The organism is Brenneria salicis ATCC 15712 = DSM 30166, from assembly GCF_003315515.1.
GTDB classification, from domain to species: Bacteria; Pseudomonadota; Gammaproteobacteria; order Enterobacterales; family Enterobacteriaceae; genus Brenneria; species Brenneria salicis.
The window spans coordinates 115,344-173,014 of the sequence record NZ_QNRY01000002.1; the positions used below are offsets into that span (position 1 = coordinate 115,344).

49 protein-coding genes, 2 pseudogenes and 1 riboswitch (2 of these 52 cut by a window edge) are annotated in these 57,671 nt (G+C 53.6%); of the genes and pseudogenes, 24 read left to right on the forward strand and 27 right to left on the reverse strand.

Translation table 11 applies throughout. From position 1 onward, the window contains the following. Both gspE and hofC read left to right on the forward strand, forming a co-directional pair. On the forward strand, positions 1-841 hold the 3' portion of the coding sequence (gene gspE / locus DES54_RS02060; RefSeq protein WP_113864962.1) for a type II secretion system protein GspE. 602 nt of this gene lie to the left of the window's left edge; only the last 841 of its 1,443 coding nucleotides appear in the window; its start codon lies off the left edge, out of view; the stop codon is at positions 839-841. Next, entirely contained in the window at positions 841-2,046 is a 1,206-nt protein-coding gene (gene hofC, locus DES54_RS02065) for a protein transport protein HofC (RefSeq protein ID WP_113864963.1), read from the forward strand. The genes gspE and hofC overlap by 1 nt, the downstream gene beginning before the upstream one ends. Before the next feature lie 27 nt (positions 2,047-2,073). On the opposite strand, the gene DES54_RS02070 is transcribed toward hofC, so the two are convergent. Beyond that, on the reverse strand, positions 2,074-3,117 hold the full coding sequence (locus tag DES54_RS02070) for a GMP reductase (RefSeq protein WP_113864964.1): 1,044 nt from the start codon (positions 3,115-3,117) through the stop codon (positions 2,074-2,076). 187 nt (positions 3,118-3,304) lie between these two features. Between DES54_RS02070 and coaE the strand changes: the two genes are divergently transcribed. The 3 genes from coaE (at position 3,305) to yacG (ending at position 4,934) form a co-directional block, all read left to right on the forward strand. Continuing rightward, positions 3,305-3,931, forward strand: coding sequence for a dephospho-CoA kinase (gene coaE, locus DES54_RS02075; RefSeq protein ID WP_113865011.1), 627 nt, complete (start codon positions 3,305-3,307; stop codon positions 3,929-3,931). Then, positions 3,924-4,676: a cell division protein ZapD gene (gene zapD / locus DES54_RS02080; RefSeq protein WP_113864965.1), complete on the forward strand. Its 753-nt coding sequence runs from the start codon at positions 3,924-3,926 to the stop codon at positions 4,674-4,676. Before coaE ends, zapD begins: the two co-directional genes overlap by 8 nt. Before the next feature lie 69 nt (positions 4,677-4,745). Beyond that, positions 4,746-4,934 carry a DNA gyrase inhibitor YacG gene (gene yacG / locus DES54_RS02085; protein WP_113864966.1) on the forward strand — a complete coding sequence of 63 codons (189 nt, stop codon included), beginning with the start codon at positions 4,746-4,748 and terminating at the stop codon, positions 4,932-4,934. 80 nt (positions 4,935-5,014) lie between these two features. Here the strand turns inward: yacG and mutT are convergent, their stop codons facing one another. From mutT to secM, 3 genes are all read right to left on the reverse strand, one after another. Then, the gene (gene mutT / locus DES54_RS02090) at positions 5,015-5,407 is read right to left on the reverse strand and encodes an 8-oxo-dGTP diphosphatase MutT (RefSeq protein ID WP_113864967.1); all 393 of its coding nucleotides are present in this window, start codon (positions 5,405-5,407) and stop codon (positions 5,015-5,017) included. A gap of 174 nt (positions 5,408-5,581) precedes the next feature. Beyond that, positions 5,582-8,284 carry a preprotein translocase subunit SecA gene (secA, locus tag DES54_RS02095; RefSeq protein ID WP_113865012.1) on the reverse strand — a complete coding sequence of 901 codons (2,703 nt, stop codon included), beginning with the start codon at positions 8,282-8,284 and terminating at the stop codon, positions 5,582-5,584. A gap of 99 nt (positions 8,285-8,383) precedes the next feature. Continuing rightward, on the reverse strand, positions 8,384-8,896 hold the full coding sequence (gene secM / locus DES54_RS02100) for a secA translation cis-regulator SecM (RefSeq protein WP_113864968.1): 513 nt from the start codon (positions 8,894-8,896) through the stop codon (positions 8,384-8,386). 28 nt (positions 8,897-8,924) lie between these two features. On the opposite strand from secM, the gene DES54_RS02105 reads away from it, so the two are divergent. Then, complete coding sequence (locus DES54_RS02105; protein WP_113864969.1) at positions 8,925-9,452, forward strand: DUF721 domain-containing protein; 528 nt, start codon at positions 8,925-8,927, stop codon at positions 9,450-9,452. Positions 9,453-9,465: 13 nt separating this feature from the next. On the opposite strand, the gene lpxC is transcribed toward DES54_RS02105, so the two are convergent. The 16 genes from lpxC to mraZ all read right to left on the reverse strand — a co-directional run bounded on the left by lpxC (position 9,466) and on the right by mraZ (position 27,329). After that, entirely contained in the window at positions 9,466-10,383 is a 918-nt protein-coding gene (gene lpxC, locus DES54_RS02110; RefSeq protein ID WP_113865013.1) for a UDP-3-O-acyl-N-acetylglucosamine deacetylase, read from the reverse strand. 102 nt (positions 10,384-10,485) lie between these two features. After that, the gene (ftsZ, locus tag DES54_RS02115; protein ID WP_113864970.1) at positions 10,486-11,637 is read right to left on the reverse strand and encodes a cell division protein FtsZ; all 1,152 of its coding nucleotides are present in this window, start codon (positions 11,635-11,637) and stop codon (positions 10,486-10,488) included. Positions 11,638-11,705: 68 nt separating this feature from the next. Beyond that, positions 11,706-12,962 carry a cell division protein FtsA gene (ftsA, locus tag DES54_RS02120; RefSeq protein ID WP_113864971.1) on the reverse strand — a complete coding sequence of 419 codons (1,257 nt, stop codon included), beginning with the start codon at positions 12,960-12,962 and terminating at the stop codon, positions 11,706-11,708. Then, on the reverse strand, positions 12,959-13,831 hold the full coding sequence (gene ftsQ, locus DES54_RS02125; protein WP_113864972.1) for a cell division protein FtsQ: 873 nt from the start codon (positions 13,829-13,831) through the stop codon (positions 12,959-12,961). The genes ftsA and ftsQ overlap by 4 nt, the downstream gene beginning before the upstream one ends. 1 nt (position 13,832) lies before the next feature. Continuing rightward, positions 13,833-14,753, reverse strand: coding sequence for a D-alanine--D-alanine ligase (locus tag DES54_RS02130; protein WP_113864973.1), 921 nt, complete (start codon positions 14,751-14,753; stop codon positions 13,833-13,835). Next, positions 14,750-16,222, reverse strand: coding sequence for a UDP-N-acetylmuramate--L-alanine ligase (gene murC, locus DES54_RS02135; RefSeq protein ID WP_113864974.1), 1,473 nt, complete (start codon positions 16,220-16,222; stop codon positions 14,750-14,752). The genes DES54_RS02130 and murC overlap by 4 nt, the downstream gene beginning before the upstream one ends. A gap of 83 nt (positions 16,223-16,305) precedes the next feature. Then, a complete protein-coding gene (murG, locus tag DES54_RS02140; RefSeq protein ID WP_113864975.1) occupies positions 16,306-17,397 on the reverse strand; it encodes an undecaprenyldiphospho-muramoylpentapeptide beta-N-acetylglucosaminyltransferase in 1,092 nt (363 codons plus the stop codon). Further along, complete coding sequence (gene ftsW, locus DES54_RS02145; protein WP_113864976.1) at positions 17,394-18,596, reverse strand: cell division protein FtsW; 1,203 nt, start codon at positions 18,594-18,596, stop codon at positions 17,394-17,396. The genes murG and ftsW overlap by 4 nt, the downstream gene beginning before the upstream one ends. Beyond that, positions 18,596-19,912 carry a UDP-N-acetylmuramoyl-L-alanine--D-glutamate ligase gene (gene murD, locus DES54_RS02150; protein ID WP_113864977.1) on the reverse strand — a complete coding sequence of 439 codons (1,317 nt, stop codon included), beginning with the start codon at positions 19,910-19,912 and terminating at the stop codon, positions 18,596-18,598. Before murD ends, ftsW begins: the two co-directional genes overlap by 1 nt. A gap of 3 nt (positions 19,913-19,915) precedes the next feature. Continuing rightward, positions 19,916-20,998: a phospho-N-acetylmuramoyl-pentapeptide-transferase gene (mraY, locus tag DES54_RS02155; RefSeq protein ID WP_113864978.1), complete on the reverse strand. Its 1,083-nt coding sequence runs from the start codon at positions 20,996-20,998 to the stop codon at positions 19,916-19,918. After that, positions 20,992-22,353: a UDP-N-acetylmuramoyl-tripeptide--D-alanyl-D-alanine ligase gene (gene murF / locus DES54_RS02160; RefSeq protein WP_113864979.1), complete on the reverse strand. Its 1,362-nt coding sequence runs from the start codon at positions 22,351-22,353 to the stop codon at positions 20,992-20,994. The genes mraY and murF overlap by 7 nt, the downstream gene beginning before the upstream one ends. After that, a complete protein-coding gene (murE, locus tag DES54_RS02165; protein WP_113864980.1) occupies positions 22,350-23,837 on the reverse strand; it encodes a UDP-N-acetylmuramoyl-L-alanyl-D-glutamate--2,6-diaminopimelate ligase in 1,488 nt (495 codons plus the stop codon). Before murE ends, murF begins: the two co-directional genes overlap by 4 nt. Next, complete coding sequence (locus DES54_RS02170; RefSeq protein ID WP_113864981.1) at positions 23,824-25,587, reverse strand: peptidoglycan glycosyltransferase FtsI; 1,764 nt, start codon at positions 25,585-25,587, stop codon at positions 23,824-23,826. The genes murE and DES54_RS02170 overlap by 14 nt, the downstream gene beginning before the upstream one ends. Positions 25,588-25,609: 22 nt before the next feature. Further along, a complete protein-coding gene (ftsL, locus tag DES54_RS02175) occupies positions 25,610-25,930 on the reverse strand; it encodes a cell division protein FtsL (RefSeq protein ID WP_113864982.1) in 321 nt (106 codons plus the stop codon). Beyond that, the gene (rsmH, locus tag DES54_RS02180; protein ID WP_113864983.1) at positions 25,927-26,868 is read right to left on the reverse strand and encodes a 16S rRNA (cytosine(1402)-N(4))-methyltransferase RsmH; all 942 of its coding nucleotides are present in this window, start codon (positions 26,866-26,868) and stop codon (positions 25,927-25,929) included. The genes ftsL and rsmH overlap by 4 nt, the downstream gene beginning before the upstream one ends. 2 nt (positions 26,869-26,870) lie before the next feature. After that, positions 26,871-27,329 (reverse strand): division/cell wall cluster transcriptional repressor MraZ, encoded by a 459-nt coding sequence (gene mraZ, locus DES54_RS02185; RefSeq protein ID WP_113864984.1) that lies wholly within the window; start codon positions 27,327-27,329, stop codon positions 26,871-26,873. 891 nt (positions 27,330-28,220) lie between these two features. Between mraZ and DES54_RS02190 the strand changes: the two are divergent. Further along, a pseudogene (locus DES54_RS02190) lies at positions 28,221-28,661 on the forward strand (L-alanine exporter AlaE). Between the two features lie 62 nt (positions 28,662-28,723). Here DES54_RS02190 and cra read toward each other — a convergent pair. The 4 genes from cra to DES54_RS02210 all read right to left on the reverse strand — a co-directional run bounded on the left by cra (position 28,724) and on the right by DES54_RS02210 (position 34,200). After that, positions 28,724-29,728 carry a catabolite repressor/activator gene (cra, locus tag DES54_RS02195; protein ID WP_113864985.1) on the reverse strand — a complete coding sequence of 335 codons (1,005 nt, stop codon included), beginning with the start codon at positions 29,726-29,728 and terminating at the stop codon, positions 28,724-28,726. Between the two features lie 193 nt (positions 29,729-29,921). Further along, positions 29,922-30,416: an acetolactate synthase small subunit gene (gene ilvN, locus DES54_RS02200; protein ID WP_113864986.1), complete on the reverse strand. Its 495-nt coding sequence runs from the start codon at positions 30,414-30,416 to the stop codon at positions 29,922-29,924. Then, on the reverse strand, positions 30,416-32,134 hold the full coding sequence (ilvI, locus tag DES54_RS02205; RefSeq protein WP_113864987.1) for an acetolactate synthase 3 large subunit: 1,719 nt from the start codon (positions 32,132-32,134) through the stop codon (positions 30,416-30,418). The genes ilvN and ilvI overlap by 1 nt, the downstream gene beginning before the upstream one ends. Positions 32,135-32,394: 260 nt before the next feature. Next, entirely contained in the window at positions 32,395-34,200 is a 1,806-nt protein-coding gene (locus DES54_RS02210; protein WP_113865014.1) for an AMP-dependent synthetase/ligase, read from the reverse strand. A 408-nt stretch (positions 34,201-34,608) separates the two neighbouring features. Between DES54_RS02210 and leuA the strand changes: the two genes are divergently transcribed. The 4 genes from leuA to leuD are packed head-to-tail and all read left to right on the forward strand — an operon-like array spanning position 34,609 to position 39,299. Beyond that, positions 34,609-36,189 carry a 2-isopropylmalate synthase gene (gene leuA, locus DES54_RS02215; protein WP_113864988.1) on the forward strand — a complete coding sequence of 527 codons (1,581 nt, stop codon included), beginning with the start codon at positions 34,609-34,611 and terminating at the stop codon, positions 36,187-36,189. After that, a complete protein-coding gene (gene leuB / locus DES54_RS02220; protein ID WP_113864989.1) occupies positions 36,189-37,280 on the forward strand; it encodes a 3-isopropylmalate dehydrogenase in 1,092 nt (363 codons plus the stop codon). Before leuA ends, leuB begins: the two co-directional genes overlap by 1 nt. Positions 37,281-37,282: 2 nt before the next feature. Next, positions 37,283-38,683 (forward strand): 3-isopropylmalate dehydratase large subunit, encoded by a 1,401-nt coding sequence (gene leuC / locus DES54_RS02225; RefSeq protein ID WP_113864990.1) that lies wholly within the window; start codon positions 37,283-37,285, stop codon positions 38,681-38,683. A 13-nt stretch (positions 38,684-38,696) separates the two neighbouring features. Then, positions 38,697-39,299, forward strand: coding sequence for a 3-isopropylmalate dehydratase small subunit (leuD, locus tag DES54_RS02230; protein WP_113864991.1), 603 nt, complete (start codon positions 38,697-38,699; stop codon positions 39,297-39,299). Between the two features lie 41 nt (positions 39,300-39,340). On the opposite strand, the gene DES54_RS02235 is transcribed toward leuD, so the two are convergent. Beyond that, positions 39,341-40,552 carry an MFS transporter gene (locus DES54_RS02235; RefSeq protein ID WP_113864992.1) on the reverse strand — a complete coding sequence of 404 codons (1,212 nt, stop codon included), beginning with the start codon at positions 40,550-40,552 and terminating at the stop codon, positions 39,341-39,343. 137 nt (positions 40,553-40,689) lie between these two features. Here DES54_RS02235 and DES54_RS02240 point away from each other — a divergent pair, with 137 nt between their 5' ends. From DES54_RS02240 to DES54_RS02270, 7 genes and pseudogenes are all read left to right on the forward strand, one after another. Next, positions 40,690-42,429 (forward strand): IucA/IucC family protein, encoded by a 1,740-nt coding sequence (locus DES54_RS02240; RefSeq protein ID WP_113864993.1) that lies wholly within the window; start codon positions 40,690-40,692, stop codon positions 42,427-42,429. Further along, positions 42,426-43,374: pseudogene (locus DES54_RS02245) on the forward strand (GNAT family N-acetyltransferase). The gene DES54_RS02240 and the pseudogene DES54_RS02245 overlap by 4 nt, the downstream one beginning before the upstream one ends. Next, positions 43,374-45,122, forward strand: coding sequence for an IucA/IucC family protein (gene iucC / locus DES54_RS02250; RefSeq protein ID WP_113864994.1), 1,749 nt, complete (start codon positions 43,374-43,376; stop codon positions 45,120-45,122). The pseudogene DES54_RS02245 and the gene iucC overlap by 1 nt, the downstream one beginning before the upstream one ends. After that, positions 45,119-46,465 (forward strand): lysine N(6)-hydroxylase/L-ornithine N(5)-oxygenase family protein, encoded by a 1,347-nt coding sequence (locus tag DES54_RS02255; protein ID WP_113864995.1) that lies wholly within the window; start codon positions 45,119-45,121, stop codon positions 46,463-46,465. The genes iucC and DES54_RS02255 overlap by 4 nt, the downstream gene beginning before the upstream one ends. Before the next feature lie 30 nt (positions 46,466-46,495). Further along, complete coding sequence (locus DES54_RS02260) at positions 46,496-48,694, forward strand: TonB-dependent siderophore receptor (RefSeq protein WP_113865015.1); 2,199 nt, start codon at positions 46,496-46,498, stop codon at positions 48,692-48,694. 274 nt (positions 48,695-48,968) lie between these two features. Beyond that, positions 48,969-49,199, forward strand: coding sequence for a hypothetical protein (locus DES54_RS02265; RefSeq protein WP_113864996.1), 231 nt, complete (start codon positions 48,969-48,971; stop codon positions 49,197-49,199). Positions 49,200-49,231: 32 nt separating this feature from the next. Then, positions 49,232-49,789 carry a helix-turn-helix transcriptional regulator gene (locus DES54_RS02270; RefSeq protein WP_113864997.1) on the forward strand — a complete coding sequence of 186 codons (558 nt, stop codon included), beginning with the start codon at positions 49,232-49,234 and terminating at the stop codon, positions 49,787-49,789. Between the two features lie 342 nt (positions 49,790-50,131). Here the strand turns inward: DES54_RS02270 and DES54_RS18440 are convergent, their stop codons facing one another. Both DES54_RS18440 and sgrT read right to left on the reverse strand, forming a co-directional pair. After that, positions 50,132-50,368: a hypothetical protein gene (locus tag DES54_RS18440; protein WP_147247243.1), complete on the reverse strand. Its 237-nt coding sequence runs from the start codon at positions 50,366-50,368 to the stop codon at positions 50,132-50,134. Positions 50,369-50,735: 367 nt separating this feature from the next. Next, a complete protein-coding gene (sgrT, locus tag DES54_RS02280; protein WP_113864999.1) occupies positions 50,736-50,900 on the reverse strand; it encodes a glucose uptake inhibitor SgrT in 165 nt (54 codons plus the stop codon). A gap of 90 nt (positions 50,901-50,990) precedes the next feature. Here sgrT and sgrR point away from each other — a divergent pair, with 90 nt between their 5' ends. The 6 genes from sgrR to ilvB form a co-directional block, all read left to right on the forward strand. Then, complete coding sequence (sgrR, locus tag DES54_RS02285; protein ID WP_113865000.1) at positions 50,991-52,649, forward strand: HTH-type transcriptional regulator SgrR; 1,659 nt, start codon at positions 50,991-50,993, stop codon at positions 52,647-52,649. Positions 52,650-52,686: 37 nt separating this feature from the next. Then, positions 52,687-52,813, forward strand: a riboswitch (TPP riboswitch). A 79-nt stretch (positions 52,814-52,892) separates the two neighbouring features. Continuing rightward, positions 52,893-53,876: a thiamine ABC transporter substrate binding subunit gene (gene thiB / locus DES54_RS02290; RefSeq protein ID WP_113865016.1), complete on the forward strand. Its 984-nt coding sequence runs from the start codon at positions 52,893-52,895 to the stop codon at positions 53,874-53,876. Beyond that, on the forward strand, positions 53,852-55,462 hold the full coding sequence (thiP, locus tag DES54_RS02295; RefSeq protein WP_113865001.1) for a thiamine/thiamine pyrophosphate ABC transporter permease ThiP: 1,611 nt from the start codon (positions 53,852-53,854) through the stop codon (positions 55,460-55,462). Before thiB ends, thiP begins: the two co-directional genes overlap by 25 nt. Then, positions 55,446-56,144: a thiamine ABC transporter ATP-binding protein ThiQ gene (gene thiQ, locus DES54_RS02300; RefSeq protein ID WP_113865002.1), complete on the forward strand. Its 699-nt coding sequence runs from the start codon at positions 55,446-55,448 to the stop codon at positions 56,142-56,144. The genes thiP and thiQ overlap by 17 nt, the downstream gene beginning before the upstream one ends. A 133-nt stretch (positions 56,145-56,277) precedes the next feature. After that, positions 56,278-56,466 (forward strand): hypothetical protein, encoded by a 189-nt coding sequence (locus DES54_RS18755; RefSeq protein WP_240634901.1) that lies wholly within the window; start codon positions 56,278-56,280, stop codon positions 56,464-56,466. Between the two features lie 32 nt (positions 56,467-56,498). Then, positions 56,499-57,671 carry the 5' portion of an acetolactate synthase large subunit gene (ilvB, locus tag DES54_RS02310; protein WP_113865003.1) on the forward strand. It continues 492 nt past the right edge of the window, so 1,173 of the gene's 1,665 nt are visible here — the first part of the coding sequence; it begins with the start codon at positions 56,499-56,501; the stop codon falls past the right edge of the window.

A 57,671-nucleotide genomic window follows, 5' to 3' on the forward strand; every position in this document is an offset into this window, starting at 1 on the left:
AACTCATCAACAGGAATTGGAGCTCGAAAAACTGGGGATGTCCGAAAACGCGCTGGCGCAGTTTATCCAGACACTCAGCGCGCCTCAGGGAATGATTCTGGTCACCGGGCCAACCGGCAGTGGTAAAACCGTGACGCTTTACAGCGCTATCCGATGGCTGAATAACGTCAGCCGTAATATTTGCAGTGTTGAAGATCCCATTGAGATCCCCTTGTCCGGCATTAACCAGACGGCGGTCAATCCGAAAGCCGATCTGGATTTCGGCCGGATATTGCGTGCCTTGCTGCGTCAGGATCCCGATGTGATCATGATTGGCGAAATCCGTGATGCCGAAACCGCAGAAATCGCAGTTAAAGCCGCGCAAACCGGACATCTGGTGATGTCCACGCTGCACACCAATTCGGCAATAGAAACACTGAGCCGATTGACCCATCTCGGCGTTCCTGGCTATCTGCTTGCCACCGCGCTGAAACTGGTCATTGCCCAACGGCTGGTACGCCGTTTATGTCCGCACTGTAAAACACAGGCCGAACCACTGCGTCACTTTCCTGACGAAATCTGGCGCGGGCCCTTGAAGCATTGGCAGGCGCAAGGCTGTAGCCACTGTTTTTCCGGCTATTATGGCCGCGTCGCCATATACGAATTACTGGTTATAACCGCCATGGTGCAACAAGCGTTGGTCAGCAACGTCGGTGACCGTCAGCTAACCGCACTCTCGCGTCATGCCGGCTTTCCCACACTGTTTACGACTGGATTATCGCTGGTTGATGCGGGAATTACGTCAATAGCCGAAGTGTATCGTGTTGTCGGCGACGCCACTTCGCATGAGGCAGGAGTATGATGAAACTATTCCGCTTATATCACTGGCAGGCGATTACGCCGGAAGGAGAACTCGCTCAGGGTGAAATAATGGGGCATTACCGCCATCAGGCTTATACCAGCCTTATCGCCCAGGGGTATCAGCCCTTGTCTCTCAAAACGGGACAATATTTATCATCACGTTATTGGAAAGGCGAGCATCTTGGTGAATTGATCAAACAACTGGCGACGTTATTACAGGCGGGGCTGACGCTATTGGACGCCCTGAATTTGCTCGCAGAACAGCATGAGCGTCCCGGCTGGCGCTGTGTGCTTAAAGACATCACTGTCCAGATTGCACAGGGAAAAGCACTATCCGAAACCCTCGCCGAATACCCGCATATCTTTCCCGTTGTCTACCGCGCCTTGATTGCCGTCGGCGAACTCACCGGGAAACTTGATGAGTGCTGCCTGCAACTGGCTCATCAACAGGAAAAACAGTGCCATCTGCAACGCAAGGTCATCAAAGCATTACGCTATCCTTGCTTCGTATTGATCATCGCCTTGCTGGTCAGCATCCTAATGCTGACCGTGGTATTACCGGAGTTCGCCAACCTATATGCTTCATTCGATACCCCGCTTCCCTGGTTTACCCAGCAGTTGATCCACCTGGCAAGCTGGGCTACCAATAACGGTTTAGCCACGCTGCTGATGCTCTCGGTATTATGGCTGGTTTATGTCGGCATGCGACACAACAGGAGCGCATGGCAGGAAAGAGAGCAGGCTTGTTTACTCAAAATACCGGTGATATCGGACTTGATTCGCGGGAAATTCCTCAACCAGATATTCAATATACTGGCAATGACGCAATATGCAGGGCTGACCTTACCTGCCGGGCTGGATGCCGCCGCCACAATCCATCATCCCCTCTACCAATCAGCACTGCAACGAATACAAGCGCAGATTCATCAGGGCATCACCCTGCATCACGCGACACAGTCGTTCGTTACGCTGTTCCCCGCACCATGTCAGCAACTGATTCGAGTTGGTGAAGAGACTGGCGCATTAGATAGATTATTTACCCAGTTGGCGCAGTGGTATGAAAGAAAAATCGAACAACAGGCCGAAAATTTGACTCAGACGCTGGAGCCTGTATTGATGATGGTGGTTGGCGGTATGGTCGGCGCAATCGTGGTAGGCATGTATCTGCCGATTTTTCAGCTTGGCAATGTGTTGGCTGGCGGTTGATCCAGCCAACACTAACAGACGGCGCGGTCACTCGCCGTTAAAAACTCGGTTTTCCTGTTCAGCGACACGGATAAATGTCGTGCGTTTAGTCAATTCTTTCAAACGCGATGCGCCAACATAGGTGCAGGCTGAACGCAATCCCCCCAGGATATCGCGCACGGTATCATCCACCGGACCGCGCAACGGCAACTTAACGGTTTTACCTTCCGCAGCACGGTATTCGGCAACGCCCCCAATATGTCTTTCCATCGCTGAAGACGAACTCATGCCATAAAACAGCATCATTCTTTCGCCATTTTCCTCGACAATCGTGCCTTCGCATTCATCATGCCCGGCCAACATGCCGCCCAGCATGACAAAATCCGCCCCGCCGCCAAAGGCTTTGGCGACATCACCGGGAACGGAACAACCGCCGTCACTGACGATTTGTCCACCCAATCCATGTGCGGCGTCAGCACACTCAATCACCGCCGACAATTGCGGATAACCAACCCCGGTTTTGATCCTGGTGGTACAAACCGAGCCTGGTCCGATACCGACTTTCACAATATCCGCACCGGAAAGAAGTAGTTCCTCAACCATTTCGCCGGTCACGACATTACCGGCGCAAATCACTTTATCGGGAAAAGCTTCACGCGCTTTTTGCAAAAAAGTGACAAAGTATTCGGAATACCCATTCGCAACATCAATACAGATAAACTTCAGTTCTGCCGATAATGCAACAATTTGCTTCAGTTTGGCGAAATCGGCGTCAGACGTCCCCGTCGATACCATGACATGACGCAATACCGCCGCCGATGAGCGTTGTACGAACTGCGACCATTGATCCAGCGAGTAATGTTTGTGAACCGCAGTCAACACATCAAAGGATGCCAGCGCCCCTGCCATGCGGAATGTGCCGACCGTATCCATATTGGCAGCGATGATCGGCACCCCGGACCATGCGCCACCAGCATGGAGAAAGTTGAACTGACGCGCCAGTTCAACTTCAGAACGACTTTTGAGGGTAGAGCGTTTAGGGCGGATGAGAACGTCTTTAAAGCCCAACTTTAGATCTTCTTCGATACGCATGGGATTCGAGTTCCTGGTTAGTGGCGGCGACGAGTAAAGCGGTTTTCAGTAACGATAAACCAAATGATTAATGCCATTCCCAGTGACGTTATCATACGCGCTAATATTCCTTCGGCAAGACTGCGATTTTGCGTTTATTTGGGATAAAATCGATGAAATTTACCTATTCATTTTCAGAATCGTTGCCATGACATATATCGTAGCCCTGACAGGGGGAATCGGCAGCGGGAAAAGCACCGTCGCCAATGAGTTTGCGAAACTTGGGGTAACCATCATTGATGCGGATGTTATTGCGCGTCAGGTGGTCGAACCCGGCACACCCGTGCTGGACGCGATCAAACACCGATTTGGCGATAACATCCTGAATGTTGATGGTTCTCTCAATCGCTCAACGCTACGCCAACGAATTTTCGCTTCACTGCAAGAAAAGCAGTGGCTGAATAATCTGTTGCATCCCTTGATCCATGAGGAAACACAGCGACAATTTCAGACATTAACCGGATCGTATCTACTTTGGGTGGTACCATTGCTGGTAGAGAACGGCTTGCAACAATACGCACAGCGTGTTCTGGTCGTGGACGTCAACCGGAATATCCAGCTTGAACGCACGCTGGCGCGAGATGGAACCAGTCTTCAACAAGCGGAAAACATACTGGCGGCGCAGGCGACCCAAGAGCAACGTCTGGCTTATGCCGATGATATTATTGATAATAATAGTAGTCAGAGCGAACTCGCTCCGCGCGTTGCCGAACTGCACCGCCATTACCTTAAGCTGGCTGCCGCTGCTACCAACAGGATGACCAAGAATGAGTGATGTGTCCTCAACTATTTTGTTTGAATATCCGCTAAACGAAAAGACGCGGACCTGGTTACGCATCGAATCGTTGCTACAACAATTACACCAAAACCATGCTCTGACCGACATGGGAAGCGCCCTGACATTCTTTAATTCCATCTCCGATCTGCTGGACGTGTTGGAACGCGGCGATGTCCGTACTGAATTATTGAAAGAACTGGAACGTCAGCAGCAGAAATTACTGCAATGGAGTGATGTGCCAGGTGTCGATATGGACCGGATCCACACTTTACGCCGCCAGTTAAAAGATCAGTCTGCGGTACTGATGGCAGCGCCACGGATGGGGCAGATTCTGCGTGAAGACCGGCTGATCAGCATGGTTCGCCAGCGGCTAAATATTCCGGGGGGATGTTGCAGCTTTGACTTACCGACGCTGCATATCTGGCTTCATCAGCCACAAACGCAACGTGAACATCTGGTGTCAGGCTGGCTGGCCTCATTAGCGCCTCTGAAGCGTTCACTGGATATGATACTGGAACTGATTCGCCACTCCGGGACTTTCCGCCCACAAATCAGCCTGAACGGTTTTTTTCAGGATAACGCCTCCGATGCCGACCTGTTACGTTTACGTATCGAATTAGCGCTTCAGCTTTACCCGCAGATATCCGGTCATAAAACACGTTATGCAATCCGTTTTCTCTCTCTGGATAGTGAAAACGGTCAAATTCCCCCGCGTTTAACTTTTGATTTAGCTTGTTGCTAACGTTGCGCCAAAGAAAATGTCAGAATTGGCATCAATACATGAATAAGGGAATTTGTCAGGAGAAATTAGATGGATAATGAGATCACAACGGTACCATGCCCGACCTGCAAAAAGCCGGTAGAATGGACGGCACAGAACGTTTATCGGCCATTTTGCAGTAAACGCTGCCAGCTTATTGACCTTGGTGAATGGGCTGATGAAGAGAAACGCATCCCCAGCGATGATATCATTTCAGATAGTGAAGACCAGCAACACTAAGCCTGTCGCCCTGGTGGGGGAGTCTGGCCGAATTCAGATACCGTAGCGAAAAAGCATCTGAATTTGCCCGAGCGGAGCGGTCAGTTAGATTTCAACCAGCGGATCATTTCCGCATTCGCTGGCGGAAATTCGTCTTCCTTCAGTTCATCCACACTCACCCAGCGAGAGGCCTGTCCTTCGCGTCCATAGGGTTCCCCTTGCCAGCTTTCCACCAGGAAAAAGTGCAGAGTAATAATACGCTCCGAGGTAGCAAACGACTTTTCCCCCAGCGGCTTCGGGTTCGAGGCTTCAATCCCGGCCTCTTCACGCAGTTCGCGAACTAACGCCTGCTCAGACGTTTCACCCTCTTCCACTTTTCCGCCGGGAAATTCCCACATGCCAGCCATGTGAACGCCATGTGGACGACGAGCAATAAAAAACCGTTGCTCCGCGTTACGAATGATCCCCACCGCAACCGATAACTGTTTTTGCATCCTAATACTTCCTATCAAGCAAAAGGCGGTTATACCCGTTATTTTTCTGGTGCTGGCGCGTTAGCTGGTCAAACTCATTCCCGACGAATTTGTTACTTGGCCGCCGCCTTCCCGCCCCTTGAAATCTATTGAGTATATGACCGCCTTTTCATTATGACCCTAATACAACTTCCGTTATTTCTGTAAACGACCGTGGCATTGCTTATACTTTTTACCCGATCCGCAAGGACAAGGATCGTTGCGGCCAATTTTACGATCGGCATGCACCGGGGCAGCGGCATCCAGGTTCTCTTCTTCCTGATGACTCAGTTGCTGCTGGCGAGCCAGACGCTCAGCATCTTCACGGCGTTGCTGTTCCAGAGCTTCAATCTCTTCCGGCATGCGAACCTGCACTTTACTCAATGTGCTAATCACTTCATATTTCAATGATTCCAACATAGCCGCAAACATTGAGAACGACTCACGTTTGTATTCCTGTTTGGGGTCCTTCTGGGCATAACCACGCAGATGAATACCCTGACGCAGATAATCCATCGCCGCCAGATGCTCCTTCCAGAGCGAATCCAGTGTTTGCAACATCACGCCTTTCTCGAAGTTGCGCATGACTTCGCTGCCCACGATCGCTTCTTTGCGCTGATACATGTCGATCGCCTGTTGGAAAATACGCTCGCGCAGCGTTTCTTCATGCAACTCTGGTTCTTTATCCAACCACGCTTTAATCGGCATATCCAGGTCAAAATCATTTTTCAGACGCTGTTCCAGACCTTCCGTATCCCACATTTCTTCCAGAGACTGTGGCGGAATATAGCTGTCGATGGTCACCTTGAATACATCTTCACGAATGCTGTTGATAGTCTCACTGATATCAGAAACATCCAGCAATTCATTACGCTGAGTATAAATTGCCCGACGTTGATCGTTGGCGACATCATCATACTCAAGCAATTGCTTACGAATATCGAAGTTACGGCTTTCCACTTTACGCTGCGCGTTGGCGATTGCTTTGGTGACCCAGGGGTGCTCAATCGCCTCGCCCGGTTTCATCCCAAGCTTACGCATCATGTTGGACACGCGATCGGAGGCAAAGATACGCATTAACGCATCCTCCATCGACAGATAGAAACGAGAAGACCCCGGATCCCCCTGACGACCGGAACGACCACGTAACTGGTTATCGATACGGCGGGATTCATGCCGCTCAGTACCGATGATATGCAAACCACCCGCTGCCAGCACCGCATCGTGACGCTCCTGCCAGGCCGCCTTGATTGCCGCGATTTGTTGTTCATCCGGGTTTTCCAGATGGTCGATTTCAGCCTGCCAGCTACCGCCCAGCACAATATCCGTACCACGACCGGCCATGTTGGTGGCAATGGTGACCGCGCCGCTCTGACCGGCCTGAGCGACAATGTCCGCTTCCATCGCATGGAATTTAGCGTTCAACACGCTATGCTTAATGTCCGCTTTTTCCAGCGCATGAGAAATCACCTCCGATTTCTCAATGGAAATCGTCCCTACCAGAACAGGCTGACCTTTTTCGGTACGCTCTTTGATATCTTCAATGATCGCATCAATTTTCTCTTGCTCCGTCATATAAACCAGATCGGGCAAATCCTTACGGATCATCGGACGGTTGGTCGGGACAACAATCGTATCCAACTTATAAATGGAACTGAACTCAAACGCTTCGGTATCCGCCGTACCGGTCATCCCGGCAAGTTTTTCATATAGACGGAAATAGTTCTGGAACGTGATGGAAGCCAGCGTCTGGTTTTCGTTCTGAATCGTCACATGCTCTTTCGCTTCCACCGCCTGATGCAGACCATCAGACCAGCGACGCCCCTGCATGGTACGGCCAGTGTGCTCATCAACGATGATGACTTCACCGTCTTTGACGATGTAATCCACATCACGGGTAAACAGTACATGAGCACGCAACGCGGCGGTCACGTGGTGCATCAGCATGATGTTCGTCGGCGAGTACAACGATTCGCCTTCGTCCATGATGCCTTCTTTAACCAGCAACTCTTCGACCAGCACCAGACCGCGTTCGGTAAGGTTAACCTGGCGGGATTTCTCATCAACGGAAAAGTGGCCTTCACCGTGGAACGTATCGGAATCCTCTTTTTCCTGACGGATCAGGTGAGGGATGATCGTGTTCACCCGAGTATAAAGCTCGGAACTGTCTTCGGCAGGGCCAGAAATAATCAGCGGTGTGCGCGCTTCGTCGATCAGAATGGAGTCAACCTCATCCACCAACGCATAGTACAATTTACGTTGAACGCGATCTTCCGGGCTGAACGCCATGTTGTCACGAAGATAGTCAAAACCATATTCATTGTTGGTGCCGTAAGTAATATCCGCCGCGTAAGCTTCGCGTTTCGCAGGGGAAGGCATGCCAGGCAGGTTGATCCCGACGCTCAGGCCGAGGAATTCAAACAGCGGACGGTTATTTTCGGCGTCACGTTGCGCCAGATAGTCGTTCACCGTTACCACATGTACGCCGCGCCCTGTCAGCGCATTGAGGTAAGCGGGCAAGGTCGCCGTCAGCGTTTTACCTTCACCGGTGCGCATTTCTGCGATGCAACGCTCGTTCAATACCATCCCGCCGATAAGCTGTACATCAAAATGGCGCATGCCAAATACACGCTTACTGGCTTCACGAACCACCGCAAAGGCTTCCGGCAACAGGCTCTCCAACGCTTCACCTTTTTCCAGACGAGCGCGAAACTCCGTCGTTTTCGCTTTCAGTTCTTCATCCGAAAGCGCTTCCATCGCCGGTTCCAGACGGTTAATCACGTCCACGTTTTTGCGCATACGGCGCAAGGTGCGATCGTTACGGCTACCAAAAATTTTGGTGAGTATATTCATGACCATAATAGTTTTAATCTCAAAAATGCCACTCATCCAGCGGCTGCACAACATCAAGATGCTGGAGAAAATTTCTACAGCTATTAATTATCAATAACGTATTTTTCAGCGCTGGAAGTGCGGGCCGGCACGAATGCCTTGAATCTGGGCTAGCCAGAGTCCCGTCTGATGACGAGTCGGGGAAAAAAAGGAAACGCGCCCGGTTTGATGAACGGCGGTGGGGGGTTTTTCTTCACGTGTTAACAGCGCATTAAGCGTCTCCAGCAGCACCAACGAGTGCGGCTGTAGCTCATCAGCCTGCTGCGCATTAATTTGTTGTGGCGTCGTCAGTGCAAAAGAGAGGTGACGAATGACGGTGCGAATGGCATGCTGATGCCAATAGTCCACACCAAAAGACGAACGGCGATGCGCCTCTTTCAGCGCCATGAGATCGGTAAGGCTGAGGGATACGCTATTCGGGCGGATGAAGCTGGATGCGGAATTTGGCATCGAAGCCAGATCTCGTGCTTCATTCAAACTTGTTGGCAAGCCAAGACCCGCCGCGACCATCCCCAACAGGAGATGCGGCCAGAAATAACGTCTGCCAAAGTGTCGCCAACGATTTAGAATACCGATCACAAGTTTAACGTCCGTCGGAGCCTGATTTATGCGTGATAGTCGCCCACAATCACTGGAGTCCCTGTTTGATAACGCATCAACGTCGGGCGCGGGTCCACTACGTGATGTACAGCAACGCGCTATCGCCTTGCTAAAACTCAACCGCGCGGTACGCGGGTTGCTTCCTGCACAATTGCACCCATGGTGCCGCGTAGCAAATTATCGTCAAGGCCTGCTTGTTCTGGAAACCGCCAACGCTAACTGGTTGATGCGGTTACGTTATGAACAACCCGCTTTGATCTCTGCATTACGCGCACAAATATTACCATCATTGGCTTCAATCGACATCAGGATTAATCCATCACTCGCCGCAAAAGGGCATGAAATCCTGAAAATTCCCCCTGCACTGTCCGGCAACGAGACTCAGAGCAAGCCATTGCGTCAGTTAAGCGAACAAAGCGCGGAAACATTGAGAAGTCTGGCAGGGCACAGTCCGGAGAAATTACGCAAGATATTAGAACGACTGGCTTCGCTGGCCGGAGAGAGTACCAGTAAAACCAGTCGTAATAAGAAATGACAATACTAAGGCGTTACGCCAATACGGTTGACGGCGCTTTAAATGCCAACGGCATTTCAGCTTCGTCTTCGAAGGTGACGTATTCCCACGCTTCCTGCTTGGCCAGAACCGCCTGCAACAATTTGTTGTTCAAGGCATGGCCCGACTTGAATGCAGTAAATGCGCCGATGATGTTATGACCACACATAAACAGGTCGCCAATGGCGTCCAGCATTTTATGGCGAACAAACTCATCTTCAAAGCGTAAGCCGTCTTCGTTCAGCACCCGATAATCGTCTACGACTATTGCACAATCGAAACTACCGCCCAGGCACAACCCACGAGACTGCAAGTATTCGATATCACGCATAAAACCGAAGGTACGCGCGCGGCTAATCTGGCGCACGAACGCATCAGCGGAGAAGTCCAGACGATAACGCTGGGAACCTGCATCAATAGCCGGGTGATTGAAATCGATGGTGAAGTCCAGATGGAAACCGTTGAACGGCGTCATCTCGGCCCATTTGTCGCCATCTTCAACACGCACTGGCTGTTTGATACGCACGAATTTTTTTGCGCTGTTCAGTTCTTCGATCCCGGCGTCCAAGAGCAGGTAAACGAAAGGACTGGCGCTGCCATCCATAATTGGAATTTCCGGTGCATCAACTTCAACGACAATATTGTCGATTCCCAACCCAGCCAAGGCTGCGTTAAGATGCTCCACCGTAGAAATACGCACGTCATGCTCATTAACCAGGCAAGTACAGAGCATGGTATCACGCACGGATTTTGCATCAGCCGGAAAATCAACCGGGGGATTCAAGTCAGTGCGACGATAGATGACCCCGGTATTCGCCGGTGCAGGACGCATGGTCAGGGTGACTTTCTTGCCGGTATGTAAACCGACCCCTGTCGCCTGAACAATACGCTTTAATGTACGTTGTTTGATCATCATTTTATCTCGCATGTTACTGAACCTACCGACTTAGTATACACCAGGCTCGGCGGGACAGTTTAGCACAAAGAGCGGAGATTCCAACGTTATGCGACGCTATTAATCCGCCTGCTTACGCAAAAACGCCGGGATATCCAGATAGTCTGGCTCTTTATTGGTTTGCGGATTCTGGTCGTTAACCACCTTCGCAACCGGTTTATCCTGAGTCAGCGGCGTCATGCCATGTTGCTGATAGCGATGATCCATCACTGGCTGACTTGACTGTTTATTGGTCACCAGTGTGATTTCAGGACGTTTGTCCATGCCGATACCCGTCGCAACAACAGTGACGCGCAGTTCATCGTTCATTTCAGGATCAAGGGAAGTACCGATAACCACTGTCGCATTGTCGGAAGCGAAGGCGCGAATGGTATTCCCCACCGTTTCAAACTCATCCAGACGCAGGTCGAAACCGGCGGTAATGTTAACCAGCACACCGCGGGCGCCAGACAGGTCGATATCTTCCAGCAATGGGCTGGAGATCGCCATTTCCGCCGCTTCTTCCGCACGATCTTCACCACGCGCCACACCGGAACCCATCATGGCATAACCCATTTCGGACATCACGGTACGCACGTCTGCAAAGTCGACGTTCATCAGGCCGGGACGGGTGATCAACTCGGCGATACCCTGCACCGCGCCTTTCAATACATCGTTGGCCGCGCCGAACGCGTCCAGCAGGGAAATACCGCGCCCCAATACTTTCAGCAGTTTGTCGTTTGGAATAGTGATCAGGGAGTCGACATGTTTGGACAGTTCAGCGATACCCTGTTCAGCAAAGGCCATACGCTTTTTGCCTTCAAAATTGAAAGGTTTGGTCACGACGGCTACCGTCAGAATCCCCAAATCTTTCGCCACTTCCGCCACCACCGGCGCCGCGCCGGTGCCAGTGCCGCCGCCCATTCCGGCGGCGATAAACACCATGTCCGCCCCTTCAAGCGCAGTACGCAGTGCTTCACGATCTTCTTCCGCGGAATTACGACCGACTTCCGGGTTGGCGCCAGCTCCCAAACCTTTGGTAATGCCGCTGCCGATCTGAATGGTCTGGCCGACAGCCGTCTTGCGCAATGCCTGCGCATCGGTATTGACCGCGAAGAATTCGACGCCTTCGATGCGCTCACGCACCATGTGTTCGACAGCGTTGCCGCCACCGCCACCGACGCCGATGACTTTAATCACCGCGTCGTTGGTTAATTCCATTGGTTCAAACATAATTTCTCTCCGTTTTGTGCCTGTAACTGCGAGATCATAAACTGTGCCAGGTGATCTCTTTGATAAAATTAAAATTCTTTCCTCAACCAGCTATTGATCCGTTTGAACCAATTGCTCACTGAGGCACGTTTTTCGACTTCGTGCTCACCGCCAAGGTGAGACTCCTTGCCGTAGTGCAGTAACCCCACCGCTGTAGAGTAGTAAGGCTCCTGAGCGTAATCCGTCAGACCTGTAATATTTAGCGGCTGCCCTATACGCACCTGTGTATGGAATACACGCTGCGCACAAGCGGCCAACCCGTCGATTTGCGCGGCGCCACCGGTCAGTACAATACCCGCGGCCAGATGGTGCTTGACGCCTTGTTGACGTAACTGCTCCTGCAACTGTAAAAGTTCGTCGTTTACCAAATTCAGCAATTCGGTATAACGTGGCTCGATCACTTCAGCCAATGTTTGCCGCTGTAAACTACGCGGCGGACGTCCCCCCACGCTTGGGACTTCCACATTTTCATCTTTACTGACAATCGAGCCCAATGCACAACCGTGGCGAACCTTGATGGCTTCCGCATCTGTCGGCGGCGTACCGAACGCGTAGGCGATGTCGCTGGTGACCACGTTGCCCGCATAAGGAATGACCTTGGTATGCCGCAGGGCGCCGCCGGTATATACCGCGATGTCCATCGTACCGCCGCCGATATCTACCACGCATACGCCCAATTCGCGTTCATCTTCCGTCAATACGGCGTAGCTGGACGCCAGGCCAGCGAAAATCAACTGATCCACTTTCAGGCCGCAGCGCTCCACGGCTTTGACAATATTCTTCGCCATATCGTTATGGCAGGTAATCAGGTGGACTTTGGCCTGCATCCGCACGCCGGATAATCCAACCGGATTTTTAATTCCTTCCTGATAGTCAATGGCATACTCCTGCGGGATCACATGGAGCACCCGGTGTTCGTCGCGCACCCGCACGGACTTGGCGGTATGCACCACGCTTTCCACATCTTCCTGCGTCACCTCTTCTTCGGAAATAGGCACCATCCCTATTTCATTCTGGCAACTGATGTGTTTTCCCGATAGCGCCAGATACACCGAGGAGATCTGGCAATCCGCCATCAGTTCAGCCTGATCAATGGCGCGCTGCACGCATTTGACGACAGATTCGAGATCGTTGACCCCGCCTTTATCCATACCGCGTGACGGGCAACTGCCCACACCGATAATATTGACCATGCCATCGGGCAGAACTTCCCCTACCAGCGCAGCCACTTTTGCTGTACCGATCTCCAGCCCAACTACCAGTTTTCTGTCCGTCGACTTGATCATTGTTGTTTAGCCTGTGCCTGATTCTGTTTCTGATTACTGTTCTGTTGCTGATCAATGTCTTTTTTTTGATCAACGCCTTGCTGATCAAACAATGCTGGCGCCCAACCTACGGCCGCTCCAGAGTCATAACGCAAATCAACATAGCTGAGACGTTTTTCCTCGGCCTGCGCCTGCCGTTGCAACAACGGATAAAGCTCAATAAAACGCGCCAGCCGCCGTTCCCGATCATCCCGTCCCAATTCAAGGCGGATGTCGTCTTCCAATCCCAGTTGCCATGAATGACGCGCACTCATCGCCACCATTTTTAACGTAAACTTCCTTGCTGCCAGTACCTGGTTCATCGTCCGGTAACCCTCCAGCACATCGGTTTCACTTCCTTCCGGGCCATACAGCAACGGCATCTTGCGGTTCCCTATCCGCTCTGTGGGAACACTGAAAGAATTGCCTTCAGCATCGACCATCAACAGGTCATTCCAACGGGCCACCGGAACATATTCAACCAGATGAATCTTTAATTCATCCGGCCACTGCTTACGAACACTGGCCTGTTTAATCCACGACAAACGTTCAATCTGCTGTTGGATAACATTCACATCCTGTGTCATGAACGTGCCGGGCGACCCCAACGCTAAAATAGCCTGACGAATATCGTCATTGGTGGTGTACTGCCTTTCGCCTGTCACCACCATGCGCGACAAAGGCAAACGGCTGGTATCTTTCATCCACCCGACGACCATCCAGCCTCCCCAGACGATCGTCCCTATCACCATCAGCAGGAATACGATCCCGGCCAACTGTCCCCCGTTGCTGCGACGCGACCTTTTCGCTTCCGGCTCTCGGCCACGTGTATTCAGTGCTGCCTGCGACATATCAGCCGGCCAACTCCAATACCTTTGCCACCAGTTGCGAGAAGCTCAGGCCGCGTTGACGTGCCGCCATCGGCACCAGACTGTGGCTTGTCATCCCCGGCGAGGTGTTCACCTCCAGCAGATAAAATGCGCCATCACTGTCCATCATCAGGTCAACGCGTCCCCAGCCCCGGCAATCAAGAGCGCGGTATGCCGCCATCGACAACGCGGCCAGTTCCTGCTCTTTCTCGACTGACAAACCGCTTGGGCAGAAGTACTGGGTATCATCCGACAGATACTTCGCCTCGTAATCGTAAAACGTGCCCGCCGCCTGAATACGGATAGAAGGCAAGACTTCATCGCCAAGGATGGCGACGGTGTATTCCGGGCCGCTCAGCCATTTCTCCACCAATACCTCGTCATCATGGCGGAACGCTTCTTCCATCGCCGCACGCAATTCGTCGGCCTGATTCACTTTGCTCATGCCAACGCTGGAACCTTCGCGGCTTGGCTTCACAATCAGCGGCAATCCCAGATGCGCCAGCGTCGCCAGCAGTTCTTCTTGACTCAGCGCCGCAAATTGCCGGCGGTTCAACGCAACATACGGAGAAACCGGTAAGCCCGACGCCGACCACACCAGTTTGGTGCGTAATTTATCCATCGTCAGCGCCGACGCCATTACACCGCTGCCGGTATAAGGCAATTGCAAAAACCCCAGAACGCCCTGCAATGTACCGTCTTCACCACCGCGACCGTGCAAAGCGATAAAGACTTTGGTGAACCCTTCATCTTTTAGCTGCGTGACGGGAAACTCACGCGTATCGACGGCGTGGGCGTTAATTCCCGCCGCTTTCAGACCATCCAGCACCGCCTGACCTGAAAGTAACGACACTTCGCGTTCAGCAGAGGTTCCACCAAGCAATACTGCAACTTTCTCCGTCATGATGTTCCTCGTTCACTTATCTGCGGCTGTAATCTGGCATCAGCCAACTTGCGGGCCAATTTACCAATATTACCGGCGCCTTGAACCAAAATCAGATCACCACCGCGCAGGGCCTGTGACAGCAGTTCAGGCAAGGTATCCACATCCGTCACCAAAATAGGATCTATCTTACCCCGGCCACGAATGGTGCGGCACAGTGAGCGGCTATCCGCCCCTGGGATCGGCGATTCGCCCGCAGGATAAACTTCCAGCATCAACAGGACATCCACCTGCGATAATACGTGCGCGAAATCGTCATACAGATCGCGGGTACGCGTATAGCGATGCGGCTGGAAAACCATCACCAGACGTCTGTCCGGCCAACCCGCTCGCGCCGCTTTAATCGTCGCATCGACTTCCGTCGGGTGATGGCCGTAATCGTCCACCAGCATGGCGTTGCCGCGTTGTCCGTTGACCGTTTCGAGCGGGTATTCACCCAGAAAATCAAAACGACGGCCTGTCCCCTGAAAACGCTCCAGCGCGCGCAGGATAGATTCGTCATCGATCCCTTCGTCCGTCGCCACCGCCACAGCCGCCGCCGCATTCAAAGCGTTGTGGCGGCCTGGCGCGTTCAATGTCACATGCAGCACCGGCTTATCCAGACGTTCCAGCGTGAAATGTCCCTGCTCCCCCATCTGTTGATAGCTGGCGACCCGCACATCGGCATCATCGCTGAACCCGTAAGTCGTGATATGACGCCCAACGCGCGGCAACAACTCCCGCACCACCGGATCGTCAATGCACATCACCGCCTGGCCGTAAAACGGCAAATTATGTAAAAAGTTAATGAACGTCTGTTTCAGGTTCTCAAAATCGCCCTGATAAGTATCCATATGGTCGGCTTCGATATTGGTGACTATCGCGACCATCGGTTGCAAATGCAGGAAAGACGCATCACTTTCGTCTGCCTCGGCGATCAGATAGCGACTCGACCCTAGACGCGCATGCGCGCCCGCCGCCTTAACCAGACCACCGTTCACAAACGTGGGATCCAGTCCCGCTTCGGCATAAATACTGGTTACCATCGCCGTCGTCGTGGTCTTGCCATGCGTTCCCGCAATCGCAATGCCGTGACGAAAACGCATTAACTCAGCCAGCATCTCAGCGCGACGAATCACCGGGATACGCGCTTCATGCGCAGCGACGATCTCCGGGTTATCCGCGGCGATCGCCGTGGATACCACCACCACACTGGCATTCAGAACATTCTCGGCGCGATGGTGGAAATAAATCTGCGCGCCCAGTTCAGCCAACTGTTGCGTTACCGCATTAGGCGCCAGATCGGAACCGCTGATCTCATAACCCTCATTAGCCAACACTTCGGCGATACCACCCATGCCGGCACCACCGATGCCGACAAAGTGTATGTGCCGGACGCGATGCATCTCAGGCACGATTGAACGTAGTTTCGCCAGTTGTTGAGTATTCACTTTTTTCTATCGCTACCTTGTTTCATCCCCGGACGCGCTATCGTCCGGCAAAACTGTATAAATGAACCACTATTCATGAATCGCTATCCATGAACGACGCGAGTGGTTCGACTCTCCGCAGCGGCGCTCACTTCCACCGCCACCCGCTCGGTGGCATCTGGAATCGCTGCCGCCCGCGCCTGCTGCGCCATTTTCATCAATGTCGCGCGGTTCCAACCCGACAGCGTTTCACTCACGGCATCAACACTGAACTGCGATTGTTCGATAATTTTTGCCGCGCCCACTTTTTCAAGCGGCAGCGCATTCCAATACTGTTGCCTGTCCTTGTGCTGAAACGGCACAAACAACGCCGGTAATCCGGCGGCGGCAATTTCACTGACCGTCAGCGCACCTGCGCGGCACACCACGACATCCGCCCAGGCATAGGCCGCAGCCATGTCATCAATAAACTCGGTGATCTTGTGCTGCGTTTGGCCTGCTTGTTGATAAACCTGCTCAACCTGTGACTGCGCGCCTTTACCGACCTGATGCCAAATCGTAATGCTGTCGCCCAATCGGGCGGCCACGCCGGGCAGCGTCTGGTTGAGCACCCGCGCACCCTGACTTCCCCCGACCACCAGTACGCGGACAGGGCCGGCGCGGTCAGCCAGACGGCGTTCAGGCGCCGGTAATGCCAGTACATCGGCTCTCACCGGATTTCCCACCACCTCAGCGCCGGGAAACGCGCCGGGAAACGCCTGCAATACTTTTTTGGCGATACGCGACAACCACCGGTTGGTCAGCCCGGCAATACCATTCTGTTCATGCAGCACCACTGGGATACCGCACAACCAGGCCGCCAAACCGCCAGGACCGGAAACATAGCCGCCCATGCCCAGCACCACATCAGGCTTATACTCGCGCATAATCGCCTGAGCCTGACGAACAGCGCGGAAGATGCGCAACGGCGCGCTTAACTGGGCGCCAAGCCCTTTGCCGCGCAGCCCGGAAATACGGATAAAATCAATTTCAATACCGTGCTGCGGAACCAAATCCGCTTCCATCCGATCCGCCGTCCCTAGCCAGCGTACCTGCCAGCCTTGCGCCATCAGATGATGCGCCACAGCCAGCCCAGGGAAAACATGCCCCCCGGTTCCGCCCGCCATCACCATCAAACGCTTGCCTTCGCCGCTCATCGGGCACTCCTCGTAAACGCCTGTGCTTTGGTCAGTCGCGTTTCAAAATCAATACGTAACAGTAAAACGATAGCCGTCGACATAATCAGCAGACTGGAACCACCATAACTGATCAAGGGCAATGTCAGCCCTTTCGTCGGCAACATGCCGGAAGCCGCGCCCACATTCACCAACGTCTGGAAACTAAACCAGATACCAATGGCGCAGGCCAGAAAACCCGAAAAGCGCTGGTTAATCTCCAGCGCGCGCCGTCCGATGGACATCGCACGAAAAGCGACGAAGAATATCATTAACAGCGCCAAAACCACACCGATATAGCCGAGTTCTTCGCCTAAAATAGAGAAAATAAAGTCGGTATGCGCTTCCGGCAGATATTCCAGTTTCTGTACGGAATTACCCAATCCTTGTCCCCACAACTCCCCACGACCAAACGCCATCAGGGACTGCGTCAACTGATAGCCGCTGCCGAACGGATCTTCCCAGGGATTCCAGAAGGATGTGACGCGTCGCATACGATAAGGCTCTGCGACAATCAACAAGCCAACCGCGAACATGCCGCAGCCGATAATCGCCAGGAACTGCCACAATTTCGCGCCAGCCAGAAACAACATCGCCAAGGTGGTAATAAACAGTACCACCACCGTTCCCAGATCAGGTTGAGCCAGCAGCAACACCGCCAACACCACCATGACGCCCATCGGTTTGCAAAAACCCCAGAAGTTGTTACGCACTTCTTCCACTTTGCGCACCATGTAGCTGGAGAGATAACAAAACAGCGACAGTTTCGATAATTCCGCAGGCTGAATACGCAGCGGCCCCAGAGAAATCCAGCGCGAAGCCCCGTTAACCGAACTCCCTACCACCAGCACCACTAACAACATCACCATGGACGCCAGCAATAACACCGGGCTGTAACGCTGCCAGATTTCCATCGGCACGCGAAGCGTCACTAACGCCAGGGCAAACGCCAGCCCCAGATACAAGGCATCGCGCTTGGCGAATAGGAATGGATCGCTGACAAGACGTTGCCCAACTGGCATTGATGCGGAAGTCACCATCACAAACCCCGTTACCGCCAGCCCAAACGTCAGCCACACCAGCTTGCGGTCATACAGAACGATGCTCAGCGAATCGCTTTCACGCGTTCCCATGACCCAGCTTTTCAGACGTTCGATAAATGCCAGCCGGAAAAATCGCATCAGCCTAATTCCTCCGCTAACCGGGAAAATTCCTCGCCCCGATGTTCAAAACTGCGAAATTGGTCGAGACTGGCGCAGGACGGCGACAGCAAGACAAGGTCGCCCGGTTTCACACGCGCCGCGATCAATTTCATGGCCTGTTCCATCGTTTCCGTCCGCTCCGCGATGTCAGGGCGTAAAGCCGCCAACTGCGCACCGTCGCGGCCAAAACAGTACAAACGGATAGCATCGCCCTGGAAATAACGCAGCAGAGGCGAGAAATCCGCGGATTTTCCGTCGCCGCCCAACAATAAGTGCAATGTACCCTCGACCTGCAAACCGCTGAGCGCCGCTTCCGTGCTGCCTACATTGGTGGCTTTGGAGTCATTGATCCAGCGGATGTCATTGCGTTCCCATACCTGTTGAAAACGGTGAGGCAAGCCTGTAAATGTCGTCAACGCCGTCAGCGCTGACGCGCGTGGAATACCGACCGCATCAGCCAATGCCAGCGCCGCCAACACATTGGTATAATTATGCTGTCCCACCAGTTTGAGCTCGCGGGTGTTCAGTACCCGCTCACCATTAATCCGCAGCCAGGTTTCCCCCTGCTGGCGGTTCAGGTGATAATCACCGACGTCAACGCCGAAGCTGACACAACGGGTATCCGCGCCGCAGATCGGCATGGTCAACGCATCATCCGCATTCACCACACAGACTTTGGCATGTTCATAAATACGTAACTTAGCGGCACGGTACTGCTGTAAACCAAGCGGGTAGCGGTTGGTATGGTCTTCGGTGACATTCAGGATCGTCGCGGCGGCGGCGTGCAGGCTGCTGGTGGTTTCCAACTGAAAGCTCGATAGTTCAAGCACATAGATCTGGTGTTCCTGCTGCAATAATTGCAGGGCCGGTAAGCCGATATTACCGCCCACGCCAACCTGCCATCCGGCGGCCCGCGCCATTTCACCGACCAGCGTCGTCACCGTGCTTTTACCATTAGAACCGGTAATCGCCACAACCGGGGCCTGAGCCTCGCGGCAGAACAGTTCAATATCGCCCACAATCTCAATGCCCGCTTCCGCCGCCTCGCACAAAATTGGCGTAGCCAGCGCAATTCCCGGACTAGCCACAATCAGGTCAGCATCCATCAACCAGTCATCGTTAAGATCGCCCAGATGACGCTCCACCGTCGGCGGCAGCTTCTCCAGTCCAGGCGGACTGATACGGGTATCCACCACGCGTGGCGTAACGCCGCGCGCGAGAAAGAAATCAACACAGGAGAGCCCGGTCAGACCCAACCCGATAATGACCACTTTTTTACCCTGATAGTCCGCCATTTTTTACCGTACCTTCAGCGTTGCCAGGCCAATCAGCACCAGCATCAACGAAATAATCCAGAAACGCACAATCACTCGCGGTTCCGGCCAACCTTTAAGTTCATAATGATGATGAATCGGCGCCATGCGGAAAATCCGCTGACCACGCAGCTTAAAGGACCCGACCTGCAAAATGACCGACAGCGTCTCAACCACGAACACGCCGCCCATGATGACCAGTAAGAACTCCTGACGCAGCAGCACAGCGATGGTGCCTAATGCGCCGCCCAGCGCCAGAGAGCCGACATCGCCCATGAACACCTGCGCCGGATAAGTGTTGAACCACAGGAACCCCAGTCCTGCGCCAACCATCGCGGTACAAACCACCACCAGTTCACTGGCGTGGCGGATATAAGGAATATGCAGATAACCGGCGAAGTTCATGTTCCCGGTTGCCCAAGCAACCAACGCAAACCCGGCGGCGACAAACACAGTGGGCATAATCGCCAGGCCATCCAGCCCATCAGTCAGGTTTACCGCATTGCTGGTGCCGACAATCACAAAATAGGCCAGCGCGATATAAAGCAGCCCCAACTGAGGCATGACATCTTTAAAGAACGGCACCACCAGTTGGGTAGCCGGCGTATCTTTCCCAATCGCGTACATGACAAAGGCAACCAGCAGCGCGATAACGGATTGCCAGAAATACTTCCAGCGCGCAATCAACCCCTTGGTGTCTTTACGCACTACTTTGCGATAATCATCAACGAAACCGACCACGCCATATCCCGCCAGAACAAACAACACACACCAGACATAGGGATTGGAGAGGTTGACCCACATCAGCACCGAAATAATGATCGAGGCCAGGATCATCACCCCACCCATAGTCGGCGTACCGCGCTTGCTGAAATGCGATTCAGGCCCCTCGTTACGGACAACCTGACCAATTTGCAAATGTTGTAACCAGGCAATCAAATGCGGTCCCATCCATAGGGAAATAACCAATGCGGTCAGCAGGCTGACAATAGCGCGGAACGTCAAATAGGAAAAGACGTTAAAGCCCGAATAAAGTTTGGCCAGATGCTCGGCCAGCCACACTAACATGTTGCATGCTCCTGTAATGCGTATACCACCTGCTCCATCGCTGTACTACGGGAGCCTTTGACCAGTACGCTGATAATTTTATGTTCAGATATCAGTCCGTTAAGACGAGAAATCAGCGCGGATTTATCCTTAAAATGTTCGCCGCCGCCGTTGGCGCGGCTAATCAGTTCACTCAACGTTCCCACACTTAATACTTTATCTATGCCAGCCACCCGTGCGGCTTCTCCAACCTGACGATGACATTCGGCGGCATCATCGCCCAACTCGCCCATATCGCCCACCACCATCACGCGGTATCCCGGCATATCGGCCAACACCTGCGCGGCGGCGGTCATCGATCCCACATTGGCGTTGTAACTGTCATCCAGCACTAACTTGCCGTCTGCCAGCACAATAGGGAACAACCGACCGGGAACAGCCTTAAGTTGCGCCAGACCGTTTTTTACCGCCGCCAGCGGTGCGCCGACCGACATCGCCAGCGCGCTGGCAGCCAATGCATTCGCCACATTGTGACGTCCTGGCAACGGCAAGTTAACATCCGTTTGCCCGAACGGCGTATGCAGATTAAAACGGGTGCCTTGCGCCGAGGATTGCTCGTCGCTGGCGAAAAAGTCGATATCGTCGGCCGCGTGTGGTGAAAAGCGCCATACCGTTTTGTGGTTCAACATCGTCTGCCAATGGGGAAAGTCATGACTGTCGGCATTGATAATCGCCACGCCGTCAGCCGGCAGCCCGGCAAAAATCTCCCCTTTTGCCTGCGCCACGCCAGCCAGAGAACCAAATCCTGCCAAATGCGCCGCCGCGAGGTTATTAACCAATGCCGTTTCGGGACGCACCAAATCGGTGTTGTAGGCGATCTCGCCAATATGGTTAGCGCCCAGTTCAATCACGGCGAACTGATGTACCGGCGTCAGGCGCAATAACGTTAACGGCACGCCGATATCGTTATTAAAGTTGCCGGCGGTGTAAAGCACATCGCCACATTGACGCAAAATGGCCGCCGTCATTTCCTTGACTGACGTTTTACCGGAAGAACCGGTCAACGCCACGACGCGCGCCGTTGATTGCTCTCTTACCCACGCGCCGAGCTTGCCTAACGCCAGACGCGTATCCGGCACCAGCAACTGTGGCGCCTCCACTGGTAAGCGCTTACTGACCAACAGAGCCGCAGCGCCGCTTTTTACTGCATCTAATGCATAATCGTGCGCGTCAAATTTCTCGCCTTTTAACGCGATAAACAGGCATCCTGCGGATAATTTACGGGTATCCGTCGATACCTCGTCGATATCAATGCTGTCGCCAATAAGTTGCGCGCTCAGCACGGAGGCAAGTTGTCGCAGGGAAACGCGAATCATACGATTACCCCCAATAAACGAGCGACGGTAATCCGATCCGAGTAATCCAGCCGACGATCGCCAACCAGTTGGTAATCCTCATGTCCTTTACCCGCCACCAGCACAACATCATGTTCCTGCGCTTGCATAACGGCGCTGGTCACCGCCTCGGCGCGACCGTGGATAACCTGAACGCGGCCCGCATCCAGTAACCCTGTCATAATGTCCGCCACAATAGCCTGCGGCTCCTCGCTACGCGGATTGTCATCTGTGATGACGACCCGATCGGCCAACTGTTCCGCGATGCCGCCCATCAAAGGGCGCTTACCTTTATCGCGATCGCCACCGCAACTAAACACGCACCATAACTGTCCCTGGCAATGTAAACGTGCGGCTTCAAGCGCTTTCTCCAGCGCATCCGGGGTATGGGCATAGTCCACGACCACCGTCGGTTTACCTTCGGCATGGAATACTTCCATCCGACCGCACACCGGTTGCAATTGCGCCCCGGCGGTAATCAACTGGCTTAGCGGATAGCCCAGCGACAGCAGCGTCGCCAACGCCAGCAGCATGTTGCTGACATTGAATGCGCCCATCAATTTGCTCTGAATCTCGCCTTGTCCCCAACTGGAATCGAAACGGATGGCGGCGCCATTGTCGTGATAATCAATCGCTGTCGCTTTCAGCCAGCGGCCACGACAGCCAGGCACCAGATTGTTTTCCAGGGTAACGGCGACCGCATCGGGTAACTTTGCCAGCCAGCGACGTCCTGTTTCATCATCCGCATTGATAATCATCTGCCCGACACGATGATCGGCAAACAGCGACCATTTAGCCGCCTCATAACTTTCCATATCACCATGATAATCCAGGTGATCACGACTCAGATTGGTGAAGATGACCGCCGCAAACGGTAATGCGGCGACCCGATGTTGCACCAGCCCGTGAGAAGAGACTTCCATCGCCGTGACGGTGGCGCCTTGATCGGCCAGTTGACTCAGCATCTGCTGGACATCCACCGCGGAACCGGTGGTATTTTCCGCAGGCACAACGCGCCCCAGCAAACCATTGCCCACCGTTCCCATCACTGAACTGGTATCACCCAGCGCCTGGCTCCATTGCGCCAGCAACTGCGTGGTGGTGGTTTTGCCATTCGTTCCGGTCACGCCGATTAATTGCACTCGCTCCGCCGGTTGTTGGTAGAAACGTCCGGCCAGCGCCGAAAGACGCTGATTCAAATTGCTCAGATAAACCACCGGCACACCGTGCATTTCACGCACAGCGCCATCGCCAGCCTCGCCTTCAGCCTCGGCGACGATTGCCGCCACGCCTTGCGCAATTGCCTGCGGAATATAGCGCCTTCCGTCCGTCTTATGGCCGACAACGGCGACAAACAGATCCCCGGCAGCCGCAGCGCGACTGTCTAATGTCATTTCCCGCAGCGCACACGCCGGCGTGTCTTGCACCCACGGCGCTAATAAATCGCGCAAATTACGATCTGTCACCTGACCCCTCTTTTCTATTAATTACAAACTCATTCTTGTCATCGGAGGGTAATGCATCAGGTTCTACGTTCATTGTGCGTAAAACCCCTCCCATGATGGCGCCGAATACCGGGGCCGAAACCGCGCCGCCGTAATATTTTCCTGCCTGCGGATCGTTGATGACCACGACCAGAGCAAATCTTGGATTACTGGCAGGCGCAACGCCGGCGGTGTAGGCAATGTACTTGTTGATATATTTACCATCCGGCCCGACCTTTTTTGCCGTACCGGTTTTTATGGCGATCCGATAGCCTTTGATAGCCGCTTTGGTGCCGCCGCCGCCTGGCAGCGCAACGCTTTCCATCATATGAACCACGGTTCTCACCAGCGCTTCAGGGAAAACACGCTCGCCGGGAACCGGTGGATCAACTTTGGTAATCGACAGCGGGCGGTAAACGCCAAAACTGCCGATGGTGGCGTAGACTCGCGCTAACTGTAACGGCGTTACCATCAGCCCGTAGCCAAAAGAAAAGGTGGCCCTCTCTATGTCAGACCACCGTTGTTTTTGCGGATATATGCCACTGCTTTCTCCGACCAACCCCAAGTTGGTCGTTTTTCCTAATCCAAAACGCGAGTAAGTATCAACTAACGCAGAGGAAGGCATCGCCAACGCCAGCTTTGAAACCCCGACGTTACTCGATTTCTGCAATACGCCGGTGAGCGTCAATTCGTTATAGCGCGCGACATCCTTGATTTCATGTCCATTAACGTAATAGGGCAAGGTATTAAGAACGCTGTTTTCTTTTATGACGCCACGCTGTAGCGCGGTCATCACCACCATCGGTTTAACAGTGGAACCCGGTTCAAAAATATCGGTAATGGCCCGGTTGCGCATAATGTCTTTCGGCGTACCCGCCAGATTATTCGGGTTATAAGACGGGCTGTTCGCCATTGCCAGCACTTCGCCGGTATTCACATCAACCAGTACCGCAGAGCCGGATTCGGCTTTGTTAAATGCGACGGCATTATTCAGTTCACGGTAGACCAGCGCTTGCAGGCGCTCATCAATGCTCAGCGCCAGATTGTGGGCGGCCTGGCTGTCTATTGAGGAGATATCCTCGATCACCCGCCCAAATCGATCCTTGCGCACCGTTCTTTCACCCGGTTGCCCGGTGAGCCAGCGATCGAAGCTTTTCTCAACCCCTTCAATACCTTGTCCGTCAATATTGGTGAAACCAATCAGTTGGGAGGTCACCTGACCTGAGGGATAGTAGCGGCGTGATTCCTGACGAAGATTAATGCCAGGTAATTTGAGTTTGTGGATATATTCGCCGATGGCGGGGTTAACCTGACGGGCAAGGTAGACAAAACGCCCATTGGGATTGGCGTTAATCTTGGCGGCCATCTGGTCGAGAGGGATTTCCAGCGCATCGGAAAGTGCTTTCCAGCGCGTATCCAGCGTGATGCCGCCGCGTTCATTTAATGCTTTCGGATCGGCCCAGACCGCATTGACCGGCACGCTCACCGCTAAGGGACGTCCGGCGCGATCGCTAATCATGCCGCGCGCGGTTGGCACTTCCTGCACCCGCAGGGAACGCATGTCGCCTTCGCGAACCAGTTGATCAGGGTTAATCACCTGGAGATAAGCCGCACGCACCATCAGAGCAACCATGGCCAGCAGAATACAGCTGCAAAGCAACGCGAAACGCCAGCTAACAAAGCTGGCTTGATCTTCCTGGCGCTTTAATCTTCCGCTACGGGCTGCTTTCATACTGTATTGGCTGCCTATTAATTCATTGCTTAACCACAATATTTTCCTGTGACGGATCGACATGCACCATTTGCAGTTTTTCCGTCGCGATCCGCTCTACGCGGCTATGATCCCCTAACGAGTTCTCTTCCAGAATCAGGTTACGCCACTCAATGTCCAGCGCGTCACGCTCCAACAGCAACTGTTCGCGCTCCGCCGTCAACAGCCGCGTCTTGTGCGCCGTTGTCACGACGAACACCGCCGACACCAACACCGCAATCATCAGCAACAAGGGCAACTTGGCATGGCGCAGCAAATCTTCGCCGATAACGCCGACCAACCCGTGACGCTCATTGCCTATCATGCTGGTAATCTCTCGGCAAATCGCAGGACGGAACTACGCGCACGGGGGTTTTCCGCGACTTCGTCAGCGGAAGGCATCATTTTCCCCACGGCTTTTAACGTTTGTCCGCCCTGACTACGCAACTGTTCTTCCGTCAGCGGCATACCTGCCGGTACTTGCGGACCACGGCTTTGATGACGGATGAAACGTTTAACAATTCGGTCTTCCAGCGAATGGAAACTGATCACCGACAAGCGACCTTGCGGCGCCAATACACTCAACGCCCCGTTCAATGCCTGTTCTATCTCTTCCAGTTCGCTGTTGATATAAATTCGGATGGCCTGAAAACTACGCGTCGCAGGGTGTTTGTGTTTTTCACGTATCGGGCTGGCGGCGGCAATCAGTTCAGCCAACGCTTTCGTCCGTGTCATCGGCTCGGTACGGTTACGCTCGACGATGGCGCGAGCAATCCGCCTGGCGAAACGTTCTTCGCCAAAAGTTTTCAATACCCAGGCAATATCATCGGCTTCCGCTTTCATCAGCCATTCGGCTGCGGACAATCCTCGTGTGAGATCCATACGCATATCCAACGGACCATCGCGCATAAATGAAAAACCGCGCTCAGGATCGTCCAACTGCGGCGAGGAAACGCCAAGATCCAGTAAAACGCCATCAATGCGGCCGGTCAGATCACGTTCCGCCACGTAATCCGCAAGGGCGGAGAAAGGACCGTGAATAATGGAAAAACGGGGATCGGCTATCGCGTTGGCGGCTTCAATCGCCTGAGGATCGCGATCAATAGCCAGTAAACGCCCTTCCGGCCCCAATTGGGTAAGAATAAGGCGAGAGTGTCCACCACGGCCAAATGTGCCGTCGATATAAATTCCGTTGCTGCGAATATTCAGACCGTTAACAGCCTCATCCAGCAGAACGGTGGTATGTTTATAATTTTCCAGCATGTCTATAGTGATAAGTCCTGCAATCGCTCAGACAACGGTTCCTGAGTCGATTGTTCAGCGTCGATATCTTCCCTGACCTGTCGATACCAGGTCTGTTCATCCCACAGTTCAAACTTGTTGAACTGCCCGACCAGCATCACTTCTTTTGTAAGACCTGCATGCTGCCGCAGCGTGCTCGCCAACAACAAGCGTCCGGCGCCATCCATCTGACACTCACTGGCATGCCCCAGCAACAAACGCTGAACTCGTCGTTCCGCTGGATTCATACTCGACAGACGGGAAAGCTTCTGTTCAATAATTTCCCATTCAGGCAGGGGATAAAGCAGCAGGCATGGCTGATGAAGATCAATGGTGCACACCATTTGACCTTGTGATTCCTCGTTCAGCGTTTCCCGGTAACGGGTTGGTACGGCAAGCCGCCCTTTGCTGTCGAGGTTAACCAGCGTAGCACCACGAAACATGCGTGAATTACCCCTTCGTAACCTTTTTCACCACTTTATCCCACAAATTCCCACATTGAAGAGTGTACGGAGGGTATTAAAACCTTGTCAAGCCAGAGCGGGCGTGCTTTGGAATTATTTCTGCATGATGTTGGGCTGTCATGAAGGTAAAAAAAATAACGGAAGAAGATTATTAAAGATTAACGTCATGAAAATTTAAGAGAAATTCACTAAATGAATAATATCGCGTATAGATATAGCCTTAATTTCACACTGCCCGATTAATTTTCCTGTCACAGGATGATACCAAATAGAAGGGTTTCCAGAATAGTCTTAGTCTGCCTAAAGCCTTGCATCACAAGGCTTTCACTTAATATGGATAATTATACAGCGGTTGTTGGCGCTTGCTCAAGGTCACATTTCTGACATTGGCTTCACCGATTCTCTGTTAATCAGTTGATTGACTTTAATTTACATTTTTTAACGCGTGAAATCAGTTAGCAAAAAAGGAAAAATTTATTTCTGGCCAGCACAGAATAAATAGGACGACTGCCATCCTTTACTTACTGCCGTCAATAAAGAGAGCAGGCTAATTATCTTTTTTTACTGCCCGTCCCCCGCTTCTTAAATATTATTATTCTTACCGCCGCACTCGCCGACACAATAAAAACAATCCATTGTAAAATAAAGATTTTTAAGCATACAAACGCGCTAAATAGGTAAAAAACCGGCAAATCGAATATAAAGTAGCGGAAAAGCTGACCATTGAGTCAAAAATAAATATTTATAGCTACTTATTAATTCATTAAGCAGTGATGTAGACTATGTTTAACTTATAAAGTAGAAATAAAACCTTTTTATAAGCATCATTTATTGGCTTTTATCCTATGCTTCATTCTGGAGTAAATTGGTATGTTTTCCCCCGCATCAAGATTGCGTAGCGCAACGGCAGATACCTTTGCCTTAGTGGTGTATTGCTTCGTCACCGGTATGATGATCGAGATCGCGTTGTCCGGCATGAGTTTGGAACAGTCGCTCTCTTCAAGGCTGCTATCCATCCCGGTCAATATTCTCATTGCCTAGCCTTATGGCATTTATCGCGATCGCATATTGCGTTTCGCTAAACGCCGTGGCGCCAATCATTTCATCGTGCGCAATCTTGCCGATCTATTCGCCTATGTCAGCTTCCAGTCTCCAGTCTATGTCGCCATTCTTCTGGCAATAGGCGCTGACTCCGCGCAAATACTGACGGCGGTTACCAGTAATGTTGTGGTTTCGATGGTGATGGGCATCCTGTACGGCTATTTTCTGGAATATTGCCGTCGGCTTTTCCGAGTAGCGGTCTCTGGTTGACGGACAGAGGAAGGAAGCAGCGCCATACACCAGGACGTATGGCGTCAGTTTAAAAGCGGAATTCAGAGTCGGCTGAGTGAACCGCGGCGATACAGATTGCGCCGGATACGATTCAGGCCCGGCTGCGGTCTTTTTGGTTCATCCAGACTTGCCAGCACCAACTCCAATGCACGCTCAGCCACCTCTCGATGACGCTGGGCGACAGACAATACCGGACACTCCAGATAATCCAGCAGTTCATTATCGCCAAAAGTTGCGATAGCCAGATTATTTGGTAAACGCCCGCTTTGTTTCAACGTCACATCCATCACCCCTTGCAACAGCGGGAAAGCGGTGGTGAACAGCGCCTTCGGCATAGGATGATCTTTAAGATAATCGGTAAACATAGCCGCCGCCGCGACGCGTTCATAACTGTTGGCGTAAAGGTAGCTGACTTCGCGGGGATCATCCGCCCATGCCTGACGAAATCCCTGTTCACGCAGAAAACTCACGGAAAGCTCCGGCAACGCGCCCAGATACAGTACGGACTCCGCCGGTACTTTTCTGAGCTCTTGCGCCAGCATCTCGGCATCCTCCAGATCAGCGCCCACCACGCTGGTGAAATGCTTACGATCCAATGCCCTGTCCAATGCGATAATCGGCAGGCTGTCATTCGCCCACCGTTGATAGAACGTGTGCTCAGGCGGTAGCGCCGTGGATACGATGATGGCATCAACCTGACGTTGCAGCAGATGCTCGATACAACGCATTTCATTATCAGGTTGATCTTCAGAGCAGGCGATCAGCAGTTGGTAGCCACGTTGCCGCGCCTGACGCTCCAGATAATTGGCGATGCGCGTATAACTGGTATTCTCCAGATCGGGAATAACCAGACCTATCGACCGCGTGCGCCCAGCACGTAATCCGGCAGCAACCGCATTGGGATGATAATTGTGCTCCCTGACGACAGCCATGACTTTTTCAACGGTCTTATCACTGACACGATATTGTTTGGCTTTTCCGTTAATCACATAGCTGGCAGTAGTGCGTGAAACACCCGCAAGACGAGCGATTTCATCCAGTTTCACGTTAACCCCTTAATAGGCCGGATAAATAAAATGGCGATGACCATAAGTTCATCATGGATATCGCGTAGATCTAACAGCAGAAGCTACCGAACGGCAACCGCTTTTATCACATATAGGATACAGCCATAAAAAATGAAGAGGCTCGATAGGATATTATCGAGCCTCTTAAAGGAAAAAGCAGCGAAAAAGCGGGTTAACGCATGATTTTATCGCCGCGGGCAACGCCAACGATACCGGAACGCGCCACTTCCACAATTTCCGCCACTTCACGCACGGTGTTCAAAAAGGCATCCAGTTTATCGCTGGTACCGGCCAGTTGGACGGTGTACAGCGAAGATGTCACATCAACGATCTGTCCGCGGAAAATGTCGGCGCAACGTTTCACTTCTTCACGTCCGTATCCGGTTGCCTGCAATTTGACCAGCATGATTTCACGCTCAACGTGAGATCCCTGTACCAATTCGCTCACGCGCAGCACGTCCACCAGCTTATGCAATTGCTTCTCGATCTGCTCCAACACTTTCTCATCACCGACGGTCTGAATCGTCATGCGAGATAGCGTTGGATCGTCAGTAGGCGCCACAGTCAGGCTTTCAATATTGTAGCCGCGTTGTGAGAACAGACCGACGACGCGTGACAATGCACCTGATTCATTTTCAAGTAATACCGATAAAATCCGACGCATCATCAGGTCCTCTCCGTTTTGCTAAGCCACATTTCATCCATCGCGCCGCCGCGGATCTGCATAGGGTAAACATGCTCGCTGCTGTCGATATGGACATCGACAAACACCAGCCGGTCTTTCTGCGCCAGCGCCTGCGCCAATTTGCTTTCCAGTTCATCCGGCGTATTAATGGAAATACCGACATGTCCGTAAGCCTCGGCCAACTTCACGAAATCCGGTAGTGATTCCATATAGGAGTTGGAGTGACGACCAGAATAAATCATGTCCTGCCATTGCTTCACCATGCCCAGGAAACGGTTGTTCAGGTTAACCACCACGATAGGCAAGTCATACTGCAATGCGGTGGACAACTCCTGAATATTCATCTGGATGCTACCGTCGCCGGTTACACAGATCACGGTTTCTTTCGGCAGCGCCAGTTTGATGCCCAGCGCCGCAGGCAGACCGAATCCCATAGTTCCCAGGCCGCCGGAGTTCACCCAACGGCGGGGCAGGTCAAAAGGATAATAGAGCGCGGCGAACATCTGATGCTGGCCCACATCGGATGCGATATACGCCTTACCGTCACTCAGGCGGTGTAGCGTTTCTATCACCGCCTGCGGCTTGATGCTGTCGCCTTCGGTACTGTATTTCAGACAATGGCGAGCGCGCCATTGCTCAATATTTCGCCACCAGTCGCACAACGCATCGAACTGCTGCGGGGTTTCGTCCTGGGCCAGCAATTCCAGCATCAGGCTCAGTACCTGTTTGGCATCGCCCACGATCGGAATATCCGCATCGACCGTTTTGGAAATTGAGGCGGGATCGATATCAATGTGCAGTACGGTGGCATCAGGACAATATTTCGCCAGATTATTGGTCGTGCGATCATCAAAGCGCACGCCGACGGCAAAAATAACGTTCGAATGATGCATCGCCATGTTAGCTTCATAAGTGCCGTGCATCCCCAGCATGCCCAGGCATTGACGATGCGTACCGGGGAAACCGCCCAGACCCATCAGCGAACAGGTCACCGGCAGATTGAGCTTCTCGGCCAACGCCAGCAGTTCCTCATGACAGCCGGAATTGATCACCCCGCCGCCGCTGTAAATGATCGGTTTTTCCGCCGCCAGCAGCGTTTGCAACGCACGTCGAATCTGTCCTTTATGTCCCTGAACCGTCGGGTTATAAGAACGCATGCTGACATAATCGGGATAAACGTAAGGCAACTTGTTGGCCGGGTTCATCACATCTTTCGGTAAGTCCACCACCACCGGCCCAGGACGGCCGCTGGATGCCAGATAAAATGCTTTTTTCAGTATCGTTGGTACATCTTCCGCCTGCTTGACCAGAAAACTGTGCTTCACGATAGGCCGGGAAATGCCCACCATATCGCACTCCTGAAACGCATCGTAACCAATCAGCGATGTCGCCACCTGACCAGACAGCACAACCATAGGAATTGAATCCATATAGGCTGTCGCAATACCGGTAATGGCATTGGTCGCGCCGGGGCCGGACGTCACCAGCACCACGCCGACCTCGCCCGTGGCGCGTGCATAACCATCAGCCATATGAACAGCGCCTTGTTCGTGGCGAACCAAAATATGTTCAATACCACCGACCGTATGCAAGGCATCGTAAATATCCAGCACCGCACCGCCGGGATAGCCGAACACATGTTTCACGCCCTGATCGATCAACGATCGGACCACCATCTCGGCGCCTGACAACATATCCATGGTTTTGCCTCTTAATACAACAGGGTTTGTAAATATAACTAATCAACATAACGCGAGATTATGACGTAGGCAAACGGCAAAAAACCATCCCGCCCCAGGATTCTAAGCGGGGATCAGCCGCAGGGAGGTCAAGATCTGAGATAAAACACTGAATAGCGGCCTCTGTGTTTAACGTATCTTCCACAAAGGCCATGAATTACAGCGCGAAATCTTGCGTCCCGCTATTTTCTGAGTAACCGCTTTTCCCGCTACGACAACCATCATGATTCAGGATACATGGCATCAATTTCCAACTGGTAGCGTTGGTTGATGACTTTACGACGCAACTTTAACGTTGGCGTAAGCTCTCCCTCTTCCATCGAAAACGGTGCGGGCAACAACGTAAACTTTTTCACTTGTTCGACACGGGATAACTCTTTTTGCATTTCGCGCAGACGCCGCTCGAACAATTCGATGATATGGCTATGGCGCAGCAGTTCCAGACGATCATGGTATTTCAGATTAACGGAGCGGGCATACTCTTCCAGCGCTTCAAAGCATGGCACAATCAAGGCGGAGACGTACTTGCGCGTATCCGCGATAATCGCGATCTGATCAATAAAGCGGTCCTGTCCCAACGTGCCTTCCAGATGCTGCGGCGCGATATATTTTCCACCTGAAGTCTTCATCAGATCTTTCAGACGTTCCGTGATGAACAGATTACCGTCCGCATCCAACTCGCCGGCATCGCCGGTTTTGAGCCAACCATCCCCGGTAAAGACCTCGGCCGTTTCCTGCGGACGATGAAAATAACCGCGCATCACCGTGGCGCCACGCACCTGAATTTCGTTATCCGCGCCAATCCGCACCTCAATCTCCGGCAAGGGCGTGCCGATCGATCCTAAACGGAAATGGTGCGCTTCCCAGCAGGAAACCGTCGCACAGGTTTCGGCCATGCCGTAACCGTATATGATGCGCACGCCCAGGGAGAGAAAAAACTGGATGATGTTGTCATCCAACCGTGCGCCCGCCGCCGGCATGAAGCGGATCTGTCCGCCCAAAAGCTGACGTAATTTACTGAGAACCAAACGATCGGCATAACGGTGCATAATTCGGTTGAATATGCCGGGACGTTTTCCCGTATTGTGCATCCGACAAACGGCGTCTCCCTGGGCGATGGCCCAACGGAACAGGTACTGGCGATACCAGGGCGCCTGCGCCACTTTTTCATGGACGGCGCTGTACACTTTCTCGTAGAAACGGGGAACCGCGCACATCAGGGTCGGTTTAACCGCCTGCATCGCCTCGCGAACCTGACTGGTATCGCTGAGGTACACATTCTGCGCGCCGCTATGCATGATAAAAAAACTCCACGCACGCTCGAATACATGGGATAGCGGCAGAAAACACAGCGAACGGTCGGCGTCGGATACACTCAGACGTTGATCATGCAGCCGGAGTTGCATCGCCATATTCGCGTAATCCAGCATCACGCCCTTGGGTTCGCCCGTAGTGCCGGAGGTATAAATCAGGGTGAACAGATCGCTGAGTTCACGGCTATCAATGCGGTTTTGCAGTTCGTTATGCCAGAAGGCTTCCCCGGCCTGGGATTCAAATTCACGCAGAGAAACGGCAATGTCGCAATTACGCAAATCCACGTCATCATCCAGCACGATGATGTTGCGCAATTGCGGACACGTATCACGTAACGCCAGCAACGCATCAAACTGCACCTGTCCGCCAACAAAGAGCGTGCGAATATCGGCGTCATTAATGATAAATGCGGCTTGCGACGCGGTATTGGTGGCATAAATCGGCACGCTGATGGCTCGCAGATGCAGCAGGGATAAATCCGCCAGCGTCCAGTTCATTGAGTTGTGCGAGAAAATGGCGACGCGCTCCTGCACATCCACGCCTAATTCCAGTAAAGCAGCGGCAATACGCCGAATACGCCGCCCCGCCTGTGACCAGGTAAGCTGTTTCTCTTCGCCTGGCGCCCATTCACGCAACGCGATATGCCCGGCGCAATGCGCGATCTGATGCTGTACCCGGTGTACCACATGGTATTGCTGTAAAAGATTGTTCATCGATAAAAAGCGACTCATTATCAATTCGTTGGCCGGAAATATTTCAGCGTACATTAGGTGTATTATTTCGGTGGGCAGTCTACCGTCATCGCTCGGAATCGCAACGCTATTTCTGCCATAAATAGCGACCTATAGCGAGGTTACTTGACGCGCATCACATCAAATCAAAGGTTGACATAACCCTGAAGATCAAGTACCAATAACCCCATATCGAATTCCAGATGACGAGACATCATGTTCAATTTTGTTTTCCTACTAAGCCTACTACTAGACGCATCAACATTGCGCGGTATGCTGGTGGGCAAAATTCACAACTGATTTCACGCCACCCAAATAAAAAACCCGCGCCGATGCGCGGGTTTTTTTTTACTCGCCGGGCGCCAGATAAACATGACAAGGAACCAACCAATGAGCCAGCAAGTCATTATTTTCGATACCACATTACGTGACGGTGAACAGGCATTACAGGCTAGTCTGAGCGTGAAAGAAAAACTCCAGATTGCGCTGGCGTTGGAAAGGATGGGCGTTGACGTCATGGAAGTCGGCTTCCCGGTCTCCTCGCCCGGCGACTTTGAATCTGTACAGACGATTGCCCGCAACATCAAGAATAGCCGGGTCTGCGGTCTCACTCGCTGCGTCGAGAAAGATATTGATGTGGCGGCCGAGGCGCTGCGTGTGGCCGATGCGTTCCGCATCCATACCTTTATCGCCACCTCCCCGATGCACATCGCCACCAAACTGCGCAGTACGCTGGATGAAGTCATCGAACGCGCCATCCATATGATCAAACATGCGCGTAATTACACGGACGACGTCGAGTTTTCCTGTGAAGACGCGGGCCGCACGCCAATCGCCGATCTGAGCCGGGTCGTGGAAGCCGCGATCAAGGCCGGCGCCCGTACCATCAACATTCCCGATACCGTCGGCTACACCCTGCCTCATGAATTCGGCAATATTATTGCCTCGCTGTACGAGCGCGTTCCCAATATCGATCAAGCCATCATCTCCGTGCACACCCACGACGATCTGGGTCTGGCGGTAGGCAACGCGATGGCGGCGGTTCATGCCGGAGCGCGTCAGGTTGAAGGTACCCTGAACGGCATCGGCGAACGTGCCGGCAACTGTGCGCTGGAAGAAGTGATTATGGCGATCAAAACGCGTCATGATATTCTGAACGTCCACACCACTATCAATCATCAGGAAATCTACCGCACCAGCCAATCAGTCAGCCAGATCTGCAACATGCCGATCCCCGCCAATAAAGCCGTGGTAGGTTCTAATGCTTTCGCTCACTCTTCCGGCATTCATCAGGATGGTGTGCTGAAAAATCGCGAAAATTACGAAATTATGACGCCGGAATCCATCGGTTTGAAAGAAGTGCAGTTGAATCTGACTTCCCGTTCAGGACGCGCGGCGGTGAAACACCGTATGGAAGAGATGGGCTATCAGGAGAGCGACTACAATCTGGATGATTTGTATTCCGCTTTCCTGAAACTGGCCGACAAAAAAGGTCAGGTTTTCGATTACGATCTGGAAGCGCTGGCGTTCATCAACAGTCAGCAGGAAGAGCAGGATTTTTATAGCCTGGATTATTTTAGCGTGCAGTCTGGCTCCAGCGTGATGGCCACCGCCTCCGTCAAACTGAACTACGGGGCGGAAACGCAGGCGGAAGCCGCCACCGGCAATGGTCCGGTTGATGCCGTCTATCAGGCGATCAACCGCATCACCGGCTACCAGATTTCACTGGTTAAATACCAGTTGACCGCCAAAGGACAAGGCCGGGACGCTCTGGGCCAGGTGGATATCGTCGCGGATTATCAGGGCCGTCGCTTCCACGGCGTCGGGCTGACGACGGATATCGTCGAATCCTCCGCCCAAGCGATGGTAAATGTATTGAACAATATTAAACGCGCTCAGCAGGTAGAAAAAGAAATCCAGCGTCTGCAACAGCACAACAGTAAACAACAAAATAATCAGGAAACAGTGTGATGACCAAAAGCTACCACATCGCCGTCTTACCCGGAGACGGCATTGGCCCGGAAGTAATGGCGCAGGCCCACAAAGTGTTGGACGCGGTACGCCAGCGCTTTAATCTGCGGATTACCACCAGCGAATATGACGTCGGCGGCATCGCCATCGATCGCCAGAAGACGCCGCTGCCGCAGGCCACCATCGCCGGTTGCGAGCAGGCCGACGCCGTTTTGTTCGGTTCGGTCGGCGGCCCGAAATGGGAACATTTACCCCCGGCGGAACAACCGGAACGCGGGGCGTTATTGCCGCTGCGCAAGCACTTCAGATTGTTCAGCAACCTGCGCCCGGCCCGACTGTATCAGGGGTTGGAAGCTTTCTGCCCGTTGCGCGGCGATATCGCCGCCAAAGGGTTCGACATTCTGTGCGTGCGCGAACTGACGGGCGGCATTTATTTTGGTCAGCCAAAGGGACGCGAAGGCAGCGGTCAACACGAGCGCGCCTTCGACACCGAGGTCTATCATCGTTTCGAGATTGAGCGCATCGCGCATATCGCGTTTGAATCCGCGCGCAAGCGCCGTGGTATCGTCACCTCTATTGATAAAGCCAATGTGTTGCAAAGCTCTATCCTGTGGCGTGAAATCGTCAATGAAATCGCCAAAGAATACCCGGATGTGAAACTGTCTCATCTGTACATCGACAACGCCACCATGCAGTTGATCAAAGATCCATCCCAGTTCGACGTGATGCTGTGTTCCAACCTGTTCGGCGACATTCTGTCCGATGAGTGCGCCATGATCACCGGTTCTATGGGAATGCTGCCTTCCGCCAGCCTCAACGATCAGGGATTCGGTTTGTACGAACCCGCGGGCGGATCCGCGCCGGATATCGCGGGTAAAAACATCGCCAACCCGATCGCGCAAATTTTATCGCTGGCCTTGCTGCTGCGTTACAGCCTGGCAGCGGATGACGCGGCCGACGCCATCGAAAAAGCCGTCAATATCGCGCTGGCGGAAGGTTATCGCACCGCGGATCTGGCCAGCGACGGCAATGCAATAGGGACAAGTGAAATGGGCGATATCATCGCCCGGTTTGTGGCGCAAGGGGCATAATCATGGGTAAGACGTTATATCAGAAATTATTTGATGCGCATGTGGTTCACGAAGCGCCGAATGAAACGCCCCTGCTGTATATCGATCGTCATCTGGTGCACGAGGTGACGTCGCCGCAGGCTTTTGATGGTCTGCGGGCCATGGGCCGCAAGATTCGCCAACCGGGTAAGACCTTTGCGACCATGGACCATAACGTTTCCACGCAAACCAAAGATATCAATGCCAGTGGCGAAATGGCGCGCATTCAGATGCAGGAACTGATCAAGAACTGTGCTGAATTCGGCGTACAACTGTATGACCTGAACCATCCGTTTCAGGGCATTGTCCATGTCATCGGCCCGGAGCAAGGAATGACGCTGCCGGGAATGACCATTGTGTGCGGCGATTCCCATACCGCGACGCACGGCGCATTCGGCTCGCTGGCGTTTGGCATCGGCACCTCGGAAGTTGAACATGTGCTGGCGACGCAAACCCTGAAACAGGGCCGCGCCAAAACCATGAAGATCGAAGTCACAGGCGATGCGACGCCGGGCATCACCGCGAAAGATATCGTGCTGGCGATTATCGGTAAAACCGGCAGCGCTGGCGGCACCGGCCATGTGGTTGAATTCTGCGGTAAAGCGATTCAGGCGCTGAGCATGGAAGGCCGTATGACGCTGTGCAACATGGCGATTGAAATGGGCGCCAAAGCAGGTCTGGTCGCACCGGATGAAACTACGTTCAACTATCTGAAAGGACGTCAGTTTGCGCCGAAAGACGCGAACTGGGATGCGGCCGTCGCTTGCTGGAACACGCTGAAATCGGACGACAACGCGCAATTCGATACCGTCGTCACGCTGGATGCCGCGCAGATTGCCCCGCAGGTTACCTGGGGCACCAACCCCGGTCAGGTTATCGCCGTCGATCAGGTCATTCCGTCTCCCGAATCGTTCAGCGATCCGGTAGAGCGCGCCTCAGCCGCCAAAGCGCTGGCCTATATGGACTTGCAGCCCGGCATCAAACTGACCGATGTGGCGATTAATAAAGTCTTTATCGGCTCCTGCACCAACTCGCGCATTGAAGATCTGCGCGCCGCGGCGGAAATAGCCAAAGGCCGCAAAGTGGCTCAGGGCGTGCAGGCCATCGTCGTCCCCGGTTCAGGTCCGGTGAAAACTATGGCGGAACTGGAAGGACTGGATAAAGTGTTTATCGAGGCGGGTTTCGAATGGCGTCTGCCAGGCTGTTCAATGTGTCTGGCGATGAACAACGATCGGCTGAACCCCGGTGAACGTTGCGCATCAACCAGCAACCGTAACTTTGAAGGACGTCAGGGCCGTGACGGACGCACCCATCTGGTCAGCCCGGCGATGGCCGCTGCCGCGGCGGTAACCGGGCATTTTGCCGATATCCGCGAATTGAATTAAGAGAGAAACCAACATGGCTAAATTTACGCAACATACCGGTCTGGTGGTTCCCCTGGATGCCGCTAACGTCGATACCGATGCCATTATTCCAAAACAGTTTTTGCAAAAGGTCACACGTACCGGCTTTGGTCAGCACCTGTTTAACGACTGGCGTTTTCTGGATGAGGCCGGTCAGGAACCCAACCCTGATTTTGTGCTGAACAAACCCCGCTATAAAGGTGCCAGCATTTTGCTGGCGCGTGAAAACTTCGGCTGTGGTTCATCCCGCGAACATGCGCCGTGGGCATTGACTGACTATGGTTTCAACGTGATTATCGCGCCAAGCTTCGCCGATATCTTTTACGGCAACGCGTTTAACAATCAGTTGCTGCCCGTTACGCTGAGCGAGGCTGAGGTGGATGAACTGTTCAAACTGGTTGAAGGACAGCAGGGCATGACCTTTACGGTCGATCTGGAAAATCAGGTTGTGCATGCCGGAGACAAACACTATACGTTTGAAATCGGTAGTTTCCGTCGTCACTGCATGATCAACGGGCTGGATAGTATCGGGCTGACGCTGCAACACGAAGCGTCCATCGCGGAATACGAGAAAAATCAGCCGTCATTTCTGCATTGATCGATCAGGCAGGGGCGTCGTCAGACGCCCCTGCTCATTCATTACTTGCGAACACGCTGCTGACGCCAAATTTCCCCGCTCATGACACAAAAGATCAACGTCATCACCAGCGCCCCGGCGATAAGCGCGTCTTCTCCCCGCCACATCGTCACTAACGGAACCAGACAGGCGCTCAGGCCATAACCCAACGTATGGCTGGTGGCGATCCAACCAGCCCCGGCCCCCGCCTGAAGCCGATCATTGAGCAGTATCTGATAGGAGGGCTTAGCCAGCGCCGCGCCAAACGACATTATCCCGCAACCAAGATAAAACAGCGCCACGCCTCCCCACACCATCAATGTCAACCCCAGCGTTATGACGCCGCCCGATAAGATCAACAACGCGCCGGGCGACAAAAGCTGTCGCCGCAACACCGTAAATTGCGCCAGCAACGCAGTGATGGCCGCCAGACTCAACAACAGCGCCACCTGATGGCTGAGCGATTCCCCGTGGGCAGGGAACCGCATTTTCAGCGCAGGCGACAAGCCAAGCTGCATCAGACTGACGGCGGCGGCCAGACACAGCGCGCAACACAAATACAGCAGCATATTCGCACGCAGTCTCACCGGCAAACGCGCGGGCGATATCTGTGGCGGTTCACCCTGCTCACGCCAGATAATCAGCAATGCCAGCAACGGCGTCAGCGCCATCAACCACAATGGCGCCAGCGGATGCAGCACCAGCGCAGCCGACGCGCATAACGGGCCGAACAGACGTCCGCCGCTTAAGCCGGAACTGATCGCGGCCAGCGCCCTCATTCGGTGGTCCGGCCCCGCCCGCTGCAACGCCCATACCTGACAGGCCGGCACCATACCCGATACCGTCAGCCCGTAAATAATGCGCGCCACAATCAATCCGCATAATCCCACCGTCACAGACAACCATTCCTGAACCATTCCCAGGCAGGCCAGCGCCAATAACATAAAACTCAGTAAATACTCGCACAGCGACGCCACCACCACCGGCTTACAGCCGTATCGATCAATCCGCCGCCCCCACCACGGCGAAGCCGGGAGAAAAAGAATAGAACCCAGCGTCAATAAACCCGCCCAGACTGACAGTGAAAGTTTAGTTTCACTAACCAGTATCGGTAACGCCACCAGCAACCCATTCTGGCCAATACCTAACAGACCGGCGCACAGCGCCAGCGTCCAATAGTTTTCTCTGGAAAACGATATGGGCTTTGCTGTCCCTAAAAATGGCAAATGTCGCATGAAATGTAATTAATCCGTAATGTTAGTGTATGAATAAAAGAGGAAAACTGACAAAATCTTAACATTAAGATTGATAATAAGAATTATTATTGTCAGAATTCAAGTTCTCATTTGGACGAACGAGAACCCTGCTCACCATGAACATGCAGAAATCAAATCAGGTAAATGATGTAGCGGCTCAATGTTTTCTTAATGCATTGATAAGGGAAACTAAGGATTGGTATGTGGAACATGCCCCTGACAATCAGACGCTGACCGCTGTCATACTTCCTTTGTCGCCATCGCGAATGCTCCGATTACCGCTTATCTATTTCTCCGCCACCCAGCATCACCGCTACCGTTTTCCCGCTCAGTTGGTATCGGACGGCAGCCCGCGGGATATTGATTTCGCCACGCTGGTTTCAGCGCTGCTGGAGAAACCCGCTATTGCCGAAAACCTGCCCGTACAAGTGCTGACAAGCTTCCGCCAGCGGGTACTGGAAAGTCACCACCACACGCATCAGGCCATCGCGCAGCGCCTCGACTGGCCGATGCTGCGCCACAAGCCGTTGACCTTCGCTCAGGCGGAACAAGGTTTACTGGTCGGTCATGCGTTTCATCCGGCGCCGAAGTCTCACCAACCTTTTAATGAGACGCAAGCGCAGCGCTATCTACCGGATTTCGCCGCTCGTTTTCCATTGCATTGGTTCGCCGTTGCCAGAGAACAGATTGGCGGGGAAAGTCTCGGCATCAGCCTACAGCAGCGTCTGCTGCGGTTCGCGGTAGAAAACGCGCCGGACCTGATAGGTCACGTCACTGACGATGTGTGGCTGCTGCCCATGCACCCCTGGCAGGCGGAACACCTGCTGCAACAAAACTGGTGCCGGCAGTTGTTGCGGCGAGGCATGCTGCGTGACCTGGGCGAGGCCGGACAGTACTGGCTACCGACCTCTTCGTCGCGCTCGCTTTACTGCCCGACCAGCCGCGACATGATCAAATTCTCCCTCAGCGTGCGGCTGACCAACTCGATCCGCACCCTATTCATTAAAGAGCTAAAACGAGGCATGCGGCTGGCGCGGCTGGCGCAAACTTCGCGCTGGCAGACTTTACAGGCTCGCTATCCCACGTTTCAGTTCATGCAGGAAGATGGCTGGGCCGGACTGCGCAATCTGGAAGGCGAGATAGAAAACGAAAGCCTGTTCGCCCTGCGCCGCAATCTGCTGTTCGGCGACGCAAACAGTCAGACCAATGTTCTGGTCACGCTGACGCAGGCCGCGCCGGACGGGGGCGACAGTCTGCTGACCGCGGCCGTCCGGCGGCTGGCTGACCGGTTGTCCATTAATCCGGCGCGTGCCGCTCAGGTATGGTTGAGCGCCTACTGTCAGCATGTGCTGACGCCGCTGTTCAGCGCCGAAGCGGATTACGGTCTGGTGCTGCTGGCGCACCAACAAAATATTCTGGTGGAAATGAAGCACGATCTCCCAGTCGGCATGCTGTACCGCGACTGTCAGGGCAGCGGCTTTACGCAACAAGCTCAGACATGGCTGGAAGAAATTGGCGAAGCCGATGCCGAGAACCGCTTTACCACGCAACAATTGCTGCGCTATTTCCCTTACTACCTGCTGGTGAACTCAACGTTGGCGGTCACCGCGGCCTTAGCCGCCGCAGGTTTCGGCAGCGAACCACAACTGATGGCGCAGGTGCGCTCTTCTCTTGCCGAATTGCGCGCCACAGCCATGAATACTCATTGTCTGGACTATGTGCTGGACAGCCCGATGTGGAACTGCAAGGGCAACTTTTTCTGCTATCTGCACGATCACAACGAAAACACCATCGTCGATCCCGCCGTGATCTATTTCAATTTTCCCAACCCGTTGTTAATTCAGGAGATGGCATGATGCCAGAAGCCAATATCGTTCACGCAATCAATGGCATGTACTGCGAGATACAGGCGCAATCCCTGGCGCTAAGCTGGGGAGTGGATAACAGCGCGCAGTTGCATTGCCCCGGCGTAATGCCATCCGATTGGCTGGCGGAGGCCATCGATCAGTTATTTATCGCGGTGCCGACGCTGTCCGGCATATCGCTGCCGTGGCGGGAATGGCGCGATGCCCCGGATGCGCTGGCGCTGTTTGAACAGATCCAAAGCGATTTTCTGGCGCGGGAAACCTTCTGGCAACTGCCGCTGTGGTTGCGTGCGACGCGCCGCCAGCCGACATCGCCCTTACAGTATGACGACGCGCGCGCTCTGTTATCCCCCGCGTCCGACGCGTCCGCAAGGGGAAGTTTACCGCCGTTATGACCCGCGCGTCAGACAGACGCTGAGTTTCCGCCTGCCTGACGCCGACCGCGACACGCCGCAGTTCACCCGCTGGATGAACGACGATCGCATCGCGTTCTTCTGGGAACAACGCGGATCGGAAACCCTGCAATATGATTACCTGATCAGCAAACTTGAAGACGCCCATCTGTACCCGCTCATCGGTTGTTATGACGACCAGCCCTTCGGCTATTTTGAGGTTTACTGGGCGGCTGAAGACCGTATTGGCCGCCACTATCGCTGGCAACCGTTCGATCGTGGTCTGCACATGCTGGTCGGCGAGCAGAACTGGCGCGGCGCGAGCTTCGTGCGCAGTTGGCTGCGCGGACTGACGCACTATCTCTATCTTGATGCTCCGCAAACCGGGCGGGTAGTGGCTGAACCGCGTGCGGATAATCAGCGCTTGTTCCGCCACCTGCCCGCTGCGGGCTACCGCACCGTCAAGGAGTTCGATTTCCCGCACAAACGTTCACGTTTGATCATGAATCAGCGCAACGCCTTCTTCACGGAGGTGGGTCTGTAATGAACGATTACCGTGAAGACTGGCAATGGGTTAACCGGTTGCTGGTCGCCAAAATGCTGGCTGAGTTGGAATACGAGCGAACGTTGCAGGCCGAACCGGAAAGCGACGGCCAGTGGCGTATTTCGCTGCCGGAAAGCGAATGGCGTTTCGCCGCCCGTCGCGACATCTGGGGCTGGTTGTGGATCGATGCGGACAGCGTGCGCTGCGAACACTCGCCCATCACGGCGGACGCGCTGCTCAGACAACTCGCCCCGCGGATCGGAATGAATGACGCTCAGATTGCGGAACACCTTGAAGATCTCTACGCCACCCTGCGCGGCGACTTGCAACTACGGCGTCAACGTCGCGGCATGAGCGCGCAGGATCTGATCGCGCTGGACGCCGGTACGCTACAGTGCCTGCTATCCGGCCATCCTAAATTTGTCTTCAACAAAGGTCGCCGCGGCTGGGGACTGGATGACCTGCGCCGCTACGCACCGGAATATCGGCAAACGTTTCGTCTGCACTGGCTGGCGGTACGGCGTGAGTGCGCGGTGTGGAGCCACGATGACGAAGTATCGATGGACACCTTACTGCAAAGCGCCATGAATGAAACCGAACGTCAGCGTTTCCAACAACACTGGCAAGCGCTGGGTTTGACGGAGGCGTGGTTGCCGATGCCGGCGCATCCGTGGCAGTGGTGGCAGAAAATTGCGCTGCACTTCCTGCCGCAACTGGCGGAAGGGGAGATCATCTCGCTGGGGGAATTCGGCGATCACTATCTGGCGCAACAATCGTTGCGCACGCTGACCAACGCCAGCCGACGCAGCAAGCTGGACGTCAAGCTGCCGTTAACCATTTACAACACCTCGTGCTACCGCGGGATCCCCGGCAAGTACATTGCCGCAGGCCCGCTCGCCTCGCGCTGGTTACAGCAGATCGTCGCCAGCGATCCGACGCTTAACGCCAGCGGCGCCGTGATCCTCGGCGAACCGGCGGCAGGTTATCTGGCGCATTCCGGCTACCAGACGCTTAAACAAGCACCCTATCGCTACCAGGAAATGCTGGGCGTTATCTGGCGAGAGAATCCATCCTGCTATCTGCATTCCGACGAACAGGCGATCCTGATGGCGACGCTGATGGAGTGCGACGAACAAGGGCAGCCGTTGATCGGCGCTTACATCGCCCAGTCGGGGCTCGACGCCGAAACATGGCTGCGACAGTTGTTCCGGACCACCGTGGTGCCGCTTTATCACCTGCTATGCCGCTACGGGGTATCACTGATCGCCCACGGTCAGAATATTACGCTGGCTATGAAGAAGGGTTGTCCGCAGCGCGTGCTGCTGAAAGATTTTCAGGGCGACATGCGACTGACGCAAGAGGATTTCCCTGAGCGGCATTCCCTGCCCGACGCAGTCAGCGCCGTGACGGTGCGTTTGAGCGCCGACTATCTCATCCACGATTTACAGACCGGTCATTTCGTCACCGTGCTGCGCTTTATCTCCCCACTTACCGAGCGATTGGGGATCAGTGAAACCCGCTTTTACCAATTGCTGGCCGGAGAACTGCACGCCTACATGGACGGCCATCCTCATCTGGCGGAACGTTTTGCGCTGTTTGACCTCTTTAAGCCAGCGATCATCCGGGTCGTGCTCAACCCCGTAAAGCTGACCTTCTCCGAACATGACGGCGGCAACCGCATGTTGCCCAACTATCTTAAGGATTTGCCAAACCCGCTGTGGTTAGTGGCACAGGAGCCTGCACAATGAAAGAACAACTGGATTTCATCGGTATCGGCATCGGTCCGTTCAACCTGAGCATTTCCGCGCTGGCATACTCGTTGACCGATTTCCAAAGCCGCTTTTTTGAGCGTAAACCTCATTTTGCCTGGCATCCCGGCATGCTGGTACCCGACTGCCATATGCAGACTTCGTTTCTAAAGGATTTGGTCAGCGCAGTGGATCCGTGCAACCCTTTCAGCTTTATCAACTATCTGGTGCAGAAGAAGAAATTCTATCGCTTTCTGACAACCGAGATGCGTACCGTCTCACGGGACGAGTTCTCCGATTACCTGGGCTGGGCTGCCGATAACATGGATAACCTCTCCTTCGACGCGCCGGTTTATGCCGTCGATTTCGACGAAAAGCGACGTCGCTTTATCATCGAAACGCAGGATGGCGTCTGGCAGGCTCGTCATGTCTGTGTGGGGATCGGCAAGCAGCCTTATCTGCCTGAATGCGTAAACGACATCAGTGACGATTGCTTCCATGCCAGCGAAATGAATCTGCGCAAACCGACGCTGGCGGGCAAAACCGTGACCATCGTCGGCGGCGGACAAAGCGGCGCCGATCTTTTCCTGAATATCTTGCGCGGCGAATGGGGCGAACCGACGCACATCAACTGGGTATCACGACGCAACAATTTCAATGCGCTGGATGAAGCGCCGTTCGCCAATGAATATTTCACGCCGGACTATGTCACCAGCTTCCTTGGTCTGGAGGAAAACACCAAGCAAAACATGCTGGCGGAACAGAAAATGACATCGGATGGCATTACCGCTGAGTCTCTGCTGGCGATCTATCGTGAACTGTACCACCGCTTTGACGTGCTGGGACAACCGCGCAACGCCTCGCTGCTGCCCAGCCGTTCGCTGATTGCTTTGGATAAAACCGGCTCTCGCCACCAGCTTAAGCTTCACCACAAGCTGGACAACGGACATGACCTGCTGCAAAGCGATGTGGTGATCTTTGCCACCGGTTATCGCACCGCGTCGCCCGCCGTGCTCTCTCCGCTGCATCAGCGTCTGTCCGTTACCACGGATGGCAACTATCGGATCAACCCCGACTTCACGCTGGACTGGCAAGGCCCCGCCGACAACCATCTGTTCGCGGTCAATTCCAGTATGCAGCAGCACGGCATCTCCGAACCGCAGTTAAGCCTGATGGCCTGGCGCTCCGCCAATATTCTCAATCGGGCGATAGGAAGAGAACATTTCGATCTCAGCACATCACCATCGTTTATCGAGTGGCGCAGCGGGATAAACCATGCCATGACGCGTAACAACAACACGGCTGATAACCAAAATAGTTCTGATAACCACAACCTGGCGTGATGATCACGCTTTTTTATGCAGGGCGAAAAAATGTTAAAGACAAAAAAAATACTCTGGGTAATCTCTCCCTCGTTGTTCGCCACCGTCGTTCCGGGGACTGTTCAGGCGCAGTCCGCCGATGATCAGATGGTGGTCAGCGCCAGCCGTACTCTGCGTACTGTCGGGCAGATGGCGCAAACCACCTGGGTCATTGACGGCAGTCAAATCGAACAACAAGTACAAGGCGGCAAAGAACTGAAAGATGTGCTGGCGCAATTGATTCCGGGTCTGGACGTCAGCAGCCAGAGCCGGACAAATTACGGTATGAACATGCGCAGACGCAGCATCGTCGTGATGGTCGATGGCGTCCGCCTCAACTCTTCCCGTTCGGACAGCCGCCAGCTTGATTCCATCGATCCGTTCAATATCGCACATATCGAAGTGATTTCCGGCGCCACCTCACTCTACGGCGGCGGCAGTACCGGCGGATTGATCAATCTGGTCACCAAAAAAGGACAGGCTGATCGGCAGGTCGAGTTGGAACTGGGCAGTAAAACCGGCTTCCGCAGCAAACGCGATCATGACGATCGCGTCGCGGCGGCGGTGAGCGGCGGCAATGAGAACCTTGCGGGTCGGCTTTCCGTCACCTATCAGAAATTTGGCGCCTGGTATGACGGCAACGGCAATGACGTGTTGCTGGATAATACCCAGACCGGTCTGCAATACTCAGACCGTCTCGACGTGATGGGAACCGGTACGCTGCAAATCGATGAACATCAGCAACTGCAACTGGTGACCCAGTATTATAAAAGCCAGGGCGACGGCAAGCACGGGCTCTATCTTGGCGAAAACTTCTCCGCCGTGACCGGCGACGGAGAAGCCAGCAATAGCGGCCGTCTCCACTCGGACCGAATTCCCGGCACCGAGCGTCATCTGATCAGTCTCCAGTACGGTAACACCGATTTCTGGGGACAGGATTTGGCGGCGCAGATTTACTACCGTGATGAAGCGCTGACCTTCTACCCCTTCCCGGCACTGAGCGGCGGTACGGTAAGAAGTTTGTCGTCCTCGGAGCAAAACACCAGTCAGTATGGCGCCAAGCTGACTTTCAATAGCACACCGCTTGATGCGCTGACGCTGACCTACGGTGTTGACGCCGAACATGAAACCTTCGACGCCAACCAGATGTTCTTCGACTTGCCCCGCGCCAGCCAGTCCGGGGGGATGAACAACCAGCGTATTTTCAGCGTTGACCGTTACCCCGGCTACAGCATCACCAATCTGGCGCCGTTCATGCAAACCAGCTATGACATCACCCCCATGTTTACGCTCAGCGGCGGCGTGCGCTACCAATGGACCAAAAATAAGGTGAAGAACTTTGTCGGTTATAATCAACAGCAGGCCATCGCCAACGGCACCGCCGCCTCTGCGGATACTATTCCCGGCGGCAGCACCGACTACAACAACCTGCTGTTTAACGCCGGCATCCTCGCTCATCTGACGGAAAAACAGCAAGCATGGTTTAACTTCTCGCAAGGCGTCGAATTACCGGATCCGGGTAAGTATTACGGACGGGGAACTTACCGGTTGGTCAATGACCACTATCAGTTGCTTAACAGCGTGAACGTCAACCAGTCTCAAATGGAAGGCATCAAGGTCGATTCCTATGAACTCGGCTGGCGTTATACCGGTGATAATCTGCATACTCAGGTCGCCGCTTACTACTCCATTTCCGACAAATCGGTCGAAATCAACTCATCAGACCTGACCATTTTCGTTAAGCCCAACGAACGACGGATCTATGGTGTGGAAGGCGCCGCCGATTATTTCTTTAACGACAGCGACTGGAGCACCGGAGTAAACGTTAATCTGGTCAAATCCGAACTTAAGTCCAACGGTAAATGGGAGAAACTGGATGTCCGCGACGCCAGCGCCTCGAAAGCCGTCGCTTATATCAACTGGGCGCCTGATGACTGGTCGCTGCGCCTGCAAACCCAGCAAACCTTCGATGTTTCGGATGCGGAAGGTCGGAAAATCAACGGCTACAACACCCTCGACTTTATCGGCAGCTATACCTTACCTGTCGGCAAGATCAGCTTCAGCGTGGAAAACCTGCTGGATAGACAATACACCACCACCTGGGGACAACGAGCGCCGCTCCAGTACAGCCCGGCCTTCGGCGCGGCATCGCTGTATGAATATAAGGGACGCGGCCGCACTTTTGGCCTGACGTATTCCGCCGTCTTTTAATTAAGCACCGCAATACATCGCCCCGAATCGGCAACGATCGGGGCTTTTTACATTTGAATATGCAGGTTTTACGTCAACTATTTAACACACGGCTTCCCTGACTGATATTTCTTCCTCTATCCCCTCATCGCAATAGTTGCGAGGCGATACGCAATCCCTTGCGCTCCGCCACTTTTTCGATCCGTAAACAGATATATTTCCTGCTTACTTAAGACATTACATGTTGACAATAGTCAACACCAGACTTACCATAACTTCATTACTCAGGATGATGATGAAAAAACACCCAAACAAACATATTCAAGCGGCTATTGAATATGCGCTGGCGCAAGGCTGGAGATTCAACCCCAGTAAAGGACATGCTTTTGGCAGGCTCATTTGCGACACGCCAGACCATGCCGATCACATGATGAGCATTTGGTCTACACCGGCAAACCCGGAAAACCATGCAAAACAGATCCGCCGCCAGGTAGACCACTGTCTGATGATAGTGAAAAAAAACTAAGCTAAGCCGCTTAATGAGGAATTGAGGAATATATGACAACTTACCATTTTTCTCTCACGCTATCGGGCGTTACCGCTGAGACACCGGGATTGGAAGATGCGCTATTTTCCAATGGCTGTAGCGATGCTTTACTTTGCTTTTATGGTCACGCCGTCTATCTGGAGTTTGATCGTGGAAGTACAAATTTTGCTGCTGCGGTACTCAGCGCGATCCGCGATATTGAGTTGGCCGGCATTAATGCTCAAGTACAATCCGCTGATGCGGCCTTGGTTGGGCTCAGCGACATTGCGGCATTATCCGGCATGTCACGTCAGGCAATCGCCTTGATGAAAGATGGAAAACGCGGGACGGGCGATTTTCCTTCGCCAATCCAGCGTCTTAGCGGGGCCTCTCCGCTGTGGAATTGGAGCGATGTGGCGGAATGGCTGGCGAAACAGGGAAAAATAGCGCAGGAACTGGCTGATAACGCAAGGGAGCTTACCGCCATCAATCTGGCGCTACAAGTACGCAATAGCCGCCAACAAGCTGAGTTAAACCGCTACAGCGCCTTACTCAACGATCATCAGGCGCTGAACGCGTACTGCCGCTGAGCTTTTTTATGGGTTCAAAAACGCCGGCACATACGCGCTGGCGGGTGAAAAGCACCCTTACTCGACGCTTTCATTATTTCGCGTTAATCTCTGTTGCTCTATGGCGCGTAAATTATTTCTATAAGCATCAGTATGCCCTGATTCACACATGGTTCTGAAATAATGTTCAAAGGTGGGATAGACCATCTCGCCGTTTTCATGCGAATACCACAAATTGGGAGAACCATAATCCAGATTTTGAATAATCGATCTCGCTTCCCGGTAATATCGGTTCATATCCTGCGTGGTTTGATACTCCACCTTTTCACAATCATGCGCCGCCCTTTCAATACCGGAATAGCCCTAGAGAAACCTGCTGTTAACCTGCTGAAACTCTTTGATTCTGCTTATATTCGTTAATTCAACCAGCATGATACTCAACGGTCGATAATTACTGCCTTTCTCATCTCTCGCCGTGGACTCCGCCAGCACCGCTTCCCGGCAGTGTAGCCGGGTTTCGGCATGTCCGAAACTCTGAGTAATGTCGCTGTCAGGCACAATACGTAAAGCCACCCCGCCTTGCTGGTCAATCTGGTTCATTCTTTCCCGGAGCGTCTTTGATGCGTCATATATCATTCCAATCCTATTGATCAGAGAGTCGATCCTGTCGTCGCCGTCCGGGTTTCTAATATTCGATACGATATCCGACCACGCCTTGTGGCTTCTGACGGTTCGTGTGCTTCCCTCAGCGCGGCCACCATGAAGAGACGTGAGATCCGACGCATACGGTTTCGATACACAAAGCCCCATTATTTACCCTCCCGTAATAATTTTAATTTCTATGTGTATTTTCAAATTATGCAGGTTCCCGGCTGATCACCAGTTTTACCAATAAAAAAAGCCAGCGAAATATCCGCTGGCTGGTGAAAAGCACCATTACTCAGAAGTTTTCTCTAATTTCTCACGGCTAGATCCAGTGACGGTATTCCTCTTCCGACATCTCCTCTAAGTGCCACTGCGTCGCCTGCTGCAATAATGCCAACCGCTGCTGAGCGGACATCCAACGCAACCATTTCGCCTGGCACGCCGAAAGATAACCCCGATAAAACTGGTACAACCGGGAAATCGCCATAAGCCACCTCCACGCTTTCATTATGCAAAAGTATCGGCGTAATATAGGGAAAGATAAATTGATGACTTTATGGCCGGGAGTTCCCCTTTTATGTCCTCCAACCGTCTGCAACAACAGTTCATCCGTCTGTGGCAACACTTTCAGGGACAAACCACCGATACAACGTTGCAAGAGTTGGCCGGCGTCTTAACCTGTTCACGCCGTCATATCCGTTCTTTGCTGGGCGCGATGCAACGACAAGGATGGCTGACCTGGCAGGCGGAAGTCGGCAGGAGCAAGCGCTCGCAGCTTTCGTTCATTTATACCGGCTTAGCCCTGCAACAGCAGCGCGCAGAGGATTTACTGGAACAGGATCGCATCGATCAGTTGGTGCAGCTTGTCGGTGATAAAGAAGCGGTGCGTCAGATGCTGCTTGCCCACCTTGGCCGCAGTTTCCGGCAAGGCAAACATATCCTGCGAATCCTCTACTATCGCCCGTTGCGTAACTTATTGCCGGGATCGCCATTACGACGCTCGGAAATGCACATCGCCCGACAGATTTTCAGCGGCCTGACCAACATAAATGAGGAAAATGGGGAACTCACGCCCGATCTGGCGCATCACTGGCAAATGCAGGAACCGCGACGTTGGCGATTCTATTTGCGTCCGTCTATCCGTTTTCATCATGGCCGGGAACTGACGATGAACGATGTCATCAGTTCGCTTACCCGACTAACCGAATTGCCGCTGTTTGCTCATATCGAAAACGTCACCTCGCCGATGCCTTTTGTCATTGATGTGCAGTTAAGCAGCGCCGACCACTGGCTGCCGTGGCTGCTTGGCAGTGTTCCCGCCATGATCCTGCCGCAAGAATGGCGCACCCTGCCCGATTTTGCCCGACATCCCATCGGCACGGGTCCTTATGCCGTCGTCAGCAATAACAACAGTCATATGAAAATACGCGCATTTGATGATTATTTTGGCTACCGGGCGCTGATCGATGAAGTAAATATCTGGGTGTTGCCGGATGAACCGGAAAAGATGCCGGTTTCCGTCAAGTTACAGTCCGACGATTCCCGCCATGAACAGTTGGAAAGCAGAATGGAAGAGGGCTGCTATTTCATCCTGTTCGATAAACGTTCACCACAGGTCAGGCGCCCGGAAATACGCCGCTGGCTGCGGCAGGTGTTTAACCCCATTGATTTGTTGAGCCATGCGGATGCCATTCATCAACGCGACTGGTCGCCCGCGTATAGCCTATTGCCCCGCTGGCACCATAACCAGCCAGACACGCCATTGCCCGTGCCGCCAGGACTCAAACAGATTACATTGACCTTCTATCAGGAACACCCTGAATACCGCATACTCAGTGAAATCCTGCGTGAGTTGCTGGCAAAGCATGGGGTTATTCTGCTCGTCCAGACCGTCAGTTACGAAGACTGGCATCAGGGAAACAGCGAAAGCGACATTTGGTTCAGTAGCGTGAATTGCTATTTTCCCCTCGAATTTTCCCTGTTCGCCATGCTCTACGAACTACCGTTGATGCAACACTGTCTGGATGACGATCTGCATCATGATGCACGCCAATGGCGTAACAACACACTATCCCTGGCGGAATGGTGCGATAAGCTGGTCGACGGCGGGCAACTGCATCCCCTGCTCCATCACTGGCTGAAACTGCAAGGGCAACGCAGTATGCGCGGCATCAGAATGAATATGCTGGGCTGGTTCGATTTCAAATCCGCCTGGTTTGTTCCGCCAGAAAACTGAGAACCTTCCCCTGTTCCCTTGAACCCTTTACAATGGGCCGTTCTCAACGGGGTGCGAAAAGGCGCGTGGCAGATTACACTGACGCAACGGCTTTTTCGCTGAGAAAACACCCGTCGAACCTGATCCGGTTAATACCGGCGGAGGGATTTGAGAGTGTTTATCGCTGACTCAAAGACCTTTGCCCCCCATGATCCTCAGGAGTGCAAAGTGTTCATGATATTATTATTAAAACATTCAGCATCCATGCTGAAGAAAATCCTGCCGTGTCTGTTACTGCTATCCGCCCCGGCGTTCGCCAAGCCAGCGCTTACCGTCTATACCTACGATTCTTTTGCCTCTGAATGGGGACCGGGCCCGGTGATCAAAACCGCATTTGAAAAAGAGTGCGCGTGTGAATTGAACTTTGTCGTTCTGGAAGATGGCGCCTCGCTCCTGAACCGTCTGCGCATGGAGGGTAAAAACAGCAAAGCGGACATTATGTTAGGGCTGGACAATAACTTGTTGCAGGCCGCGGAACAGACCGATCTGTTCATCAAAAACGATCTGGATACGCGCGCGGTCAAGGTGCCGGGCGGTTGGAACAACGCCACGTTTGTTCCTTATGACTACGGCTATTTCGCGTTTGTTTACAACAAAGAAAAGCTGAAAAACCCGCCCAAAAGCCTGAATGAACTGATCGACAGTCCAGAGCCATGGAAAGTAATCTATCAGGATCCGCGCACCAGCACGCCAGGGCTGGGTTTACTGTTATGGATGCAGCAAGTGTATGGCGATCAGGCGCCGCAGGCATGGCAAAAACTGGCGAGAAAAACCGTCACGGTCACCAAAGGGTGGAGCGAAGCCTACGGCCTGTTCCTGAAAGGCGAGGCGGATCTGGTGCTCAGCTACACCACCTCGCCGGCGTATCACATTATTGAAGAGAAAACAGAGAATTACGCGGCGGCAAATTTCAGCGAAGGGCATTACCTGCAAATTGAAGTCGCCGGACAACTCGCTGCCAGCAAGCAGCCGGAACTGGCAAAACGCTTCATGCAATTCATTCTAAGTCCGACATTCCAGCAGGCGATCCCCACCACCAACTGGATGTATCCGGTTATTCCAACCGCATTGCCAGCCGGATTCGCCACCCTCCCCGTACCTGAAAACGCACTGCAATACAGCGCGCAACAGGTAGCGGAACAAAGGAATAACTGGATTCAGGCATGGCAACGCGCCGTCAGCCGCTGACCGCAGGCAGCCTGTGGCCGGGATTACTGGCCGCGACGCTGCTAATTTCCGTCGCGGCGCTGGCTTTCGGGGCCCTATGGTTACAGGCCCCCGAGCGCCAGTGGCTGGCCTTATGGCATGACAGCTACCTGTGGCACGTTATTCGTTTCACCTTCTGGCAGGCGTTCTTGTCCGCGCTGTGCTCCACCGTACCCGCCATTTTCCTTGCCAGAGCCTTGTTCCGCCGCCGTTTTCCCGGCCACCGCTGGTTATTACGACTTTGCGCCATGACGCTGGTTCTGCCTGTGCTGGTCGCCGTTTTTGGCCTGCTCAGCGTGTATGGACGTCAGGGTTGGCTGGCGCAGCTAATCGGTTTTTTCGGTCTGCCCTACCCGTTTTCGCCCTATGGTCTGCAAGGCATTTTGCTGGCGCATATTTTCTTTAATCTGCCGCTGGCAACCCGCCTGTTATTGCAATCGCTGGAAGGTATTGCGACAGAGCAGCGCCAGTTGGCGGCGCAACTGGGCATGAATGGCTGGCAGCATTTTCGGATCGTCGAATGGCCCGCCCTGCGCAGGCAAATGTTACCGACCGCCGCACTGATTTTTATGCTTTGCTTCGCCAGTTTCGCCACGGTGCTGTCGCTGGGCGGCGGGCCGCAGGCGACAACCATCGAGTTGGCTATTTATCAGGCGTTAAGCTTTGATTACGATCCCTCACGCGCCGCGTTGCTGGCATTAATCCAGATGACCTGCTGCCTCGGACTGGTGTTGTTAAGTCAGCGCCTGGGAGGTATCTTGCCGGTCGGCAGCACCCGGCGGTTGATATGGCGTAATCCGCAGGACAGCCGCTTTAGTCAGTTGTGCGATAGTTTGCTGATTGGCATGCTATTGCTGCTGGTGGTTCCGCCCTTGCTGGCGGTAATCATCGACGGCGTGAATCTTTCACTGTTCACCGTACTGCAACAACCCGTTTTGTGGCAAACCTTGTTTACTTCGCTGCGTATCGCGCTGAGCGCCGGTTTGCTATGCATCGCGCTGACCATGATGTTGCTCTGGAGCAGCCGGGAACTGAAATTGCGCCAACAACCGCTGTACAGCCAGTTGATGAATCTGAGCGGCATGCTGATCCTCGCCATGCCCGGCATTGTGCTGGCAACCGGCTTTTTCCTGTTACTCAACAATACGCTGGGATTGCCGGATTCGCCTTATGCGTTAGTCATCCTGACCAATGCGCTGATGGCGATCCCCTATACGCTCAAAGTGCTGGAAAACCCGATGTACGACGTCGCCGAACGCTACAATCAACTCTGTCTGTCGCTGGATGTGCGCGGTTGGCGACGTTTAAAGATTATCGAACTGACGTCGCTGAAACAGCCGCTGGCACAGGCGCTGGCCTTTGCCAGCGTATTATCGATTGGGGATTTTGGCGTCATTGCGTTGTTCGGCAGTGAACAGTTCCGCACATTGCCTTTTTATCTTAATCAGCAGATTGGCGCCTATCGCAGCGCCGATGGCGCCGTTACCGCACTGTTACTGATGCTTATCTGCTTTACATTGTTCACTCTGATTGAAAAACTGGCGGGCCGTCATGATCTTTCTCGATAAGCTGACATACCTCTATAAAGACGTTCCCATGCGCTTCGATTTTCACGTTCAAGCGGGTGAGCGTGTGGCGATCCTCGGTCCCAGCGGCGCGGGGAAAAGCACGCTGCTGAATCTGATTGCCGGCTTTCTGATGGCGGACAGCGGAACGTTGCGGTTGAATGGCGAAGATCATCGGTTCACGCCGCCCGCCAAACGGCCCGTCTCGATCCTGTTTCAGGAAAACAACCTCTTCCCTCACCTGACCATCAATCAAAATATCGCATTGGGCCTGAACCCCGGTTTGCGTCTGAACGACAGCCAGCGTGAAACGCTGCGGCACATTGCCGATAAGGTGGGTTTGACGACATTGCTCAACCGTCTGCCGTCACAGGTTTCTGGCGGACAACGCCAACGCGCCGCGCTTGCCCGCTGTCTGATGCGTTATCGTCCCATTTTGTTGCTGGATGAACCGTTTTCGGCGTTCGATCCGGCATTGCGTCTGGAAATGCTGGAACTGCTCGACGAAATGTGTCGGGATCGCCAGATCACGCTGCTGATGGTGTCCCATAACCTGGATGACGCGATCCGCATTGCGCAACGCACCGTATTGATTGTTGATGGAAAAATGGGTTATGACGGCTCAACGCTGGCGTTACAGAACGGCACCGCCGAAGCAGCGCGAATTCTGGGGATCACGTCATAGCGCTATTACCACGCTCCCGGCAGAAATGTGATCGCGCGCGAATTTTGATTTTTTATCCCATGCTGGCCTTGTGTCTTTTTCATGACCTGTGCTTATATAAACAAGTTACTTAACCATGAATAACCGGAACCCCATGACGCACTATTCTTCCACTTCAGTAAGACTAAGCACCGCGCAAGTTGACGCGGTCGTTGTCGTGCGCGTGGTGGTTGGTGGTCGTCGTCGGCAGCGCGCCGTAACGGGTTCCGAATCCAGCAAAGATTCCCAAACCCCGCCGGCGCAAGCCGAGCGGGGTTTCTTGTTTGCACCCTCCCCGCTCTGAAAACGCACCGGCCTTGATGAAGGATATAAAATATGCGTTATACAGGCGCCCAATTGATTATCCGGCTGCTCGAACAGCAGGGTATCACCACAATCGCTGGCATCCCCGGAGGCGCGGCTCTGCCGCTATACGATGCGCTCAGCCAGAGCAAAACTATCCGCCACGTATTGGCACGCCATGAGCAAGGCGCGGGATTCATGGCGCAGGGCATGGCAAGGGCCGCTGACCGCGCCGCCGTTTGTCTGGCCTCAAGCGGCCCCGGCGCAACCAACCTGCTGACCGCCATTGCCGACGCCAAACTCGATTCCATTCCTCTGGTTTGTATTACCGGCCAGGTGCCTTCAAACATGATCGGGACGGATGCCTTTCAGGAAGTCGATACCTATGGCATCTCCATTCCGGTCACCAAACACAACTATCTGGTTCGTGACATCAAAGAGTTAGCACGGGTTATTCCAGACGCTTTTCGCATCGCGCAATCTGGCCGCCCCGGTCCGGTATGGATCGATATTCCCAAAGACGTACAAACCGCGGAGATCGAACTCGATACCCTGCCGCCAATAAGCCGGAACGATAGTCCGCCCGCCATTGATGCGCAGAAAATTGCGCAGGCTGCCGCCATGATTAATGCGGCGCAGCGCCCGATCCTCTATCTGGGCGGCGGCATTATCAACGCCTCGGCGCACCAACAGGCGATACAACTAGCGGAACGTTCAAGTTTGCCCACCACCATGACGCTGATGGCGTTAGGCGCTATGCCGGTGGATCATCCCCTGTCGCTCGGCATGTTAGGAATGCACGCCGCACGCTCAACCAATCTGATCTTGCAGCAGGCGGATTTGTTGATTGTGCTGGGTGCGCGCTTTGACGATCGCGCGATCGGTAAGGCAACGCAATTCTGTCCTGAAGCCAGCGTAATTCATATTGATATCGATCCGGCTGAATTAGGCAAGATCCGCCAGCCGCATGTCGCGTTGCATGCCGATGTCGCCAAAGCGCTGGATCAACTTTTGCCCCTGATCGATACCCAGCAACGCGAGGTATGGCGTACAACCGTCAGCGAGTTACAACAGGCGTTCCCGTTCAACATGCCGGGAGCGGACGATCCGCTCAGTCATTATGGCCTGATCCGCGCGACCGCCCAGGCGCTGACGGACAATGCCATCATTGCCACCGATGTCGGACAACATCAGATGTGGGTAGCG

Bases quoted from the DNA above. Each gene is read 5' to 3' on its own strand.
- hofC (WP_113864963.1), top strand. From the start codon at position 841: ATGAAACTATTCCGCTTATATCACTGGCAGGCGATTACGCCGGAAGGA.
- DES54_RS02070 (WP_113864964.1), bottom strand. From the start codon at position 3,117: ATGCGTATCGAAGAAGATCTAAAGTTGGGCTTTAAAGACGTTCTCATC.
- coaE (WP_113865011.1), top strand. From the start codon at position 3,305: ATGACATATATCGTAGCCCTGACAGGGGGAATCGGCAGCGGGAAAAGC.
- zapD (WP_113864965.1), top strand. From the start codon at position 3,924: ATGAGTGATGTGTCCTCAACTATTTTGTTTGAATATCCGCTAAACGAA.
- yacG (WP_113864966.1), top strand. From the start codon at position 4,746: ATGGATAATGAGATCACAACGGTACCATGCCCGACCTGCAAAAAGCCG.
- mutT (WP_113864967.1), bottom strand. From the start codon at position 5,407: ATGCAAAAACAGTTATCGGTTGCGGTGGGGATCATTCGTAACGCGGAG.
- secA (WP_113865012.1), bottom strand. From the start codon at position 8,284: ATGGTCATGAATATACTCACCAAAATTTTTGGTAGCCGTAACGATCGC.
- DES54_RS02105 (WP_113864969.1), top strand. From the start codon at position 8,925: ATGCGTGATAGTCGCCCACAATCACTGGAGTCCCTGTTTGATAACGCA.
- lpxC (WP_113865013.1), bottom strand. From the start codon at position 10,383: ATGATCAAACAACGTACATTAAAGCGTATTGTTCAGGCGACAGGGGTC.
- ftsZ (WP_113864970.1), bottom strand. From the start codon at position 11,637: ATGTTTGAACCAATGGAATTAACCAACGACGCGGTGATTAAAGTCATC.
- ftsA (WP_113864971.1), bottom strand. From the start codon at position 12,962: ATGATCAAGTCGACGGACAGAAAACTGGTAGTTGGGCTGGAGATCGGT.
- ftsQ (WP_113864972.1), bottom strand. From the start codon at position 13,831: ATGTCGCAGGCAGCACTGAATACACGTGGCCGAGAGCCGGAAGCGAAA.
- DES54_RS02130 (WP_113864973.1), bottom strand. From the start codon at position 14,753: ATGACGGAGAAAGTTGCAGTATTGCTTGGTGGAACCTCTGCTGAACGC.
- murG (WP_113864975.1), bottom strand. From the start codon at position 17,397: ATGAGCGGCGAAGGCAAGCGTTTGATGGTGATGGCGGGCGGAACCGGG.
- ftsW (WP_113864976.1), bottom strand. From the start codon at position 18,596: ATGCGATTTTTCCGGCTGGCATTTATCGAACGTCTGAAAAGCTGGGTC.
- murD (WP_113864977.1), bottom strand. From the start codon at position 19,912: ATGGCGGACTATCAGGGTAAAAAAGTGGTCATTATCGGGTTGGGTCTG.
- mraY (WP_113864978.1), bottom strand. From the start codon at position 20,998: ATGTTAGTGTGGCTGGCCGAGCATCTGGCCAAACTTTATTCGGGCTTT.
- murF (WP_113864979.1), bottom strand. From the start codon at position 22,353: ATGATTCGCGTTTCCCTGCGACAACTTGCCTCCGTGCTGAGCGCGCAA.
- DES54_RS02170 (WP_113864981.1), bottom strand. From the start codon at position 25,587: ATGAAAGCAGCCCGTAGCGGAAGATTAAAGCGCCAGGAAGATCAAGCC.
- ftsL (WP_113864982.1), bottom strand. From the start codon at position 25,930: ATGATAGGCAATGAGCGTCACGGGTTGGTCGGCGTTATCGGCGAAGAT.
- rsmH (WP_113864983.1), bottom strand. From the start codon at position 26,868: ATGCTGGAAAATTATAAACATACCACCGTTCTGCTGGATGAGGCTGTT.
- mraZ (WP_113864984.1), bottom strand. From the start codon at position 27,329: ATGTTTCGTGGTGCTACGCTGGTTAACCTCGACAGCAAAGGGCGGCTT.
- ilvN (WP_113864986.1), bottom strand. From the start codon at position 30,416: ATGATGCGTCGGATTTTATCGGTATTACTTGAAAATGAATCAGGTGCA.
- ilvI (WP_113864987.1), bottom strand. From the start codon at position 32,134: ATGGATATGTTGTCAGGCGCCGAGATGGTGGTCCGATCGTTGATCGAT.
- DES54_RS02210 (WP_113865014.1), bottom strand. From the start codon at position 34,200: ATGAACAATCTTTTACAGCAATACCATGTGGTACACCGGGTACAGCAT.
- leuA (WP_113864988.1), top strand. From the start codon at position 34,609: ATGAGCCAGCAAGTCATTATTTTCGATACCACATTACGTGACGGTGAA.
- leuB (WP_113864989.1), top strand. From the start codon at position 36,189: ATGACCAAAAGCTACCACATCGCCGTCTTACCCGGAGACGGCATTGGC.
- leuC (WP_113864990.1), top strand. From the start codon at position 37,283: ATGGGTAAGACGTTATATCAGAAATTATTTGATGCGCATGTGGTTCAC.
- leuD (WP_113864991.1), top strand. From the start codon at position 38,697: ATGGCTAAATTTACGCAACATACCGGTCTGGTGGTTCCCCTGGATGCC.
- DES54_RS02235 (WP_113864992.1), bottom strand. From the start codon at position 40,552: ATGCGACATTTGCCATTTTTAGGGACAGCAAAGCCCATATCGTTTTCC.
- DES54_RS02240 (WP_113864993.1), top strand. From the start codon at position 40,690: ATGAACATGCAGAAATCAAATCAGGTAAATGATGTAGCGGCTCAATGT.
- iucC (WP_113864994.1), top strand. From the start codon at position 43,374: ATGAACGATTACCGTGAAGACTGGCAATGGGTTAACCGGTTGCTGGTC.
- DES54_RS02255 (WP_113864995.1), top strand. From the start codon at position 45,119: ATGAAAGAACAACTGGATTTCATCGGTATCGGCATCGGTCCGTTCAAC.
- DES54_RS02260 (WP_113865015.1), top strand. From the start codon at position 46,496: ATGTTAAAGACAAAAAAAATACTCTGGGTAATCTCTCCCTCGTTGTTC.
- DES54_RS02265 (WP_113864996.1), top strand. From the start codon at position 48,969: ATGAAAAAACACCCAAACAAACATATTCAAGCGGCTATTGAATATGCG.
- DES54_RS02270 (WP_113864997.1), top strand. From the start codon at position 49,232: ATGACAACTTACCATTTTTCTCTCACGCTATCGGGCGTTACCGCTGAG.
- DES54_RS18440 (WP_147247243.1), bottom strand. From the start codon at position 50,368: ATGAACCAGATTGACCAGCAAGGCGGGGTGGCTTTACGTATTGTGCCT.
- sgrT (WP_113864999.1), bottom strand. From the start codon at position 50,900: ATGGCGATTTCCCGGTTGTACCAGTTTTATCGGGGTTATCTTTCGGCG.
- sgrR (WP_113865000.1), top strand. From the start codon at position 50,991: ATGTCCTCCAACCGTCTGCAACAACAGTTCATCCGTCTGTGGCAACAC.
- thiB (WP_113865016.1), top strand. From the start codon at position 52,893: ATGCTGAAGAAAATCCTGCCGTGTCTGTTACTGCTATCCGCCCCGGCG.
- thiP (WP_113865001.1), top strand. From the start codon at position 53,852: ATGGCAACGCGCCGTCAGCCGCTGACCGCAGGCAGCCTGTGGCCGGGA.
- thiQ (WP_113865002.1), top strand. From the start codon at position 55,446: ATGATCTTTCTCGATAAGCTGACATACCTCTATAAAGACGTTCCCATG.
- DES54_RS18755 (WP_240634901.1), top strand. From the start codon at position 56,278: ATGACGCACTATTCTTCCACTTCAGTAAGACTAAGCACCGCGCAAGTT.